This window comes from Pseudomonas sp. A2, assembly GCF_023100865.1.
GTDB classification, from domain to species: Bacteria; Pseudomonadota; Gammaproteobacteria; order Pseudomonadales; family Pseudomonadaceae; genus Aquipseudomonas; species Aquipseudomonas asiatica.
The window spans coordinates 1,319,398-1,376,329 of the sequence record NZ_CP039127.1; the positions used below are offsets into that span (position 1 = coordinate 1,319,398).

The 56,932-nt window shown below is 63.3% G+C and carries 50 protein-coding genes (1 of these 50 cut by a window edge); 31 read left to right on the forward strand and 19 right to left on the reverse strand.

Translation table 11 applies throughout. The features are described 5' to 3' along the window. The first annotated feature begins 216 nt into the window (after window positions 1-216). Together E5221_RS06170 and E5221_RS06175 are read left to right on the forward strand one after the other, a co-directional pair. On the forward strand, window positions 217-1,317 hold the full coding sequence (locus tag E5221_RS06170; RefSeq protein WP_015269177.1) for an efflux RND transporter periplasmic adaptor subunit: 1,101 nt from the start codon (window positions 217-219) through the stop codon (window positions 1,315-1,317). Between the two features lie 6 nt (window positions 1,318-1,323). Then, the gene (locus E5221_RS06175) at window positions 1,324-4,389 is read left to right on the forward strand and encodes an efflux RND transporter permease subunit (RefSeq protein WP_247847010.1); all 3,066 of its coding nucleotides are present in this window, start codon (window positions 1,324-1,326) and stop codon (window positions 4,387-4,389) included. Between the two features lie 131 nt (window positions 4,390-4,520). On the opposite strand, the gene E5221_RS06180 is transcribed toward E5221_RS06175, so the two are convergent. From E5221_RS06180 to plsB, 5 genes are all read right to left on the reverse strand, one after another. Next, entirely contained in the window at window positions 4,521-5,210 is a 690-nt protein-coding gene (locus E5221_RS06180) for a DUF4197 domain-containing protein (RefSeq protein ID WP_015269179.1), read from the reverse strand. 33 nt (window positions 5,211-5,243) lie between these two features. Next, entirely contained in the window at window positions 5,244-5,642 is a 399-nt protein-coding gene (locus E5221_RS06185) for a YbaY family lipoprotein (protein WP_015269180.1), read from the reverse strand. 121 nt (window positions 5,643-5,763) lie between these two features. Beyond that, window positions 5,764-6,477 carry a hypothetical protein gene (locus tag E5221_RS06190; RefSeq protein ID WP_024086392.1) on the reverse strand — a complete coding sequence of 238 codons (714 nt, stop codon included), beginning with the start codon at window positions 6,475-6,477 and terminating at the stop codon, window positions 5,764-5,766. Window positions 6,478-6,516: 39 nt separating this feature from the next. Then, a complete protein-coding gene (locus E5221_RS06195; RefSeq protein ID WP_182329133.1) occupies window positions 6,517-6,891 on the reverse strand; it encodes a YbaY family lipoprotein in 375 nt (124 codons plus the stop codon). A gap of 79 nt (window positions 6,892-6,970) precedes the next feature. Beyond that, complete coding sequence (plsB, locus tag E5221_RS06200) at window positions 6,971-9,457, reverse strand: glycerol-3-phosphate 1-O-acyltransferase PlsB (protein WP_247847012.1); 2,487 nt, start codon at window positions 9,455-9,457, stop codon at window positions 6,971-6,973. Window positions 9,458-9,688: 231 nt separating this feature from the next. Between plsB and E5221_RS06205 the strand changes: the two genes are divergently transcribed. Continuing rightward, complete coding sequence (locus E5221_RS06205; protein WP_003252255.1) at window positions 9,689-9,898, forward strand: cold-shock protein; 210 nt, start codon at window positions 9,689-9,691, stop codon at window positions 9,896-9,898. Between the two features lie 153 nt (window positions 9,899-10,051). Here the strand turns inward: E5221_RS06205 and E5221_RS06210 are convergent, their stop codons facing one another. The 4 genes from E5221_RS06210 to E5221_RS06225 all read right to left on the reverse strand — a co-directional run bounded on the left by E5221_RS06210 (window position 10,052) and on the right by E5221_RS06225 (window position 15,187). Next, on the reverse strand, window positions 10,052-10,432 hold the full coding sequence (locus tag E5221_RS06210; RefSeq protein ID WP_039614802.1) for a hypothetical protein: 381 nt from the start codon (window positions 10,430-10,432) through the stop codon (window positions 10,052-10,054). 17 nt (window positions 10,433-10,449) lie between these two features. Continuing rightward, complete coding sequence (locus E5221_RS06215; protein ID WP_025337963.1) at window positions 10,450-11,262, reverse strand: putative RNA methyltransferase; 813 nt, start codon at window positions 11,260-11,262, stop codon at window positions 10,450-10,452. Further along, complete coding sequence (dapE, locus tag E5221_RS06220; protein WP_182329136.1) at window positions 11,262-12,413, reverse strand: succinyl-diaminopimelate desuccinylase; 1,152 nt, start codon at window positions 12,411-12,413, stop codon at window positions 11,262-11,264. The genes E5221_RS06215 and dapE overlap by 1 nt, the downstream gene beginning before the upstream one ends. 182 nt (window positions 12,414-12,595) lie before the next feature. After that, complete coding sequence (locus tag E5221_RS06225) at window positions 12,596-15,187, reverse strand: glycosyltransferase (RefSeq protein WP_061550985.1); 2,592 nt, start codon at window positions 15,185-15,187, stop codon at window positions 12,596-12,598. 119 nt (window positions 15,188-15,306) lie between these two features. Here E5221_RS06225 and tcdA point away from each other — a divergent pair, with 119 nt between their 5' ends. Next, window positions 15,307-16,116 carry a tRNA cyclic N6-threonylcarbamoyladenosine(37) synthase TcdA gene (tcdA, locus tag E5221_RS06230; RefSeq protein ID WP_162276773.1) on the forward strand — a complete coding sequence of 270 codons (810 nt, stop codon included), beginning with the start codon at window positions 15,307-15,309 and terminating at the stop codon, window positions 16,114-16,116. 111 nt (window positions 16,117-16,227) lie between these two features. Here the strand turns inward: tcdA and E5221_RS06235 are convergent, their stop codons facing one another. The 6 genes from E5221_RS06235 to E5221_RS06260 all read right to left on the reverse strand — a co-directional run bounded on the left by E5221_RS06235 (window position 16,228) and on the right by E5221_RS06260 (window position 20,087). Further along, a complete protein-coding gene (locus tag E5221_RS06235) occupies window positions 16,228-16,638 on the reverse strand; it encodes a SufE family protein (RefSeq protein WP_061550983.1) in 411 nt (136 codons plus the stop codon). Then, a complete protein-coding gene (locus tag E5221_RS06240; protein ID WP_182329137.1) occupies window positions 16,635-17,840 on the reverse strand; it encodes a cysteine desulfurase in 1,206 nt (401 codons plus the stop codon). The genes E5221_RS06235 and E5221_RS06240 overlap by 4 nt, the downstream gene beginning before the upstream one ends. Before the next feature lie 120 nt (window positions 17,841-17,960). Beyond that, entirely contained in the window at window positions 17,961-18,995 is a 1,035-nt protein-coding gene (gene dapD / locus E5221_RS06245; protein WP_013971245.1) for a 2,3,4,5-tetrahydropyridine-2,6-dicarboxylate N-succinyltransferase, read from the reverse strand. 31 nt (window positions 18,996-19,026) lie between these two features. Next, window positions 19,027-19,374: an ArsC family reductase gene (locus tag E5221_RS06250; RefSeq protein WP_025337970.1), complete on the reverse strand. Its 348-nt coding sequence runs from the start codon at window positions 19,372-19,374 to the stop codon at window positions 19,027-19,029. Between the two features lie 126 nt (window positions 19,375-19,500). Next, entirely contained in the window at window positions 19,501-19,800 is a 300-nt protein-coding gene (gene graA / locus E5221_RS06255; RefSeq protein WP_004375387.1) for a type II toxin-antitoxin system antitoxin GraA, read from the reverse strand. 8 nt (window positions 19,801-19,808) lie between these two features. Beyond that, window positions 19,809-20,087 (reverse strand): type II toxin-antitoxin system RelE/ParE family toxin, encoded by a 279-nt coding sequence (locus E5221_RS06260; RefSeq protein WP_082810539.1) that lies wholly within the window; start codon window positions 20,085-20,087, stop codon window positions 19,809-19,811. A 248-nt stretch (window positions 20,088-20,335) separates the two neighbouring features. On the opposite strand from E5221_RS06260, the gene E5221_RS06265 reads away from it, so the two are divergent. Next, on the forward strand, window positions 20,336-21,982 hold the full coding sequence (locus tag E5221_RS06265; protein WP_013971247.1) for a Na+/H+ antiporter: 1,647 nt from the start codon (window positions 20,336-20,338) through the stop codon (window positions 21,980-21,982). Between the two features lie 151 nt (window positions 21,983-22,133). On the opposite strand, the gene dapC is transcribed toward E5221_RS06265, so the two are convergent. From dapC to map, 3 genes are read right to left on the reverse strand one after another with little or no spacing between them, the layout of a single operon-like run. Next, a complete protein-coding gene (gene dapC, locus E5221_RS06270) occupies window positions 22,134-23,330 on the reverse strand; it encodes a succinyldiaminopimelate transaminase (protein WP_013971248.1) in 1,197 nt (398 codons plus the stop codon). Between the two features lie 30 nt (window positions 23,331-23,360). Then, window positions 23,361-26,063 (reverse strand): [protein-PII] uridylyltransferase, encoded by a 2,703-nt coding sequence (locus tag E5221_RS06275; RefSeq protein ID WP_023662319.1) that lies wholly within the window; start codon window positions 26,061-26,063, stop codon window positions 23,361-23,363. Between the two features lie 42 nt (window positions 26,064-26,105). Continuing rightward, the gene (gene map / locus E5221_RS06280; RefSeq protein WP_004375406.1) at window positions 26,106-26,888 is read right to left on the reverse strand and encodes a type I methionyl aminopeptidase; all 783 of its coding nucleotides are present in this window, start codon (window positions 26,886-26,888) and stop codon (window positions 26,106-26,108) included. A gap of 346 nt (window positions 26,889-27,234) precedes the next feature. On the opposite strand from map, the gene rpsB reads away from it, so the two are divergent. From rpsB to ispD, 23 genes are all read left to right on the forward strand, one after another. Then, window positions 27,235-27,972, forward strand: a complete 738-nt coding sequence (gene rpsB, locus E5221_RS06285) for a 30S ribosomal protein S2 (RefSeq protein ID WP_003252287.1) — start codon at window positions 27,235-27,237, stop codon at window positions 27,970-27,972. Between the two features lie 186 nt (window positions 27,973-28,158). Continuing rightward, complete coding sequence (gene tsf / locus E5221_RS06290) at window positions 28,159-29,022, forward strand: translation elongation factor Ts (RefSeq protein ID WP_247847013.1); 864 nt, start codon at window positions 28,159-28,161, stop codon at window positions 29,020-29,022. Window positions 29,023-29,202: 180 nt separating this feature from the next. Further along, window positions 29,203-29,946 (forward strand): UMP kinase, encoded by a 744-nt coding sequence (gene pyrH, locus E5221_RS06295; protein WP_003252294.1) that lies wholly within the window; start codon window positions 29,203-29,205, stop codon window positions 29,944-29,946. Further along, complete coding sequence (frr, locus tag E5221_RS06300) at window positions 29,943-30,500, forward strand: ribosome recycling factor (RefSeq protein WP_004375414.1); 558 nt, start codon at window positions 29,943-29,945, stop codon at window positions 30,498-30,500. Before pyrH ends, frr begins: the two co-directional genes overlap by 4 nt. 15 nt (window positions 30,501-30,515) lie before the next feature. Beyond that, entirely contained in the window at window positions 30,516-31,271 is a 756-nt protein-coding gene (gene uppS / locus E5221_RS06305; protein ID WP_039614796.1) for a polyprenyl diphosphate synthase, read from the forward strand. Continuing rightward, window positions 31,271-32,086 (forward strand): phosphatidate cytidylyltransferase, encoded by an 816-nt coding sequence (locus tag E5221_RS06310; protein WP_013971253.1) that lies wholly within the window; start codon window positions 31,271-31,273, stop codon window positions 32,084-32,086. The genes uppS and E5221_RS06310 overlap by 1 nt, the downstream gene beginning before the upstream one ends. Further along, window positions 32,083-33,273, forward strand: a complete 1,191-nt coding sequence (gene ispC / locus E5221_RS06315) for a 1-deoxy-D-xylulose-5-phosphate reductoisomerase (protein WP_024086395.1) — start codon at window positions 32,083-32,085, stop codon at window positions 33,271-33,273. The genes E5221_RS06310 and ispC overlap by 4 nt, the downstream gene beginning before the upstream one ends. 71 nt (window positions 33,274-33,344) lie before the next feature. Then, window positions 33,345-34,697 carry an RIP metalloprotease RseP gene (gene rseP, locus E5221_RS06320; RefSeq protein WP_247847014.1) on the forward strand — a complete coding sequence of 451 codons (1,353 nt, stop codon included), beginning with the start codon at window positions 33,345-33,347 and terminating at the stop codon, window positions 34,695-34,697. 74 nt (window positions 34,698-34,771) lie between these two features. Continuing rightward, window positions 34,772-37,132: an outer membrane protein assembly factor BamA gene (bamA, locus tag E5221_RS06325; RefSeq protein WP_013971256.1), complete on the forward strand. Its 2,361-nt coding sequence runs from the start codon at window positions 34,772-34,774 to the stop codon at window positions 37,130-37,132. Between the two features lie 44 nt (window positions 37,133-37,176). Beyond that, complete coding sequence (locus E5221_RS06330; RefSeq protein ID WP_015269197.1) at window positions 37,177-37,680, forward strand: OmpH family outer membrane protein; 504 nt, start codon at window positions 37,177-37,179, stop codon at window positions 37,678-37,680. Window position 37,681: 1 nt separating this feature from the next. After that, window positions 37,682-38,737, forward strand: coding sequence for a UDP-3-O-(3-hydroxymyristoyl)glucosamine N-acyltransferase (gene lpxD / locus E5221_RS06335; RefSeq protein ID WP_013971258.1), 1,056 nt, complete (start codon window positions 37,682-37,684; stop codon window positions 38,735-38,737). A gap of 114 nt (window positions 38,738-38,851) precedes the next feature. Further along, window positions 38,852-39,292: a 3-hydroxyacyl-ACP dehydratase FabZ gene (gene fabZ, locus E5221_RS06340; RefSeq protein WP_004375427.1), complete on the forward strand. Its 441-nt coding sequence runs from the start codon at window positions 38,852-38,854 to the stop codon at window positions 39,290-39,292. Beyond that, window positions 39,289-40,065: an acyl-ACP--UDP-N-acetylglucosamine O-acyltransferase gene (gene lpxA / locus E5221_RS06345; protein WP_023661474.1), complete on the forward strand. Its 777-nt coding sequence runs from the start codon at window positions 39,289-39,291 to the stop codon at window positions 40,063-40,065. The genes fabZ and lpxA overlap by 4 nt, the downstream gene beginning before the upstream one ends. A gap of 1 nt (window position 40,066) precedes the next feature. Next, the gene (gene lpxB / locus E5221_RS06350; RefSeq protein WP_247847015.1) at window positions 40,067-41,194 is read left to right on the forward strand and encodes a lipid-A-disaccharide synthase; all 1,128 of its coding nucleotides are present in this window, start codon (window positions 40,067-40,069) and stop codon (window positions 41,192-41,194) included. Between the two features lies 1 nt (window position 41,195). Further along, window positions 41,196-41,819 carry a ribonuclease HII gene (gene rnhB / locus E5221_RS06355; protein WP_013971261.1) on the forward strand — a complete coding sequence of 208 codons (624 nt, stop codon included), beginning with the start codon at window positions 41,196-41,198 and terminating at the stop codon, window positions 41,817-41,819. Between the two features lie 187 nt (window positions 41,820-42,006). After that, window positions 42,007-45,531 (forward strand): DNA polymerase III subunit alpha, encoded by a 3,525-nt coding sequence (gene dnaE, locus E5221_RS06360; RefSeq protein WP_247847016.1) that lies wholly within the window; start codon window positions 42,007-42,009, stop codon window positions 45,529-45,531. Between the two features lie 106 nt (window positions 45,532-45,637). Then, window positions 45,638-46,585 carry an acetyl-CoA carboxylase carboxyl transferase subunit alpha gene (gene accA / locus E5221_RS06365; protein ID WP_013971263.1) on the forward strand — a complete coding sequence of 316 codons (948 nt, stop codon included), beginning with the start codon at window positions 45,638-45,640 and terminating at the stop codon, window positions 46,583-46,585. Between the two features lie 141 nt (window positions 46,586-46,726). Next, a complete protein-coding gene (tilS, locus tag E5221_RS06370; protein ID WP_061551304.1) occupies window positions 46,727-48,010 on the forward strand; it encodes a tRNA lysidine(34) synthetase TilS in 1,284 nt (427 codons plus the stop codon). A gap of 269 nt (window positions 48,011-48,279) precedes the next feature. Next, window positions 48,280-49,908 carry a CTP synthase gene (locus E5221_RS06375; protein WP_004375437.1) on the forward strand — a complete coding sequence of 543 codons (1,629 nt, stop codon included), beginning with the start codon at window positions 48,280-48,282 and terminating at the stop codon, window positions 49,906-49,908. A gap of 3 nt (window positions 49,909-49,911) precedes the next feature. Continuing rightward, window positions 49,912-50,757, forward strand: a complete 846-nt coding sequence (gene kdsA / locus E5221_RS06380) for a 3-deoxy-8-phosphooctulonate synthase (protein ID WP_015269202.1) — start codon at window positions 49,912-49,914, stop codon at window positions 50,755-50,757. Window positions 50,758-50,910: 153 nt separating this feature from the next. Beyond that, window positions 50,911-52,200, forward strand: coding sequence for a phosphopyruvate hydratase (eno, locus tag E5221_RS06385; RefSeq protein ID WP_015269203.1), 1,290 nt, complete (start codon window positions 50,911-50,913; stop codon window positions 52,198-52,200). Window positions 52,201-52,367: 167 nt separating this feature from the next. Next, window positions 52,368-52,649, forward strand: a complete 282-nt coding sequence (ftsB, locus tag E5221_RS06390; RefSeq protein ID WP_004375443.1) for a cell division protein FtsB — start codon at window positions 52,368-52,370, stop codon at window positions 52,647-52,649. Continuing rightward, complete coding sequence (gene ispD, locus E5221_RS06395; protein ID WP_039614791.1) at window positions 52,646-53,353, forward strand: 2-C-methyl-D-erythritol 4-phosphate cytidylyltransferase; 708 nt, start codon at window positions 52,646-52,648, stop codon at window positions 53,351-53,353. Before ftsB ends, ispD begins: the two co-directional genes overlap by 4 nt. A 118-nt stretch (window positions 53,354-53,471) precedes the next feature. On the opposite strand, the gene E5221_RS06400 is transcribed toward ispD, so the two are convergent. Beyond that, window positions 53,472-54,368, reverse strand: a complete 897-nt coding sequence (locus E5221_RS06400) for a LysR substrate-binding domain-containing protein (RefSeq protein ID WP_015269205.1) — start codon at window positions 54,366-54,368, stop codon at window positions 53,472-53,474. 107 nt (window positions 54,369-54,475) lie between these two features. On the opposite strand from E5221_RS06400, the gene E5221_RS06405 reads away from it, so the two are divergent. From E5221_RS06405 to ispF, 3 genes are all read left to right on the forward strand, one after another. Then, window positions 54,476-55,588 carry an S-(hydroxymethyl)glutathione dehydrogenase/class III alcohol dehydrogenase gene (locus E5221_RS06405; RefSeq protein ID WP_039614790.1) on the forward strand — a complete coding sequence of 371 codons (1,113 nt, stop codon included), beginning with the start codon at window positions 54,476-54,478 and terminating at the stop codon, window positions 55,586-55,588. A gap of 8 nt (window positions 55,589-55,596) precedes the next feature. Beyond that, window positions 55,597-56,451, forward strand: a complete 855-nt coding sequence (fghA, locus tag E5221_RS06410) for an S-formylglutathione hydrolase (protein ID WP_039614789.1) — start codon at window positions 55,597-55,599, stop codon at window positions 56,449-56,451. A gap of 201 nt (window positions 56,452-56,652) precedes the next feature. Continuing rightward, on the forward strand, window positions 56,653-56,932 hold the 5' portion of the coding sequence (ispF, locus tag E5221_RS06415) for a 2-C-methyl-D-erythritol 2,4-cyclodiphosphate synthase (RefSeq protein WP_015269207.1). It continues 194 nt past the right edge of the window; 280 of the gene's 474 nt are visible here — the first part of the coding sequence; it begins with the start codon at window positions 56,653-56,655; the stop codon falls past the right edge of the window.

Below are 56,932 nucleotides of genomic sequence, written 5' to 3' on the forward strand. Positions count from 1 at the left end.
CGAAGCGCCATGAGCTGCGCATCGGCTGATACTCCTAGGCGGACTGGGAGTATCGGACTATATGGCCCTGGCGCCGGGAGCCCGAAGGCGCACGGTCACATGCCGTTCAACGCACGCCTGCCGTATTCGGCTGCAACCTCTTCCCGGCATCCGTTGCCTGACTTAATATACTCTCCAGTACAAATATTGAATGTGCCCTCCGCGAAAGGATTCATCATGTTGCGCCATGCCTTGTTCATTGCTCTGTCTGCCGCTGCCGCGCTGTTGCTGGCGGCGTGCGGCCAGGAAGCCGCCCCACCGGCTGCGCCGCGCCCGGCGCTGGTGGTGCAGCCGCAGCCGGCCGAAGCCGCTGCCGACAGTTACCCCGGCGAAGTGCGTGCACGCTTCGAGCCGGAACTGGCTTTCCGCATAGGCGGCAAGGTCAGCAAGCGCCTGGTCGAGGAGGGGCAGCGGGTAAAGGCCGACCAGCCGCTGGCCGAACTGGACCCGCAGGATGTGCGCCTGCAACTGGAGGCCAACCGTGCCCAGCTGGCAGCCGCCGAGGCCAACCTGTCGCTGGTGCGCGCCGAGCGCGATCGCTACCAGAAGCTGCTGGACCGGCAAATGGTCAGCCATTCCCAGTTCGATAACGCCGAAAATCTCTACCGTGCCGGCCTGGCCCGGCTGAAACAGGCCAAGGCCGAGTTCGACGTGGCTGGCAACCAGGCTGAATATGCTGTGCTGCGCGCCCCGCAGGCCGGGGTGATCGCCAAGCGCCAGGTGGAAGTGGGCCAGGTGGTCGGCGCAGGGCAGACCGTGTTCACCCTGGCCGCAGATGGCGAGCGGGAAGTCGCCATCGGCCTGCCGGAGCAGCAGTTCGCCCGCTTTGCCGTGGGCCAGCCGGTGAGCGTGGAGCTATGGTCGCACCCGCAGGAGCGCTTCCAGGGGCGTATCCGCGAGCTGTCACCGGCTGCCGACCCACGTTCGCGCACTTTCGCTGCCCGCATCGCCTTTACCTCGGCCGCCACCCCGGCGGAGCTGGGCCAGAGCGCCCGGGTGTTCATCGCCCACGAAGGGCTGATCCCGTTGGCGGTGCCCCTGTCGGCAGTCACAGCGGAAAACGGCCAGGCCTACGTCTGGCGGGTCAACAAGGACAGCCGCCTGGAGCGGGCAGTGGTGCGCCTGGGGCCCTACGGCGCCGACAGCGTACCCGTGCTCGAAGGCCTCGCCCCCGGCGACTGGGTTGTCGCCGCGGGTGGCCATGTATTGCGCGAGGGCCAGGAGATACGCCCCGTGGACCGTACCAACCGCGTAGTGAACCTGACGGCCAAGGAGTAAGTCCCGATGGGTTTCAACCTTTCTGCCTGGGCGCTGCGCAACCGCCAGATCGTCCTGTTCCTGATGATCCTGCTGGCGGCCATTGGCGCCATGTCCTACACCAAGCTCGGCCAGAGTGAGGACCCGCCGTTCACCTTCAAGGCCATGGTCATTCGTACCCTGTGGCCCGGTGCCACCGCTGAGGAAGTGTCGCGTCAGGTCACCGAGCGCATCGAAAAAAAGCTGATGGAAACCGGCGAGTACGAGCGGATCGTCTCGTTCTCCCGCCCGGGCGAATCGCAGGTCACCTTCATGGCCCGCGACTCGCTGCATTCCAAGGACATCCCCGAGCTGTGGTACCAGATCCGCAAGAAGGTCGCGGACATCCGCCACACCTTGCCGCCGGAGATCCAGGGCCCGTTCTTCAATGACGAGTTCGGCACCACCTTCGGCAATATCTATGCACTGACCGGTGAGGGCTTCGACTACGCGGTGCTCAAGGACTATGCCGACCGTATCCAGATCCAGTTGCAGCGGGTCAAGGACGTGGGCAAGGTCGAGCTGATCGGGCTGCAGGACGAGAAAATCTGGATCGAGCTATCCAACGTCAAGCTGGCCACCCTCGGCGTGCCGCTGGAGGCCGTGCAGCAGGCCCTGCAGGAGCAGAATGCGGTCAGCACCGCCGGTTTCTTCGAAACGCCCAGCGAGCGCCTGCAACTGCGGGTGAGCGGGCGCTTCGACAGCGTCGAGCAGATCCGCCAGTTCCCCATCCGCATAGCTGAACGCACCTTCCGTATCGGCGATGTGGCCGAGGTGCACCGCGGCTTCAACGACCCGCCCGCACCGCGCATGCGCTTCATGGGCGAGGATGCCATTGGCCTGGCGGTTTCGATGAAGGACGGCGGCGACATCCTGGTGCTGGGCAAGGCATTGGAAAGCGAGTTCGAGCGCCTGGCACGCAGCCTGCCGGCCGGCATGGAACTGCGCAAGGTCTCGGACCAGCCGGCGGCGGTCAAGGCCGGCGTGGGCGAGTTTGTCCAGGTGCTGGTCGAGGCGCTGGTCATCGTGCTGCTGGTGAGTTTCTTCTCGTTGGGCCTGCGCACGGGGCTGGTGGTGGCGCTGGCCATCCCGTTGGTGCTGGCCATGACCTTCGCCGCCATGCACTACTTCGGTATCGGCCTGCACAAGATCTCCCTCGGCGCGCTGGTGCTGGCCCTGGGCTTGTTGGTCGATGATGCGATCATTGCCGTGGAGATGATGGCGATCAAGATGGAGCAGGGCTACGACCGCCTCAAGGCGGCCAGCTACGCCTGGAGCAGCACCGCGTTCCCGATGCTTACCGGCACCCTGATCACGGCGGCGGGCTTCCTGCCCATTGCCACGGCGGCCTCCAGTACGGGCGAGTACACCCGTTCGATTTTCCAGGTGGTGACCATTGCCTTGCTGACCTCCTGGGTGGCCGCCGTGGTATTCGTGCCTTACCTGGGCGAGCGCCTGCTGCCGGACCTGGCCAAGCTGCATGCCTCCCGTCATGGCAAGGACGGCCACGCGCCAGACCCTTACGCCACACCGTTCTACCAGCGTGTACGGCGTGTGGTGGAGTGGTGCGTGCGGCGGCGCAAGACGGTGATCCTGCTGACCGTTGCCGCCTTTGTCGGCAGTATCCTGCTGTTCCGTTTCGTGCCCCAGCAGTTCTTCCCGGCCTCAGGGCGCCCGGAGTTGATGGTCGACCTGAAACTGGCCGAGGGTGCCTCGCTGGCCAACACCGCCGAGCGGGTCAAGCAACTGGAGGCGTTGCTCAAGCAGCAGGAAGGTATCGACAATTATGTGGCCTACGTGGGCACCGGTTCGCCGCGTTTCTACCTGCCACTGGACCAGCAGCTGCCGGCGGCCAGCTTCGCCCAGTTCGTGGTACTGGCCAAGTCGATGGAAGACCGCGAGCGCCTGCGCAGCTGGCTGATCAGCACCATGGATCACCAGTTCCCCGACCTGCGTGCCCGGGTCACCCGCCTGGAAAACGGCCCGCCCGTGGGGTACCCAGTGCAGTTCCGGGTGACTGGCGAGCACATCGAGAAGGCCCGTGCGCTGGCCCGTGAAGTGGCCGACAAGGTGCGCCAGAACCCGCATGTGGTGAACGTGCACCTGGACTGGGAAGAGCCGAGCAAGGCGGTGTTCCTCGAAATCGACCAGGACCGCGCCCGCGCCTTGGGCGTGAGCACCGCTCACCTGTCGAGCTTCCTGCAAAGCTCGCTGACCGGCACCACGGTCAGCCAGTATCGCGAGGACAACGAGTTGATCGAGATCCTGCTGCGCGGCACCCGGCAGGAACGCAGCGAGCTGGGCAACCTCGGCAGCTTGGCACTGCCGACCGACAATGGCCAGAGCGTGGCGTTGTCGCAGGTCGCGACCCTGGAGTACGGCTTCGAGGAGGGCATCATCTGGCACCGTAACCGCTTGCCGACGGTGACCGTGCGCGCCGATATCTACGACAAGGAGCAGCCGGCGACGCTGGTGAAACAGATAGAACCGACCCTGCGTGACATTCGTGCCAAGCTGCCGGATGGTTATTTGCTGGAAGTGGGCGGCACGGTCGAGGACTCCGAGCGCGGGCAGAAGTCGGTGAATGCCGGCATGCCGCTGTTCGTGGTGGTGGTGCTGAGCTTGCTGATGATCCAGCTGCGCAGCTTCTCGCGCACGGTGATGGTGTTCCTCACGGCGCCGCTGGGGTTGATTGGCGTGACCTTGTTCTTGCTGGTATTCCGCCAGCCGTTCGGCTTTGTCGCCATGCTTGGCACCATTGCCCTGGCGGGGATGATCATGCGCAACTCGGTGATCCTGGTGGACCAGATCGAGCAGGACATCGCGGCGGGGCTGGATCGCTGGCAAGCGATCATCGAAGCCACGGTGAGGCGCTTCCGCCCGATCGTGCTGACTGCGTTGGCGGCGGTGCTGGCGATGATCCCGTTGTCGCGCAGTGTGTTCTACGGGCCGATGGCGGTGGCGATCATGGGCGGGTTGATCGTGGCCACCGTGCTTACCCTGCTGTTCCTGCCGGCGTTGTATGCGGCTTGGTTCAGGGTGAAGAAAGCCTAGCGGCTGTCATCGCACTGTAGGAGCAGCCTTGTGCTGCGAAGAGGCCGGCACGGCAACATGAATTTTCATGTGCTGCCCCGGTCTCTTTGCAGCACAAGGCTGCTCCTACAAGGATTTGCGACAACCGGGATTCAGAGGGCGCCGAAGACCTTCTTGGCCAGGCTGGTAGCCGCTTCAGCCGGGTTCTGGCGAATGCTCTGCTCCTGCTTGGCAATCATCTCGAACAGGCCATCCAGTGCCTTTTCAGTCACGTAGTTCTCGATGCTGGCGCTCTTGGCATCGACCACACCCAACGCCACTGCCTGCCCGGCAAAGTTGTTGTACTGCTGAGCCAGGCCAACCTTGTCGGTAGCCTGCTTGACGATCGGCAGGAACTTGGCGCGGATCTGCTCGCGGCTGCTCTTGTTCAGGTACTGGGTGGCCGAGTCGTCACCGCCGGCGAGGATGCCCTTGGCATCGGTCACGCTCATGTTCTTCACGGCATCTACCAGAATCGCCTGGGCCTGCGGCACGGCAGCCTCGGCGGCCTTGTTCATGCTGGTTTCCAAGGCCTCGACCTGTTCACCCTTGCCGAACATCTTCATCGCCTTGGCGGCCTTGCCCAGGTTGCCAGGCAGTTCGATGCGCACGTCGGGGTTGTCGCTGAAGCCGCCCGGGGTGCTCAGCTGCTTGACGGCCAATTGTGCGCCTTGGGTCAAGGCATCCTTCAGGCCGCCAGTGGCGTCTTTCTGGGTCAGATCGCCCAGCGACAGGGCCAGGGCACTGGCCGACAGCAGCAGGCCGGCACACAGGGTGGTGAAGCGCAGGGAAGTGCGGATCATGAAGCTTTCCTTGTAAACAGATGAATACGGGTGTCAGCGGACCGGATCGACCTTGATCCGCACGGGCTGAGGGTCACTGCCGTCGAGCATGACACCGTGGTGCTCGGTGTTTATGAACAGCAGCTTGCCGTCCAGCTCGATGCGCGCGCTTACCGCATAGCGGTGGCCTGGCTTGACCTGGGCCGGGTCGTAGATGAGGTGGAATGGCAGCGGTACGTTGCCTTTGACCGGGCCAGCCTGGCGGGCCAGGGTAACCGCTGGGGCGTCCATCAGCGAGACGTCCTGCAGCTCCACGCTGAGGGTTGCGGCCGGTGGCAGGGCACTGCGTTGCAGGTAGAAGACTTCGCCATCCAGGCTGGCCTGGTTGGACGGGGTGTGGCTGGAGCAGGCTGCGAGCAAGGATGCGCAACACAGCATAAAGAGCTTTTTCATGGTATCTCCGAAGTCCTTGGCGTTGGCTTGTGGCCAACCCCAGGGACTTTAGCGGATTTCTTCTGGTGGGTCCTTGATGAAGATGCGACAAAGAGGGGGAGAGCAAGGCGAAGCGCAATATTCAGCTGCGGCGCGGCGGTCGCAGGCTGATTGCCTCCAGTTCGGTAACGCTTTGAAGGGTCAGGCCGCGCAGCGTTCTCCCGGCGTACGGGGTCATGGTATGTGGGTCGTAGTAGGCCACGCGCAGATGCAAGGGTTCGTCGTCATTGACTGTGTTGCCATCCAGGTACGTGGTAAGCGTCACTGGTCCCTGTGTCGGCCACAGGGCGGCACCGGCAATGTAGCTGGAGCTTCTGTTGCTGTAACCGTCTTCCTGGGTCCGATACAGGCCGAACGTCATCAGCGCCTGTGGCCTTAGCAACTCTTCGGGAATCTCGATGATGTTCTTCATCTCGATGATCGCGGGCGACAGGGGCTGCTGACTTTGCTCGCCAGGCTGGGCGGGTATCCTCAGTACCATGGGAGGGTTTGGCTCAGGCTGGTCGATTGCAAGTGGCATCGACAGGCTCAAGCCGTTTGGCTCTTCATTGACGCCAACACCATAACTGGCTACTAGCGTTGGTTCGGCACCTTCCGGCAGGCTATTGCGGTCCAGCAGCAAGTTGAAGGGCATTGCGACGCCAAGCGTCTGGCACCCCCAGGCGGCCAGGATGATCTTGTTCTCATCCGTGCCCAACTGTACGCGTACGCCAAGGTGCGGTGCGCCTTCAGCTGTATGGATGCACGACGGGACAAGCACGGTCCCGCGGATCTCGATGAAGTTGGCGGGTAGCATGTTGGTTTTCCTCGGTTCGGTCATGGGGACAGGCGCCAGTCAGTCAGCGAGGTTGTCGCTGAACTGGCGACCGTTTTCGGTGGCAATCTGGTCGACAGTCACCCGTTGTGTACCCGATACCGTGGCTGGTTCTATCGAGTGACGGCTGGTGGTGATGTAGCGCAGTTGGCCGTCTATCTCGATGCGCGCGGCGAGGGCATAGCTGCGGCGTGGCTCGATAAGGCTGGTATCAAACGTCAGCGGCAGTTTGATCGGCATCAGGCCGCCACAGCGCAGACGCAACTCGGCAAGGCTGATGGAGCGCGCATCTGCCTTCGAAATATCGATCAGCTTCAATTCAACCAGGCCGGACGGTGCGAGCGTGTTATCGCCAGAGGAAACGATTTCAACGTCCAGCCTTTTCATTTGAGTCATGTTGGTGCTCCTTGAGAGGGATGTGCTGAAGAACACCGTGATCCTGATCCCTCCCAAGGGCTGAGAGCAGCCTGAAAAGCTACCGCTGTATAACCTCCGCAGGCTCATCGCGGTGCAATGCCACCTGGCGGATCGACAGGCGCAGTTCCGCAGAAAGCACGCGTTTGGCCACGCCTTCGGCCAGCTCACCGAGCTTGTTGCGATAACCGAGCTTGCCCTGGGCGTCAGCATGCAGCACGCCTTGCTCGACCAAGGTCTGGATGAAGTGGCGGAACAGGGTCTTGTCGAAGAATTCCGGGGCGTTCAGGCCGTGCAGGATCGACAGGCGCTGGGCCATCATCACGCACAGGTCTTCCAGTTCTTCGGCGCTGAGGCTGTTCTGCCCGCTGTTGAGCAACAGCGAGGTGGCCATGTAGAAACGCTGCAGGGTCTGGGTGATAGTGCGGGCGAGCAGGGTCAGCAACACGAACTGCCGCGAGCTGGGCGCCGGGCGAATGTAGATGGCGTTGTCCTGGCGCAGCAGCCCTTGCTCGACCAGTGCGGCCAGCCACTGGTCGATCACCGCGTCCAGTTGTTCCGGCGTCCAGCGCAGGAACAGTTCGGCCTGCAGGTAGGGATACAGCGCGTGTACATACTGGCCCAGCAGTTCGCGGCTCATGCGCGAGCTGCTGAGGAAGAAGCTGGCCAGCAGCGCCGGCAGGGCGAAGATGTGCAGCACGTTGTTGCGGTAATAGGTCATCAGTACCGCGTTGCCTTCATCCAGGTACAGGATGCGGCCCAGGGCGTCCTTCTGCTCGGCCACCAGGTTCATCCCGCGCACATGCTCGATCAGCGCCTGGCCGTCGCCGTCGGGCAGGGTGGTGTGCGGCGAGTAGGGTACCTGGCGCAGCAAGGCCAGGTACAGGTCGAGCACGCGGGTCAGGGCGCGCTCGTCCAGGGCCAGGCGGCTGGTGGACAGCAGCGCCAGCGCCACCAGGTTGACCGGGTTGATAGCGGCCGCCTCGTTGAGGTGGCGAGCAACGGTTTCGCCCAGGCGGGTGGTGGTGGCGTTGAGCCAGGCCGGGCGGTACTGCGGACCGTGGTCCTGTTCACGCCAGCCGGGTTGTTGCTGGTCGAGGAAACCGGCCAGGCGGATCGGCTCGCCAAAGTTCACGTACACCTGGCCAAATCGCTGCCTGAGCGCGCCGAACACCTTGAAGATATCGAAGATCGACTCTTTCTTCTTGCTGGCACCGCGCAGCTCGCCCAGGTAGGTTCGGCCTTCGAGCACGCGCTCGTAGCCGATGTAAACCGGCACGAAAACGATCGGCGTACGCGACGAACGCAGGAAGCTGCGCAGGGTAATGGCCAGCATCCCGGTGCGCGGCTGCAGCATGCGCCCGGTGCGCGAGCGCCCGCCTTCGACGAAGTACTCGACCGGAAAGCCCTTGGTGTACAGGGTGTGCAGGTACTCGTTGAAGACCGCGGTGTACAGCGGGTTGCCCTTGAACGTGCGGCGCATGAAGAAGGCGCCGCCACGGCGTAGCAGGTTACCCACCAGTGGCATGTTGAGGTTGATGCCCGCGGCCACGTGCGGCGGCGTCAGGCCGTTGCGGAACAGCAGGTACGACAGCAGCAGGTAGTCGATGTGGCTGCGGTGGCACGGCACATAGATCACTTCGTGGCCGGGTGCGATGCCTTGCACCTGCTCGATGTGGTTGACCTTGATGCCGTCGTAGATCTTGTTCCAGAACCAGCTCAGCACTACTTCGAGGAAGCGGATCGCGGTGTAGGTGTAGTCCGAGGCAATCTCGTTGCCATAGCGCAGGGCCTGGGCTTCGGCCTTGGCCAGCGGCAGGTTTTCCCGCTGCGCCTCATCGACGATGGCCTGGCGCACCTGGGGCGCGTGGATCAGGCCTTTGACCAGGTTGCGTCGGTGCGAGATGTCCGGGCCGATGACTGCGGTCTTCAGGTTGCGAAAGTGCACGCGCATCAGGCGCTGGGCCATGCGTACGGTGCGTTCGTGGCCCTTGTTGTGCTGTACCAGTTCGCGCAGGTGAATGGGCGCGGAGAACTGCACCCGGGTCTTGCGCCCGAGGATCAGTACGGTCAGCAGCCGGCGCAGGCGCCCGGTAACCGCCCAGCTGTCGGCGAACAGCAACTTCCACGGGCTGGATTCACTTGCCGGGGTCTGCCCCCAGAACACACTGACCGGAATGATCTGCGCATCCTCTTCGGCATGCTGGCTGACGGCGGTGACCAGGCGCTCCAGGATGGGTGGGGCACCGCGCTTGTCATGGCGGCCGAGCCAGTCCGGGTCCGGGGTGAGGTAGAAGAATGCCGCAGGTTCCTGCAGCGGGCCAACCGCCACCGGCAGCACCGGGCGCGGCAGGCCCGCCTTGGTGCATTCATGGTCGAGCACGACCAGGTCGGTGAGCGCGGGCGAGGGCAAGGCATAGAACACCGGCCGGCTGCGGTCGAGCTTGAGGGTGAGGGAAGACTGGTTGATGGTCTCGGAGCGCACCCACAGGTACAACAGGCGACGCAGGGCGCCGAAGATCAGGCGGCGCAGGGGGGAACGGGTCATGGGGTGTGTGCCCTGGGGGTGGTTTTCAGGTGGGTATCCAGCCAATTAGTCTGCCGTATCCGCGCAAGTTCAGCAAAAATCGCCGAACGGCGCGACGGTCATCAAATTTTTTTGTTCTGTGTCATATACTCGGCCTGCCACTTGCAAGATATTTGCGCAAGCGGAGTCGACACAGGGAGGGACTCTGTGTCTGCAAGGCGATCTTCACAATAAAAATCCGGAGTAGTTCAGATGTCGTCTCGTGAGACTGGGAATGTAAAGTGGTTCAACGATGCCAAGGGTTATGGCTTCATTCAGCGCGAAGGTGGTGCGGATGTATTCGTCCACTATCGGGCGATCCGCGGTGAGGGGCATCGTACCCTGGTCGAAGGTCAGCGGGTGGAATACGCCTGCGTGCAGGGCCAGAAAGGCCTGCAAGCCGAGGACGTGGTAGGCCTCTGAGCCTCTGCTGTAATGGCCGGCTGACGCGGCTTGTGTAGGAGCGGCCTTGTGTCGCGAAAGGGCTGCGTAGCGGCCCCGGCAACAGGTGCCGTGCCGCCATTGTCAGGGGGCCGCTTTGCGGCCCTTCGCGACACAAGGCCGCTCCTACAGGAATCAACCTCCGGTGCGCCAGGTGATTTCCTCTTCACCGTCGGCGCTGATGCGGACCCAGCGGTCGGCATCTTCTTCCCCATCTTCCTCCACCCAGCCACCTGGCGCGCAGCGCACTTCCACGCCCAGTGCGGCAAATGCGGCGCGGGCGCAGGCAACGTCATCGGCCCACGGCGTCTGGTCGCTTTCCAGGTACAGGCTGTTCCATTTCCCTACAGCCTTGGGTAACCAGGTGACCGGAATGTTACCGGCCTGGCATTTGAAGGTATGGCCTTTCTGCTTCCATTCGCTGCAGGGGCCGATTGCCTGGGCGAGCCACTCGGCAATCTGCTTGTGGTCGACGTCGGCGTCCTTCAGGTAGATCTCGATATCAGGTTGGCGCATAAGGGCTCCGGGTGTGCTCAGTCTTGGCGCACGAAATAGTCATAACGCATTGAAACCGTGACCTCGAACGGCTCGGGCTGGTCGATCACCCGGGCACGCTTTTCGGCACTGGCACGCCAGCCGTGCGGGGTCATGGCCAGCAGGTCGGCGCGGGCCTTGGGCGCGGCCAGGCTCAGGCGGAACTCCAGGGTTTCGCTGTGGGCATGGGCCATGCCTTCGGGGACCAGGGCCAAGTGTTTGTCGTCGGCGTAAGGGCGTACTTCATCGTAGAGCACTTCGCGCAGTTCCATCAGGTGGCCGCTGGTGGGGCCGACCCGCATCAGGCCGCCGCCCGGGCTGAGCAGGCGCTTGGCCTCGGCCCAGTCCAGCGGGCTGAACACGCTGGCGATGAACTGGCAGCTGGCGTCGGCCAGCGGCACGCGGGCCATGCTGGCGACCATCCAGGTAACCTCGGGCGCTCGGCGGCAAGCACGCTTGACCGCCTCACGGGAGATGTCCAGGGCGTAGCCGTCGGCGGCCGGCAGGGCCTGGGCGATCTGCGCGGTGTAGTAACCCTCGCCACAGCCGATGTCCAGCCAGGCCCCGGGCTGGCGTTCGGCGGCCAGCTCGGCCAGGCGGCGCGCCACCGGCGCGTAGTGGCCGGCGTCGAGGAAATCGCGGCGGGCTTCGACCATGGCCTGGTTGTCACCCGGGTCGCGGCTGTTCTTGTGCTGCACCGGCAGCAGGTTCAGGTAACCCTGGCGGGCCCGGTCGAAGCGGTGGCCGGCCGGGCACACCACACCGTTGTCGAGCCGGCTCAGTGGCGCCTGGCAGAGAGGGCAGGCGAGCATCAGGCGAGCAACCGGACCAGGGTCTGGTAATAGATTTCGGTCAGCAGGTCGAGATCGCTGGCCAGGATCCGCTCATCCACCTGGTGGATGGTGGCGTTGACCGGGCCGAGCTCGACCACCTGGGTGCCCATGGTGGCGATGAAGCGCCCATCGGAGGTACCGCCGCTGGTCGACGGATGGGTGTCGCGGCCGGTGACGCCCTTGATGCTGGCCGAGACGGCGTCCAGCAATTCGCCCGGTTCGGTAAGGAACGGCAGGCCCGACAGCGCCCAGTCGATCGACCAGTCCAGCTCATGCTTGTCGAGGATCGCCGACACCCGCGCCTGCAGGCCTTCGACGGTGGACTCGGTAGAGAAACGGAAGTTGAACAGGGCGGTCAGCTCGCCGGGGACCACGTTGGTGGCGCCGGTGCCGGAATTGAGGTTGGAGATCTGGAAACTGGTCGGCGGGAAGAACGCATTGCCTTCGTCCCAGTGCTCGGCCGCCAGTTCCGCCAGGGCCGGAGCGGCGAGGTGGATCGGGTTGCGCGCCAGGTGCGGGTAGGCCACATGGCCCTGCTTGCCGCGCACGGTCAGCTTGGCGCCCAGCGAGCCACGGCGGCCGTTCTTGACCACGTCACCCAGCAGGGTGGTGCTGGAGGGTTCGCCGACGATGCACCAGTCCAGGCGCTCGTTGCGTGCTTTCAGGCGCTCGACCACGGCCTTGGTGCCATGGTGGGCCGGGCCTTCCTCGTCGCTGGTAATCAGGAACGCGACCTTGCCGCGGTGGTCCGGGTAGTCCTGCACGAAGCGCTCGCTGGCAATTACCATGGACGCCAGGCTGCCTTTCATGTCGGCGGCGCCACGACCGCAGAGCATGCCGTCGGCGTCGATCAGCGCTTCGAACGGCTCATGCTGCCATTGCTGCACCGGGCCGGTGGGTACCACGTCGGTGTGGCCGGCGAAGCACAGCACCGGGCCATCCTGGCTGCCGTGGGTGGCCCAGAAATTGTCGACGTCCTCGATGCGCATCGGCTCGAGCTGGAAGCCTACGGCGCCCAAGCGGTTCATCATCTGCGCCTGGCAGTCGGCGTCGACGGGGGTGACCGAGGGGCGACGGATCAGGTCGCAGGCCAGTTGAAGGGTAGGCGAGAGCTCGGCAGGGGCCGTCATGGGGAACTCCGGGGCAAGGCGGGGAAATCTGAGGGCGTTATCTTATATCAAATGGTTTCAGGCGGCACGGCCCATTCGCGGGCACGCCCGCTCCCACAGGTCTGTCACCGGCATTCAGAGCCATGCAGTACCTGTGGGAGCGGGCGTGCCCGCGAATGGGCTGCAAAGCAGCCCCGGCAATCTCAGGCCTGCTGTGGCTCGGCGGCCTTTTCCCCAGGCTTGGGCAGCGAAGACAGGAACGCCATCACCAGCGCCGCCACATAAGGCAACGATTGCACCAGCAACATCGCCACCCAGAAGCGCATGTCCGAACTCGGCAGCCCCTGTACCAGGTAGATGCCCAGCGCTGCGCCCCACAGCAGCAACATGATGAACAGCTCTTCCCGCGCCTCGGAAATCGCCACCAGCAGCCCGTGGCTGTCGGCGTTCTTCGGTGTGCGGAAGAACGGCATGCTGCTGGTGAAGAACCCGTACAGCACCGCCTTGGCGATGGTATGCGACAGTGCCAGCCCGGCCAGCGCCGCAGCAAAGGCATCTTTCAGGTTCACCCCTACCGCGCGGCGGTAGAGGAAGATGATCTTGCCGACCTTGAAGAAGAACAGTGCCAGCGGCGGAATGGCAAAGATCATCAGCGGTGGGTCGACCCGGTGCGGCACGATGATCATCGCCGCCGACCACAGCAGCGCACCGATGGTGAAGAAGATGTTCATGCCATCGGCGATCCACGGCAGCCAGCCGGCCAGGAAGTGGTAGCGCTGGCCGCGGGTCAGCTCGCTGCCCTTGCCGCGCAGCAGGGCGCTGGCGTGGTGCTTGATGATCTGGATGGCGCCGTAGGCCCAGCGGAAGCGTTGCTTCTTGAAGTCGATGAAGGTGTCGGGCATCAGGCCCTTGCCGTAGCTGTTGTGGGCATAGGCGGCCGACAGGCCCTTCTCGAATACCCGCAAGCCCAGTTCGGCGTCCTCGCAGATGCACCACTCGGCCCAGCCCAGCTCTTCCAGCACGCTGCGGCGGGTCATGGTCATGGTACCGTGCTGGATGATCGCGTCACGGTCGTTGCGGGTGACCATGCCGATGTGGAAGAAGCCCTTGTACTCGCTGTAGCACAGCTTCTTGAAGGCGCTTTCGTGCTGGTCGCGGTAGTCCTGCGGCGACTGCACCACGGCAATCTTCGGGTCGGCGAAGTGCGGCACCATGTGCTTGAGCCAGTTGCGGTCGACGCAGTAGTCCGAGTCGATCACCGCGATCACTTCGGCGTCCTTGGCGGTATGCGGGATCAGGTAGTTCAGTGCGCCGCCCTTGAAACCGGCCAGGGGCGCGACGTGGAAGAACCTGAAGCGCTCGCCGAGCTTCTCGCAATGGGCCTTGAGCGGCTCCCACACGGCCGGGTCCTTGGTGTTGTTGTCGATCACCAGCACTTCGTAGTCTGGGTAATCCAGCGCGGCCAGGGCATCGAGGGTCTGTTTGACCATCTCCGGCGGCTCGTTGTAGCACGGCACATGCACCGATACCTTGGGCCGGTAGGCGCTATCGGCCTGCACCGGCAGGAATTCGCGCCGGCGCTTGTGTATCCATACTGCCTCGGCCAGTTCGTGGGCCTCGGTCAGCAGCACGATGAACACGCCCAGCGCGCCGAGGGCAAGCAGCACGCCTACGGTCAGGCTGAACCAGGTGCTGTATTGCTGGCTGTAGTCGTAGGCGATCCATACCAGCACCGACCCGCACAGGAAGGTGATGAAGGTCAGGAAGGTGCGGCCGCGCTGGCGCAGGGCCGAACCGTCGATGAACAGTACCATCAGGGCGATCATCGCCAGCACTACCGAGGCCACCGCCAGGGCGCGCCATTGCGGGATCGCCACCACCGGGCCGTCAAAGTTGAATTTTTGCTGGCGTTCGGCGTTGTACACGCCCCAGTAGGCGCCTACCGAGCCTTCGTCGCTGGCCTTCCACGGCTGGTCGTAGGCTTCGATGACGAAGTAATTGTAACCACGGCGGTTGAGGGTGTTGACCAGGGTACGCAGGTAGATGGCCTGGTCAGCCTGGGTGGCATCGGCGCCGCCGCGCATGCGGCCGTTGCTCGGCCAGCCGACTTCCGACAGCAGCAGGGGTTTGCGCGGGAACTGGTGCTTCAGTTCGCGGGCGCGGTCGAGCACGAACTCGACCGAATCCTTCATCGGCACGAACTCCCAGTACGGCAGGATGTGCGCGGCAATCAGGTCGACGTGCTTGGCCAGCTGCGGGTTTTCCTTCCAGATGTGCCACTGCTCACTGGTGGTCACCGGCACCTTGACCGCTGCGCGTACCCGGTCCAGGTACTTGATCAGGTTTTCCGGGGTGACTTCTTCGCGGAACAGTGCCTCGTTGCCGACCACAACCCGTACCACGCTGCGCGAGGTGTTGGCCAGCTGAATGGCCGTGGCGATTTCGCGTTCGTTGCGCTCCAGGTCCGGGCTGATCCAGATGCCCAGCGTCACCCGCAGGCCGAATTCCTCGGCCAGGCGCGGGATATCCGCCTGGGTGCCCTCCACGGTGTAGATCCGGATGCTGTCGGTCAGTTTGCTCAACTGCTCCAGGTCCTGGCGCATCTCGTCGTCACTGGGGTACTGGCCCTTCTGCGGGCTTTCGCCCAGACGGAACGGTGAATACGAGAATCCAGAGATCTGTTCTGGCCAGGCGGGGGCGGAGACCGGGCGGTTGATCAGCGCCCAGAACCCGGTGAACAACGCGGCGATGGCCAGGACCACGACCAGGTTCAGGCCGAATTTACGTGAAGACATTGTCGTCCATATGTGTCGAAGTGATAGGACATTAAAGCAGGGTTGATAGTCTCTTTCCTAACGATGCAGGCCATGGGCCCGCTGGCATATAATGCGCGCCGGTTTTTTGGGGTATGAACATGAGCACAGAAGATCCACGCTTCGCCGGCGTTGCCCGGCTGTATGGCGACCAGGGGTTGCACCGTCTGGGCCAGGCCCACGTGGCCGTGGTCGGTATTGGCGGGGTAGGCTCGTGGGCGGCGGAAGCGCTGGCCCGCAGTGGCGTGGGCGAGATCACCCTGTTCGACCTCGACGACGTGTGCGTCAGCAACACCAACCGCCAGGCCCATGCGCTGGATGGGCAGGTGGGGCGGCCCAAGGTCGAGGTCATGGCCGAGCGCCTGCGGGCGATCAACCCGGCGTGCACGGTGCATGCAGTGGCCGACTTCGTCACCCGCGACACCATGGTCGAGTACATTACCGAGAACCTCGACTGTGTGATCGACTGCATCGACAGCGTCATGGCCAAGGCGGCGCTGATTGCCTGGTGCCGGCGGCGCAAGATCGCCATCGTCACCACGGGTGGTGCCGGTGGGCAGATCGACCCGACACAGATCCAGATCGCCGACCTGAACAAGACCTTCAACGACCCGCTGGCCTCGCGGGTGCGTTCCACCCTGCGTCGCGACTACAACTTCTCGCGCAATGTCAGCCGCAACTATGGCGTGCCATGCGTGTTCTCCAGCGAACAGCTGCGCTACCCCAAGGGCGATGGCAGCGTTTGCCTGCAGAAAAGCTTCGTGGGTGAGGGCGTGCGGCTGGACTGCTCGGGTGGCTTTGGCGCGGTGATGATGGTGACCGCGACCTTTGGCATGGTGGCGGCGAGCAAGGCGGTGGAAAAACTGGTAGCGGGGGCGCGGCGGCCTTCGGAGCGGGTCAAGCCTGAATAGACCGCGTGGGCTTCTTCGCGGGCTTGCCCGCTCCCACAGGTACTGCATCTCTCTCCAGAAAGGTGAAGGTCCTGTGGGAGCGGGCGAGCCCGCGAAGAGGCCAGCACCGATTCAACGGTTGGACGCCAGCTCCGCCATCCGCTGCAACACCGCATGCAGCCCATTGCTGCGCGATGGCGAAAGCTGGCGCTCCAGGCCCAGCTGAGTGAACCACTCACGCAGATCGAGCCCGGCGAGTTCTTCACTGGCCAATCCCTGCACCCGCACCAGCAACAACGCCAGCAGCCCACGCAACAGGCGTGCATCGCTGCTGGCCTTGAACCGCCACAGGCCCTCGACCTGCTCGGCCACCAGCCATACCAGGCTTTCGCAGCCATGTACCCGGTTGGCCTCGGTCTTTTCAGTGTCAGCCAGCGGTTCCATCCGGTCGCCCCACTGCATCAGCAGCCGCGCACGCTGTTCCCAGCCCTTGCCCTGCTCGAAAGCTTCCAGCGCCTGGCGCGCCTGATCCGGCAGGGTCATCGCAACAGCTCCAGGCCTTGATCCAGCGCCGCGAAGAAGCGCTGCAAGTCATCGCTGTCGTTATACAGCCCCAATGACACGCGGATCGCACCCTCCAGGCCCAGGCCCTGCAGCAGCGGCATGGCACAGTGGTGCCCGGCACGCACGGCAATGCCTTGCTCGGTCAGCAGGTGGGCGATGTCGGCGTTATGCACGCCGTCGATGACGAAACTGGCAAGGGCCGCCTGTGGCGTGCCCAGGATGCGCACGCCATCGCGGTCCGCCAGGCCACGCAGCAGGTACTGGTGCAGGCTGGTTTCATGGGATTCGAGCGCCTGGGCATCGAGGCTGGCCAGGTAGTCCAGGGTTGCACCCAGGCCGATCACCCCGGCGATCGGCGGCGTGCCTGCCTCGAACCCCAGCGGCGCCGGGCGGAAGCTGGCGCTGTGGTATTCGGCCAGTTGCACCATCTCGCCACCGAACTGCCAGTGGTGCAGCAGTTCCAGCGCCTGGCTGCGGCCGTACAGCACACCGACGCCTTCCGGGCCGTACAGCTTGTGGCTGGAGAACACATAGAAGTCGCAGCCAAGCTGCTGCACATCATGGCGGCCATGCACCACGCCCTGGGCACCGTCGACCACGGTCAGTGCGCCTTGGGCGCGGGCATGGGCCAGCAGCGCCGGCAGCGGCTGCCAGGTACCCAGTACGTTGGACAGCTGGCTCACCGCCAGCACCCGGGTGCGCGGGCCGATCAGTTGCAGCGCCTGGTCCAGGTCGATGCGGCCATGGGCGTCCAGCGGCAGCACCACCAGGCGCAGGTTGCGCCGGCGCGCCAGCTGTTGCCAGGGCAGCAGGTTGGCATGGTGCTCCAGGGCACTGACGGCAATTTCGTCACCGGCCTCGAAGCGGTGTTCCAGGCCATAGGCCAGCAGGTTCAGCGCCGAAGTGGCACCGTGGGTGAAGATGATCTGCCGCGAGTCTGCCGCATTGAGCCAGGCGGCAACCTTGTCGCGGCTGGTTTCGAAGGCCTGGGTCGCCAGTGCGCCGGGCAAGTGCTGGGCACGGTGCACGTTGGCTGCGCCATGGCCGTAGTAATGGCTAAGGGCATCGAGCAGGGCTTGCGGCTTCTGGGTGGTGGCGGCGCTGTCCAGGTAGGTCTGGTGCTGCCGTTGCAGGGCGGCGATGGCGGGAAAATCGGCACGCCAGGGGGAGGGCTGAAACATGGTCGCGGGGCCTGGAATGAAAATCGGGTCTGGCGTGGTGCCAGACCCGATCTTAACATTTCAAACGCTGAGAATCCGCTGTTCGCGAGCAAGCTCGCTCCGGCAGCGGTTGAAGGGTTCTCAGTTGTGCGCGTGCAGCGCCTCGTTCAGCTCGATGGCCGACTTGTGGGTCTTGCACTCCACCGCGCCGTTCAGCGAGTTGCGGCGGAACAGCAGGTCGGTCTGGCCGGCCAGGTCGCGGGCCTTGACTACTTTGACCAGCTGGTTGTTCTCGTCCAGCAGGTTCACCTTGGTACCGGCGGTGATGTACAGGCCGGCTTCGACGGTGTTGCGGTCGCCCAGCGGAATGCCGATACCGGCGTTGGCGCCGATCAGGCAGCCTTCGCCAACCTTGATGACGATGTTGCCGCCACCGGACAAGGTGCCCATGGTCGAGCAGCCGCCGCCCAGGTCCGAGCCCTTGCCGACGAATACGCCAGCGGAAACGCGGCCTTCGATCATGCCCGGGCCTTCGGTGCCGGCGTTAAAGTTGACGAAGCCTTCGTGCATGATGGTGGTGCCTTCGCCGATGTAGGCGCCCAGGCGCACGCGGGCAGTGTCGGCGATACGCACGCCGGCCGGGACCACGTAGTCGGTCATTTTCGGGAACTTGTCCACCGAGAACACTTCCAGCAGCTCGCCCTTCAGGCGCGCTTCCAGTTGCAGTTCGGCGAGTTCGGCCAGATCGACCGCGCCCTGGTTGGTCCAGGCCACGTTCGGCAGCAGCGGGAAGATGCCAGCGAGGCTCACGCCGTGCGGCTTGACCAGGCGGTGCGACAGCAGGTGCAGCTTGAGGTAGGCCTCTGGCGTCGAGGTCAGCGCGGCGTCTTCGGCCAGCAGGGTGGCGACCAGCGGCTTGTGGCTTTCGGCCAGGCGGGTCAGCAGGGCGGCTTGGGTGGCATCCACACCTTTCACGGCTTCGGCCAGTTGCGCGGCCTGGGCGTTGCTGAAGGCGATGGCCTGGTTGCCACCTTGGTAACCGAGAACAGGGGCTACTGCAGCGACCAGTTCGGCGCTCGGGTTGAGCAGCGGTTGTGCGTAGAACACTTCCAGCCAGGCGCCCTGGCGGTTCTGGGAGCCGACACCGAAGGCCAGGCTGAACAGGGTATTGGACATGTGATTACCTCGTGCGAAATAGGGTAGGGGCTCAGGCCAGGGCAGCGGCGTACAGGTCGGGCTTGAAGCCGACCAAGGTACGCGCGCCAAGGTCGAGCACCGGGCGCTTGATCATCGACGGCTGGGCCAGCATCAGCTCGACGGCCTTGGCCTGGTCGAGGTCGGCCTTGCTGGCGTCGTCCAGCTTGCGGAAGGTGGTGCCGGCACGGTTGAGGATGACTTCCCAGCCGTGTTCGTCGCACCAGCGGTTCAGGCTGTCACGGTCGATGCCTTGGGCCTTGTAGTCGTGAAATTCGTAGGCGATGGCCTGGTCTTCGAGCCAGGTACGTGCCTTTTTCATGGTGTCACAGGCTTTGATGCCGTAGAGCGTGTAGGTCATTGTGTGCATTGGGGATCACAGACTGCCCCAATTTCTCCATTTTCCGATTTCAGTCGCGGGATTATGCGGGAACGATCCTCGCGGCGCCACGCCCGTGGTGCCCATGTTTACTGATCAAGGTATGTCTCAAGCGACCAGGCGCTGTACCGAACCGATGATCTCATCACCGTGTTGCTGTTCGGCGGTGCGCAGATCGAAGGCGGTCTGCAGGTTGAGCCAGAACTCGGGGGTGGTGTCCAGGCAGATGGACAGGCGCAGCGCCATGTCGGCGGAAACACCGCCCCGTTCACGCAGGATGTTGTTGACGGTTGGCGTGGCAACGCCTAGCGCCCGGGCCAGTGCCGCGGCGCTGAAACCCATTTCTTTCTGGAAGTCCTCACGCAGGACTTCTCCGGGATGAATCGGACGCATACCGTTCTTGAGCATGATGCACCTCAGTGGTAATCGACAATTTCAACGTTAATCGGCCCGTTGTCGGTCCAGATAAAGCACAGGCGCCATTGGTCATTGACACGGATACTGTGCTGGCCTGCACGGTTGCCGCTCAATGCCTCGAGACGGTTGCCAGGTGGCGACCGAAGGTCTCGCAGCTCTGTTGCGGCATCGAGCATGGCCAGTTTGCGTTCCGCAACTGACTTGATATCTGACCAACGCCGTGTCTTTCCATGAGTAAAAAGTGCTTCCGTGTCGGCACAGCTAAAGCTTCGAATCATGAGGCTGAATGCTTAACGTTATTCGTTAAGGTTGATTATACGACGGGATTCCAGCAATTCAAGCCTGATTAGCGCACGATGCTCGCCAACGTCAGTCACGATTGCTGGGTATCATCATGTTACATATTCAACCGCCACCTGCGACTATCGTGCAGCGGCCCCGAATCCCCCATCGCCGCTAACATATTGTTTCAATGGCGATGTTTCGCCCTGTTGTCGTTTCTGGTTCACAAAGGAAGCTTTCCCGGATGCAGTCCGCCTACACCGTCCTCATCCTGCTGACGCTGGTCAGCGTGTCGAAGCTGGTCGGCCGCATGATTCCGCTGCCCTTGCCGCTGGTACAGATCGCCGCCGGTGCCTTGCTCGCTTGGCCGACACTGGGCCTGCATGTGGCACTGGACCCCGAGCTGTTCCTGTTCCTGTTCCTGCCGCCGTTGCTGTTCGCCGACGGCTGGCGCATTCCCAAGCGCGAGTTGTGGCGCATTCGTGGGCCGGTGGTGGCGCTGGCCGTGGGCCTGGTGCTGTTTACCGTGGTCGGTGCCGGTTACTTCATTCACTGGCTGCTGCCGAGCATCCCGCTGCCAGTGGCCTTCGCCCTGGCAGCAGTGTTGTCGCCAACCGACGCCGTGGCGGTTTCGGCCATTACCCAGGACCGCCTGCCCACCCCGCTGATGCACATGCTCCAGGGCGAGGCCCTGATGAACGATGCCTCGGGCCTGGTGACCTTCAAGTTCGCCCTGGCGGCGGCGATCACCGGGGTGTTCTCGCTGACGGACGCAAGCTTCAGCTTCGTACTGGTCGCCCTGGGCGGCTTGGCGGTGGGCGTGGCCCTGAGCTGGCTGATCGGCCGCCTGCGTGCCTGGATGATCGCTCGCGGCTGGGACGACCCGGCCACCCATGTGGTGTTCATGTTGCTGCTGCCCTTCGCTGCCTACGTGCTGGCCGAGCGCCTGGGCGTGTCCGGCATCCTTTCGGCGGTGGCCGCCGGCATGATGCAGAGCTGGCTCGACCTGCTGCCACGGCAGACCAGCACGCGCCTGCTCAACCGCAGTGTGTGGTCGCTGCTGGAGTTCGCTTTCAACGGCCTGATCTTCCTGCTGCTGGGCCTGCAGTTGCCGGACATCATCAAGGCCGTGGTCAGCCATGAACCCACCGTCTGGCCGACCCTGGCCTGGCGCTGCCTGGATGTGGTGGCGATCTTTGTGGCGCTGATCTTGCTGCGGTTCATCTGGGTCCAGAGCATCTGGCGCTCGATCGGTGTGGTACGCCGCTGGCGCGGCAAGCCGGCGCTGGTGCTGATGCCCACGGCGCGCTCCTGCTGGTTGCTGACCCTGGGTGGTGTGCGCGGTGCGGTCACCCTGGCCGGTGTAATGTCGATCCCGTTGCTGATGGGAGCAGGCAAGGCCTTCCCGGAGCGTGACTTGCTGATCTTCATTGCGGCCGGTGTGATCCTGTTGTCATTGATCAGCGCCTGTATCGCGCTGCCGCTGTTGCTGCGCGGGGTGACCAAGAGCCCGGACGAGCGCTTGCACCAGGAGGTGCAGGAGGCCTGGCGACGCACGGCCGAGGCGGCGATCCATGCACTGGAGGCAGAGGAAGTGATCGACAGCAATGCGCCGCAGGATGCCGCGCAGGCGACCCTGGCGACCGAGTTGAAGGCGCGCTTGATGGCGGAATACCGCGATGAGCTGGACAGCTACAACGACAGTGCCGAAGCCAAGGCTCTGGCCGAGCAGATGGACCTGCTGGAGCGGCGTTTGCGCCTGCGGGCGCTGCGGGCCCAGCGGCTGGAGCTGTATGAACTGCATCGCCAGCATCTGGTGGGGGATGAAGTGGTGCGGCAGGTGCTGGGTGAGCTGGATATGAGTGAAGCAAACCTGGGGTCAGTCAGGTAGACCCCAAGGGGCCGCTTTGCGGCCCTGTGGGAGCGGGTTTACCCGCGAATCAGGCGACGCGGTGCATGGCACCGGCTGTGCCGGTGTTCGCGGGTAAACCCGCTCCTACAGGTACTGCACAACACTCGAGAGTTGTACGGCCCCTGTCGAATCAGCGGTTCTGCAGGAATTCGCGAATCCGCTCCGCCGCCTCGATGCACTCGGCCAGCGGTGCAACCAGTGCCATGCGCACACGCCCGGCACCCGGGTTCACGCCATCCACTTCACGCGACAGGTACGACCCCGGTACCACCGTCACATGCTGGGCCTCGAACAGGTCGCGGGTGAACTCGGCATCGCTGCCGGGCACCTTGGCCCACAGGTAGAAGCTGCCATCCGGGCGTTGCACATCCAGCACCGGCTGCAGGATATCCAGCACGGCGTCGTACTTGGCGCGGTACTGGTCGCGGTTCTCACGCACATGCGCCTCGTCCTGCCAGGCAGCAATGCTGGCCAGTTGGGTTTGTACCGGCATGGCGCAGCCGTGGTAGGTGCGGTACAGCAGGAACGGCTTGATGATCTCGGCGTCACCGGCGACGAAGCCCGAGCGCAGGCCCGGCAGGTTGGAGCGCTTGGACAGGCTGTGGAATACCACGCAGCGCTTGAAGTCGCTGCGGCCCAGTTCCGCGCAGGCAGTCAGCAGGCCTGGTGGTGGGGCATCCTCGTCGAAGTACAGCTCGCTGTAGCACTCGTCGGCGGCAATCACGAAGTCATGTTCGTCGGCCAGGGCAATCAGCTTCTTCAGGGTGTCCATCGGCACCAGTGCGCCGGTGGGGTTGCCCGGCGAGCACAGGAACAGGATCTGGCAACGCTTCCACACTTCAGCCGGTACGGCGTCGAAGTCGGGGTTGAAACCGTTGCTTTCCAGGCACGGCAGGTAGTGCGGGGTGGCACCGGCCAGCAGCGCTGCGCCTTCGTAGATCTGGTAGAACGGGTTGGGGCTGACCACCAGGCCGTCATCGGCGCGGTTGACCACGGCCTGGGTGAAGGCGAACAGCGCTTCACGGGTGCCGTTGACCGGCAGGATGTGGCGGTCGGCATCCAGCCAGCCGGCCGGTACGCCGAAGCGCCGCTCGCACCACTGGCCAATGGCCTGGCGCAGGGCGGGCAGGCCGATGGTGCTCGGGTACACCGCTAGCTTGTCGAGGTTGTCGGCCATGGCCTGGGCGACGAACGCCGGCGATTCGTGCTTCGGCTCACCGATCGACAGGGCGATGGCGCGCTTGTCCGCCGCAGGTGCAACGCTGCCCAGCAGGGCGCGGAGTTTTTCGAACGGGTAGGGCTGAAGCTGGGTCAAGGCATGGTTCATCGGCGCAAGGTCTCGTCAATCGTCTAATCGTTAAAAGGTCACGCGGGTAGGGCTGGCATCGCTGGCCTGGCCGGCCTGCAGCTGCTGGACGATGGCTTCCTGCAGTCGGCTGCACAGTTGCGGGTCGGACAGCGGCTGGTTATCGGCATCGGTGATGAAGAACACGTCTTCCACCCGCTCGCCGAGGGTGGCGATCTTGGCGTTCTGCAGCGACAGGTCGAACTCCAGGAAGATCCGCCCCAGCCGGGCCAGCAGGCCAGGGCGGTCAGGTGCGGTGATTTCGAGGATGGTCACCGGCCGCTGGGCATCGTTGAGGATGGTCACCTGTGGCGGGAAGTCAAAATGCTTGAGCTGGCGCGGTACCCGGCGCTGGATGATGGTCGGGTAGTCCTCGGGGTTGCGCAGCGCTTCGGTCAGGCCGTCGCGAATCTGCTTGACCCGCTGCGGGTTGTCGCCGATCGAGCCGCCGTCGTTGTCCAGCACGATGTAGGTATCGAGGGTGAACTGGCTGCTCGAGGTGATGATCCGCGCGTCATGAATGTTCAGGTTCAACTGCGACATCGCCGCCACGGTCACGGCGAAGAAGTCGTGCTGGTCGGGGGCATAGATGAAGATCTGCGTGCCACCTTCGAATTCGCGCTGGGTGGTTTCCTTGATCAGCACCAGCGGCCCGCCATCGGCTGGCTGCTGGAGGATCGCGTCACTGTGCCAGGCCACGTCGGCAGCGGTGTGCTTGAGGAAGTAGTCATCCCCCAGCTGCGACCACAGCTGCTCGACGTCGTCCGGGTCGGTGCCTTCGCGCACCAGGATATCCAGCGCTGCCGATTGGGTCTGGCGAATCTGCTCTTCGCGGTCCAGCGGGTTTTCCAGGCCTCGGCGCAGGGCGCGTTTGGTCTCGGTGTACAGCTGGCGCAGCAGGCTGGCCCGCCACGAGTTCCACAGGCTGGGGTTGGTGGCGTTGATATCGGCCACGGTCAGCACGTACAGGTAGTCCAGGCGTGTCTCGTCGCCCACGTGCAGGGCAAAATCGTTGATTACCTGAGGGTCGGACAGGTCCTTGCGCTGGGCGGTGGTCGACATCACCAGGTGGTTCAGCACCAGCCAGACGATCAGCCGGCTGTCCCAGGCCGGCAACTGGTGGCGCTCGCAGAACTTCTGCGCATCCACCGCGCCCAGCTCGGAATGGTCGCCCTGGCGGCCCTTGCCGATGTCGTGGTACAGGCCGGCCAGGTAGATCAGCTCGGGCTTGGGCAGGCGGCCCATGAGCTTGCTGGCCAGCGGGAATTTCTCGGACACCGGGGTGTATTGCAGCTTGCGCAGGTGCTTGATGAGGTTGAGGGTGTGCGCATCGACCGTATAGATGTGGAACAGGTCGTGCTGCATCTGCCCGACGATCAGGCCGAACTCCGGCAGATAGCGGCCAAGTATGCCGTAGCGGTTCATCCGCCGCAGGTTGCGGTGGATACCGATTTCACACTTGAACAGCTCGATGAACAGGCTGGTGTTGCGGATATCGGTGCGGAAAGTGTCGTCGATCAGGTGCCGGTGTTCGCGCAGCAGCCGCACCGTATCGGCGCGTACCCCCTTGATCTCGGGGTGCTGAGCCATCAGCACGAAGATTTCCAGCATGGCGAACGGTGTGCGCCTGAACACGTTCGGCCTGACTGCCTCTATATAGCCATCATGCAGGCGGAAGCGCGCATTCAGCGGCTGGGTGGTGCCGCTGTCGTCATCGGCAAGGATGACCTCCTCGAAGTGCTGGATGATCAGGTCGCACAGCTGGCTGATGCTCATCACCACCCGATAGTACTGCTGCATGAACTGCTCGATCGCCCGCTTGGGGTTGTCGTCGCTGTAGCCCAGCAGCGCGGCGATGCTGCGCTGGTGGTCGAACAGCAGGCGGTCCTCGGCGCGCCCGGCCAGCATATGCAAGGCGTAGCGCACCTTCCACAGGAAGTCCTGGGACGAAGCCAGCAGCTCGTTCTCGCTTTCCAGCAGGAAACCTTCGCCGGCCAAGGCGTGCAGGTTGAGTGTGCCGTACTGGCGGCGGGCCACCCACAGCACCGTCTGGATGTCGCGCAGCCCACCGGGTGAACCTTTCACATTGGGTTCGAGGTTGTACTCGGTATCGTTGTACTTGTGGTGGCGGGCCTTGAGTTCGGCGCGCTTGGCCAGGAAGAAGTCCTTGCTCGGCCACATGTGCGCAGTGCTGGTCACCTCAAGCATGCGTTGGCGCAGAGCCTCGGGGCCGGCAATGGTGCGGCTTTCCATCAGGTTGGTGATGACCGTCAGGTCGGCGCGGGCCTGCTCGGCGCATTCGTCGACGGTGCGCACGCTCTGGCCCACTTCCAGGCCGATGTCCCACAGCAGGGTGAGAAACCGCTCGATGGCGTCGCGGTACTGCTCGTGTTCGGCTGCACCCAGCAGGATCAGCAGGTCGATGTCCGAATGCGGGTGCAGCTCACCGCGCCCGTAGCCACCCACCGCGACCAGGGCGATGCCGCTCTGGTCACCCCAGTCGAACTGGTTCCAGGCCTGTTGCAAGATGTTGTCGACGAGCCAGGCGCGGGCCTCGATCAGTGGGCGGATTTCGCTGCCACTGCGGAAACGCTTGTCGAGCACCTCGCCGGCCTGGCGGATGGCTTTCTTGAAGGCGGCGATGGGGCTCGCCTTGAGGGCCAGTTCCGCCTGGAACTGGCCGCGGTCGAACAGCTCGGGGTCCACCTGGGGCATCGCGTCACGTTCCTGTCGTGGGGGTGGCCTGTGGGAGTGCGGTCAGGCCGAGGTGCGCGGGATGGTGTCGTCCTTGCGCAGGGTGAAGATCTCGTAGCCGGTCGCGGTCACCACCAGGGTGTGCTCCCACTGGGCCGAGAGCTTGCGGTCCTTGGTGATGGCGGTCCAGCCGTCGCCCAGCACCTTGGTGTCGGCCTTGCCCTGGTTGATCATCGGCTCGATGGTGAAGGTCATGCCTTCCTTCAGCTCCATGCCGGTGCCGGCGCGGCCGTAGTGCAGGATCTGCGGCTCTTCGTGGAACACCTTGCCGATGCCGTGGCCACAGAACTCGCGTACCACCGAGAAACCGTTCTTTTCAGCGTGCTTCTGGATCACTTCGCCGATGTCGCCCAGTCGGCAGCCCGGCTTGACCAGTTCGATGGCCTTGTACATGCACTCCTGGGTAACCTTGGACAGGCGCTCGGCCCATACCGGCACGGTGCCGACGTGGAACATGCGGCTGGTATCGCCGTGGTAGCCGTCCTTGATCACGGTGACGTCGATGTTCAGCGTGTCACCGTCCTTGAGCGGCTTGTCGTTGGGGATGCCGTGGCAGACCACATGGTTGATCGAGGTGCAGATCGACTTCGGGTAGCCCTTGTAGTTGAGCGGTGCCGGGATGGCCTGCTGGACGTTGACGATGTAGTCGTGACACAGGCGGTCCAGCTCTTCGGTGGTGACACCGGGCTTGACGTGTTCCTCGATCATTTCCAGCACCTCGGCGGCCAGGCGGCCAGCGATGCGCATCTTCTCGATGTCTTCTGCGGTCTTGATGGTGACGGTCATTACAGGCTCTCTACAGCGCCGTGCACGGCGCGAACAAACGGGAAAGGCCGGATTCTAGCAGAGCAGGGCGCCGATCGGTCGGGATAAAGGCGGCAATGCTGCTGTCTACAGCTGGCATTCTGGCGCGAAAGCCGGGGTGCTGCAAAAACCGCTGACGGACGCAACAGTATCCGGGTTCCGTTCGGTCGCGGTCTGTGGTATAAAATGCGCCGCTTTCGGGGACGACCCCGTCAGCACTTAACCCACACACGTGTCGACACGATGACCTGGGTGCCCCGAGTTGCAGAATTCGCGGGTTGGTCATTGGGATACGTGGAGGCCCAACCCGACTTATCAAGGAACTATCATGTCCCAAGTCAACATGCGCGATATGCTGAAGGCCGGTGTGCACTTCGGCCACCAGACCCGTTACTGGAACCCGAAAATGGGCAAGTACATTTTCGGCGCGCGTAACAAGATCCACATCGTCAACCTGGAAAAAACCCTGCCAATGTTCAACGACGCTCTGTCGTTCGTAGAGCGCCTGGCCCAGGGCAAGAACAAGATCCTGTTCGTCGGCACCAAGCGTTCCGCCGGCAAGATCGTCGCCGAGCAAGCTGCTCGTTGCGGTTCGCCGTACGTTGACCACCGTTGGTTGGGTGGCATGCTGACCAACTACAAGACCATCCGCGCTTCGATCAAGCGTCTGCGCGACCTGGAAACCCAGGCCGAAGACGGCACTTTCGCCAAGCTGACCAAGAAAGAAGCCCTGATGCGCTCCCGCGACCTGGAAAAACTGGATCGCAGCCTGGGCGGCATCAAGGACATGGGTGGTCTGCCAGACGCTCTGTTCGTTATCGACGTTGATCACGAGCGCATCGCGATCACCGAAGCCAACAAGCTGGGCATCCCGGTAATCGGCGTTGTCGATACCAACAGCAGCCCGGAAGGTGTTGACTACATCATCCCAGGTAACGATGACGCCATCCGCGCTATCGAGCTGTACATGACTTCGATGGCTGACGCAGTCATCCGCGGCCGCAACAACGTTGCCGGCGGCACCGAAGTTTACGCTGAAGAAGCGGCTGCACCTGCTGCCGAGTAATTAGACGCTAGCGTCGACTTGGCACGCAAAAAGGGGGCTCTGCCCCCTTTTTGCCACCTTGAAATCCTGCTGTCAGCATCGGCCCCGCATCATGGGCCCGCTGAGATAAACACAGTGGATTTGCAGAATTGAACGCCCGTGACGAACGGGTGGAATGGTTGAAAAACTTTCCAAGAGGATTTTGAAATGGCAGCAATTACTGCAGCGCTGGTCAAAGAACTGCGCGAGCGTACCGGCGAAGGCATGATGGATTGCAAGAAGGCCCTGGAAAAGGCCGGCGGCGACATCGAAAAAGCCATTGACGACATGCGTGCCTCGGGCGCCATCAAGGCCGCCAAAAAGGCTGGCAACGTCGCTGCTGAAGGCGCTATCGCCGTCAAGACCGACGGTAAATCCGCCGTCCTGCTGGAAGTGAACTCGCAGACCGACTTCCTGGCCCTGCAAGACGACTTCAAGAACTTCGTTGCCGACAGCATCGAAGAAGCCTTCGCCCAGAAGCTGACCGACGCTGCTCCGCTGATCGCTTCGCGTGAAGCTGCTCGTGAAGCCCTGGTTGCCAAGTGCGGCGAGAACGTCAACATCCGTCGCCTGGTGCGCGTTGAGGGTGACGTTGTCGGTGCCTACCTGCACGGCAACAAGATCGGCGCTGCCGTTGTTCTGAAAGGCGGCGACATCGAGCTGGCCAAGAACATCGCCATGCACGTTGCAGCTTCGAACCCTGAGTTCCTGCTGCCGTCGGAAGTATCGGCCGAAGCCATCGAGCGCGAGAAGGGCGTCTTCCTGCAGCTGAACGCTGACAAGATCGCCGGCAAGCCGGAAAACATCGTCGAGAACATGATCAAAGGTCGTATCTCGAAGTTCCTGGCCGAAGCCTCGCTGGTCGAGCAAGCCTTCGTCATGAACCCGGAAGTCAAGGTTGGCGAGCTGGCCAAGAAAGCCGGTGCTGAAATCGTTTCCTTCACCTACTTCAAGGTAGGCGAAGGCATCGAGAAGCCAGTCGACGACTTCGCTGCTGAAGTTGCCGCTCAGGTCGCTGCTGCCAAGCAGTAAGACAGCCCCGTCTGTCGCCCCAAAGAGGCTGCCCGCTCACGCGCGCAGCCTCTTTGTCAAAACGGCGAAGGGTTTATAAGGCCCGTCGTCGCTGGCACCGAAGCGGTGCCACGCTACAGTTAGCAGGCTGCAAACAGCCCGCACGAATTTTCTAAAAGTACGCCGCAGGAGAGACTCGCAATGGCTCAGCAGGTGAGTGGTCGCCAACCTCGCTATAAACGCATTTTGCTCAAACTTAGCGGCGAGGCCCTGATGGGCTCGGAAGACTTCGGGATCGACCCGAAAGTGCTGGATCGCATGGCCCTCGAAGTTGGCCAGCTGGTAGGGATCGGTGTCCAGGTCGGCCTGGTGATCGGTGGTGGCAACCTGTTCCGCGGCGCCGCACTCAGCGCAGCCGGCATGGACCGCGTCACCGGTGACCACATGGGCATGCTGGCCACCGTGATGAACGGCCTGGCCATGCGCGACGCGCTGGAGCGCTCGAACATCCCGGCCCTGGTCATGTCGGCCATTTCCATGGTCGGTGTCACCGATCATTACGATCGTCGCAAAGCTATTCGCCACCTCAACTCCGGGGATGTGGTAATTTTCTCCGCCGGTACCGGCAACCCGTTCTTCACCACCGACTCCGCGGCCTGCCTGCGCGCCATCGAAATCGATGCCGACGTGGTGCTGAAGGCGACCAAGGTCGATGGTGTGTACACTGCCGATCCATTCAAGGACCCGCATGCCGAGAAGTTCGATCACCTGACCTACGACGAGGTCCTGGATCGCAAGCTGGGTGTGATGGACCTGACCGCAATCTGCCTGTGCCGTGACCACAAGATGCCATTGCGGGTATTCAACATGAACAAGCCTGGCGCCCTGCTGAACATCGTGGTGGGTGGCGCTGAAGGTACTCTGATCGAGGAAGGCCAAGCATGATCAACGACATCAAGAAAGACGCGCAGGAGCGCATGGGCAAGTCTATCGAAGCCCTGGCTCGCAACCTCGCGGCAATCCGCACCGGTCGCGCCCACCCAAGTATCCTGGACAGCGTCAAGGTCACTGCCTGGGGTAGCGAGATGCCGCTGAACCAGGTGGCCGCGATCACCGTCGAAGATGCCCGCACCCTGAAGATCGTCGCCCACGACAAGAATCTCAGCGCCGCCATCGAGAAGGCCATCCTCACCTCCGACCTGGGTCTGAACCCGTCCAGCGCCGGCACCACCATCCGTGTGCCGATGCCGGCCCTGACCGAGGAAACCCGCAAGGGCTACACCAAGCAGGCCAGCGGCGTTGCCGAGGATGCCAAGGTGGCCGTGCGTAACGTGCGCCGTGACGCTCTGGCCGACCTGAAGAAGCTGACCAAGGACAAGGAAATCAGCGAAGACGAAGAACGTCGCGCCGCTGACGAGATCCAGAAGCTGACCGACAAGTACGTTGCTGAAGTCGATGCCGCCTTCAAAGCCAAGGAAAAGGACCTGATGGCCGTCTAAGGCCGGGGTTTTTTAATGGAAAAGACCAAGCCAGCGGCACCGTCCTCGGTGCCGCGTCATGTCGCGATCATCATGGATGGCAACAACCGCTGGGCGAAAAAACGCTTGTTGCCCGGTGTTGCCGGGCACAAGGCGGGTGTCGACGCCGTTCGCGCGGTCATCGAAGTCTGTGCCGAATCCGGGGTCGAGGTGCTGACCCTGTTCGCCTTCTCCAGCGAGAACTGGCAGCGTCCCGCCGAAGAGGTTGGTGCGCTGATGGAGCTGTTCTTCTCGGCCCTGCGCCGCGAGGCCAGGCGCCTCAACGAGAACAACATCAGCCTGCGTATCATCGGTGACCGTTCGCGTTTCCATCCCGAGCTGCAGGCCGCCATGCGCGAGGCCGAGGCGCTGACCGCCGGCAACAACCGCTTCATCCTGCAGATCGCGGCCAACTACGGTGGCCAGTGGGACATCGCCCAGGCCGCCCAGCGGCTGGCGCGGGAAGTGCAAGCCGGGCACCTGCGCCCGGAAGACATCACCCCGGGCCTGCTGCAGACCTGCCTGGCAACCGGCGAGCTGCCGCTGCCGGACCTGTGCATCCGCACCGGTGGCGAGCACCGCATCAGCAACTTCCTGTTGTGGCAGCTGGCCTACGCCGAGCTGTACTTCTCCGACCTGTACTGGCCGGACTTCAAACACGAGGCCATGCGCACCGCCCTGGCCGATTTCGCTTCGCGCCAGCGCCGCTTCGGTAAAACCAGCGAGCAGGTCGAGGCTGGAGCTCGTGCTTAATGCTTAAACAACGCATCATTACCGCGCTGATCCTGTTGCCGATCGCGCTGGGTGGCTTCTTCCTGCTCAACGGTGGGGACTTCGCCCTGTTCATCGGCTTCGTGGTGACCCTCGGGGCCTGGGAGTGGGCGCGCCTGGCCGGGCTCATGGCCCAGCCGCTGCGCATCGCCTATGCCGTGGTCGTCGCCGGAGCGCTGATGCTGCTGTACATCCTTCCGGAGCTGGCGCCCTGGGTGCTGGGCGCTGCGGTGATCTGGTGGGGGTTGGCCACCTGGCTGGTGCTTACCTATCCACGTAGTAGCGAGCTGTGGGCCAGTGCAGCCTGCCGGTTGCTGATCGGCCTGCTGGTTTTGCTGCCGGCCTGGCAGGGTCTGGTGCTGCTCAAGCACTGGCCGCTGGGTAACTGGCTGATCCTGTCGGTCATGGTGCTGGTGTGGGCTGCCGATATTGGCGCGTACTTCTCTGGCCGTGCCTTCGGCAAGCGCAAGCTGGCGCCTCAGGTCAGCCCTGGCAAGAGCTGGGAGGGCGTGTATGGCGGCCTGGCGGTCAGCCTGGTGATTACCCTGGTGGTCGGAATCAGTCGCGACTGGGGCTTCGGCCAGATTCTGCTGGGCCTGCTGAGTGCAGCCCTGGTGGTCATGTCTTCGGTGGTCGGTGACCTGACCGAAAGCATGTTCAAGCGCCGTTCCGGTATCAAGGACAGCAGCAACCTGTTGCCTGGCCATGGTGGGGTGCTCGACCGCATCGACAGCCTGACTGCGGCGATCCCGATTTTCGCCGTGCTGCTATGGGCCGCCGAATGGGGTGTGATGTGAGCCGTCCGCAGCGTATTACCGTGCTCGGGGCCACCGGCTCCATCGGCCTGAGCACGCTGGATGTCATCGCGCGCCATCCCGACCGCTACCAGGTGTTCGCCCTGAGTGGCTATTCGCGTATCGACGAATTGCTTGCGCTGTGCGTGCGCCATCGGCCGACATTCGCCGTGGTACCGAATGCCGAGGCGGCCGCGCGACTGCGCGAAAGCCTGGTTGCGGCAGGTTGCGCCACCGAGGTGCTGGAAGGCGAGGCCGGGTTGTGCCAGGTGGCTTCTGCGTCGGAAGTGGACGCGGTGATGGCCGCCATCGTCGGTGCCGCCGGCCTGCGTCCCACCCTGGCGGCGGTCGAGGCGGGCAAGAAGGTGTTGCTGGCCAACAAGGAGGCGCTGGTGATGTCCGGCGCGCTGTTCATGGAGGCGGTGCGGCGCAGTGGTGCCGTGCTGCTGCCGATCGACAGCGAGCACAATGCGATCTTCCAGTGCATGCCCGGCGACTACGCGCGCGGCCTGAGTGCCGTCGGCGTGCGCCGGATCCTGCTCACCGCCTCCGGTGGCCCGTTCCGCGAGACGCCCGTCGAGGCGTTGCTGGACGTCACCCCGGAACAGGCGTGCGCGCACCCCAACTGGTCCATGGGGCGCAAGATTTCCGTGGATTCGGCCAGCATGATGAACAAGGGCCTGGAGCTGATCGAGGCCTGCTGGTTGTTCGATGCCGCACCGGCCAAGGTCGAGGTGGTGGTGCACCCGCAGAGCGTGATCCACTCCCTGGTGGATTATGTCGACGGTTCGGTGCTGGCGCAGCTGGGTAACCCGGACATGCGCACACCCATCGCCAACGCCCTGGCCTGGCCCGAGCGGATCGATTCCGGGGTGGCGCCGCTGGACCTGTTCGCCATCGCCCGTCTGGACTTCCAGGCGCCCGACGAACAGCGCTTCCCTTGCCTGCGCCTGGCGCGGCAGGCTGCCGAGGCCGGCAACAGCGCACCGGCAGTGCTCAATGCGGCAAATGAGGTCGCAGTCGAGGCATTTCTCCAGCGGCGTATCCGCTTCCCGGAGATCGCGGGTATGATCGAACAGGTGCTCGATCAGGAGCCCGTCGTACCGCTGCCGTCGCTGGACGCGGTGTTCGCCGCCGACCAGCGTGCCCGGGAGCTTTCCCGTGAGTGGCTGAGGCGTCACGGTCGCTGATGCAGGCCCGCCACGGTTCACGAGGGGGCTGGGCATGATGCCAGCCCGCTGAACATCATTCGGAGATGGATATGACAGCGCTCTACATGATTATCGGCACCCTCGTAGCCTTGGGTGTACTGGTCACTTTCCATGAATTCGGCCACTTCTGGGTGGCACGCCGCTGCGGTGTCAAGGTGCTGCGCTTCTCGGTGGGCTTCGGCACGCCGCTGCTGCGCTGGCATGACCGCCATGGCACCGAGTTCGTGGTCGCTGCGATCCCGCTGGGTGGCTACGTCAAGATGCTCGACGAGCGCGAGGGGGACGTGCCGCCGGCGCTGATCGAGCAGTCGTTCAACCGCAAGTCCGTGCGCCAGCGCATCGCGATCGTCGCGGCGGGCCCGGTTGCCAACTTCCTGCTGGCCATCCTGTTCTTCTGGGTGTTGGCGATGCTGGGGACTCAGCAGATCCGCCCGGTGATCGGAGCGGTCGATGCTGGCAGCCTGGCAGCATCGGCAGGCCTGACCGCAGGTCAGGAAATCGTCTCCATCGACGGCAAGCCGACCAATGGTTGGTCTGCGGTCAACCTGCAACTGGTTCGCCGCCTGGGCGAGAGCGGCACCTTGCAGGTTGGCGTGCGTGAAGAGGGCGCCAGCGCCGAGCGCCAGCTGCAGGTGAAGCTGGACAGCTGGCTCAAGGGCGCCGACGAGCCCGACCCGATCCAGTCCCTTGGGCTGCACCCTTGGCGCCCGGCGATCGAACCAGTGTTGGCCGAGATCGATCCGAAGGGGCCGGCTGCCGCTGCGGGCCTGAAAACCGGTGACAAGCTGCTGGCGCTCGATGGCGTGGCAGTAAGCGAATGGCAGCAGGTGGTCGATGCCGTGCGGGCCCGCCCGCAAACCAAGGTTGTGGTGCGCGTCGAGCGCGATGGTGCTGTGCTGGACATCCCGGTCACCCTGGCGCGCAAGGGCGAGGGCAAGGCGGCCGGCGGCTATCTGGGCGCCGGGGTAAAAGGTGGCGAATGGCCTGCCAACATGCTCCGCGAAGTCAGCTACGGCCCGCTGGATGCGGTGGGTGAGGGCTTGTCACGCACCTGGAACATGAGCGTCCTGACCCTTGAATCGCTGAAGAAAATGCTGTTCGGGGAGCTCTCGGTAAAAAACTTGAGCGGACCGATAACCATTGCTAAAGTGGCGGGCGCTTCAGCCCAGTCCGGCGTGGGGGATTTCCTGAATTTCCTGGCCTACCTGAGCATAAGCCTGGGGGTTCTTAACCTGCTGCCCATCCCGGTTCTGGATGGGGGGCATTTGCTGTTTTACCTGGTCGAGTGGGCGCGCGGTCGTCCGCTGTCGGATCGGGTGCAAGGTTGGGGGGTCCAGATCGGTATCAGTTTGGTCATTGGGGTGATGTTGCTCGCCCTGATCAACGATCTGGGTCGACTATAAAGCTTCGCTCAATTGCGAAACCTGCCGTCTTGTCGCGGCGGGCTGTTTATTGCCAGTTGGAATAAAAGGACTTCATGAAACGTCTGCTGCTAACTGCGGTCATGTCCGCACTGATGATCGCTGAAGTTCACGCCGAGTCCTTCACCATCTCCGATATCCGCGTCAACGGCCTGCAGCGGGTTTCCGCCGGCAGTGTCTTCGGTGCCTTGCCGCTGAACGTCGGCGACCAGGCCGATGACCGCCGACTGGTGGAGTCGACCCGTTCCCTGTTCAAGACCGGCTTCTTCCAGGACATTCAGCTGAACCGCGATGGCAATGTCCTGATCATCAACGTGGTCGAACGCCCGTCGGTGTCGAGCATCGAGATCGAAGGCAACAAGGCCATCAGCACCGAAGACCTGATGAAAGGCCTGAAGCAATCCGGCCTGGCCGAAGGCGAGATCTTCCAGCGTGCCACCCTCGAAGGTGTGCGTAACGAGCTGCAGCGCCAATACGTGGCCCAGGGCCGCTATTCGGCCGAGGTCGACGCCGAGGTGGTGCCGCAGCCGCGCAACCGCGTGGCGCTGAAGATTAAGATCAACGAAGGTACCGTCGCCGCCATCCAGCACATCAACATCGTTGGCAACAACGTGTTCGACGACGAGACCCTGGCGCAGCTGTTCGAGCTGAAGACCACCAACTGGCTGTCGTTCTTCAAGAACGACGACAAGTACGCCCGCGAAAAGCTCTCCGGTGACCTGGAGCGCCTGCGTTCCTACTACCTGGACCGCGGCTACATCAACATGGACATCGCCTCCACCCAGGTGTCCATCACGCCGGACAAGAAACACGTCTACATCACCGTCAACATCAACGAAGGCGAGAAGTACACCGTCCGCGACGTGAAGCTGTCCGGTGACCTGAAGGTGCCGGAAGACCAGGTCAAGTCGCTGCTGCTGGTGCAGCCTGGCCAGGTGTTCTCGCGCAAGGTGATGACCAGCACCTCCGAGCTGATCACCCGCCGCCTGGGTAACGAAGGTTATACCTTCGCCAACGTCAACGGCGTGCCGCAGCCGAACGATGAAGACCACACCGTCGACATCATGTTCGTGGTCGACCCTGGCAAGCGTGCCTACGTCAACCGCATCAACTACCGCGGCAACACTAAGACCGAAGACGAAGTGCTGCGTCGCGAAATGCGCCAGATGGAAGGCGGCTGGGCCTCGACCTACCTGATCGACCAGTCCAAGACCCGCCTGGAACGCCTGGGCTTCTTCAAGGAAGTGAACGTCGAGACCCCGCCGGTGCCGGGCACCGACGACCAGGTCGACGTCAACTACAGTGTCGAGGAACAGGCCTCCGGCTCGATCACCGCCAGCGTCGGTTTCGCCCAGAGCGCCGGCCTGATCCTCGGTGGCTCGATCAGCCAGAGCAACTTCCTCGGTACCGGTAACAAGGTATCCATCGGCCTGACCCGTTCGGAATACCAGACCCGCTACAACTTCGGCTTCGTTGACCCCTACTTCACTGCCGATGGCGTGAGCCTGGGCTACAACGCCTTCTACCGCAGCACCGACTACGACGACCTCGACGTCGACGTGGCCAGCTACGCGGTGGACAGCTACGGTGCAGGCGTCAGCCTCGGCTACCCGATCAGCGAGACCTCGCGCCTGACCTATGGCCTGAGCGTGCAGCAGGACAAGATCAAGACCGGCAAGTACACCGTTGACGAGATCTTCGATTTCCTCGAAGAGGAAGGCGACAGCTTCCTGAACTTCAAGGCCTCGATCGGCTGGTCGGAGTCGACCCTGAACAAAGGCGTGCTGGCGACCCGTGGTCACTCGCAAAGCCTGACCCTGGAATCCACCATTCCGGGCAGCGACCTGTCGTTCTTCAAGCTCGACTACCGCGGCCAGCTGTTCAAGCCGATTACCAACGACTACACCCTGCGCCTGCACACCGAGCTGGGCTATGGTGATGGTTACGGCAGCACCTCCGGCCTGCCGTTCTACGAGAACTACTTCGCGGGTGGCTTCAACTCCGTCCGTGGCTTCAAGGACAGCAGCCTGGGCCCACGCAGTACCCCAAGCCGCGGCGAGGCCAACGGTGGCAAGCCAGGCACCATCGCCGACCCGGACCAGGATCCGTTGCCGTTTGGTGGCAACGTGCTGGTACAAGGTGGTGTGGAGCTGCTGTTCCCGCTGCCATTCGTCAAGGATCAGCGTTCGCTGCGCACGTCCGTGTTCTGGGATGTGGGTAACGTGTTCGACACCAATTGCGGCAACCAGCCTGATTGCGAGAAGGTCGGTTTCTCGGGTATGGCCAGCTCGGTCGGCCTGGGCGTGACCTGGATCACCGCACTGGGCCCGCTGAGCTTCAGCCTGGCAATGCCGGTCAAGAAGCCGGACGATGCCGACACCCAGGTGTTCCAATTCTCTCTGGGCCAGACCTTCTGAGGTCGGCCCTCGCTTAATGACAACGGTTTATCCAGGAGTGCATCGTGCGTAAGTTGACCCAACTGGCCGTAGTGGCCGCGGCGCTTGTCGCCACCCCGGCTTTCGCCGAAATGAAGGTTGCCGTCCTGAACTATCAGATGGCCCTGCTGGAGTCGGACGCCGCCAAGAAATACGCGGTGGATGCCGAGAAGAAGTTCGGCCCGCAACTGACCAAGCTGAAAAGCCTGGAAAGCAGCGCCAAGGGCATCCAGGACCGTCTGATCAAGGGCGGCGACAAGATGCAGCAGCAGGAGCGCGAGCGCCTGGAACTCGAGTTCAAGCAGAAGGCCCGTGACTTCCAGTTCCAGTCCAAGGAACTGAACGAAGCCAAGGCCGTTGCTGACCGCGACATGCTCAAGCAACTGAAGCCGAAGCTGGATGGCGCTGTCGAGGAAGTGATCAAGAAAGGTGGTTACGACCTGGTCCTCGAGCGTGGCGCGGTCATCGATGTCAAGCCTCAGTACGACATCACCCGCCAAGTCATCGAGCGCATGAACCAAGCCCGTTGATATGACCGTGACCATGACGCTAGGCCAGTTGGCCGAGGCCCTCGGCGCCACTCTCAAGGGGCCCGAGGCGCTGCAGATTACCGGGCTGGCCACCTTGCAGGAGGCTGGCCCAGGTCAGCTGAGCTTCCTCGCCAACCCGCAGTACCGCAAGTTCCTGGATAGCAGCCAGGCGGCTGCGGTGCTGCTGAAGGCAGCGGACGCCGAAGGCTTTGCCGGCAATGCGCTGATCGTCGCCGACCCGTATCTGGCCTATGCGCGCATCTCCCACCTGTTCGACCCCAAACCCAAGGCTGTGGCGGGTATTCATCCCAGCGCCGTGGTGGCCGAGGACGCGCAGGTGGACGCCAGTGCCAGCATCGGGCCGTTCGCGGTCATCGAAAGCGGTGCGCGCATCGCGGCCAATGTCAGTGTGGGTGCACACTGTGTGGTCGGTGCCCGTTGCGTGATCGGTGAGGGCGGCTGGCTGGCCCCGAGGGTCACCCTGTACCATGATGTGACCATCGGCAAGCGTGTGGTCATCCAGTCAGGTGCCGTGATTGGCGGTGAAGGCTTCGGTTTTGCCAACGAGAAGGGCGTGTGGCGCAAAATTGCCCAGATCGGTGGTGTTACCATCGGCGACGATGTGGAAATCGGTGTCAACACTGCGGTCGATCGCGGGGCACTGTCGGATACGCGCATCGCTGATGGGGTCAAGCTCGACAACCAGATCCAGATCGCCCACAACGTGCAGATCGGTGAGCATACGGCCATGGCTGCATGCGTCGGGATTTCCGGCAGCACGCGCATCGGCAAGCATTGCACCATTGCCGGAGGTGTCGGCATGGTGGGTCATATCGATGTCTGTGATAACGTTTTCGTGTCTGGGATGACCATGGTGACCCGTTCGATCACCGAACCGGGTGCCTATTCTTCCGGCACTGCCATGCAGCCACTGGCTGAATGGCGCAAGAGCGCCGCGCGTATCCGCCACCTGGACGACATGGCCAAGCGTCTCCAGCAGCTGGAAAAACGCGTCGATACCGTGACCTCAGGTGGCCAGCCGACATCAGAAGGCTGATACCATTCCCTGAGCAAGAGTGAACAGTCGCTAGCTGGCTCCTCTTTGGACTGCAAAAGGAGCGTGTGGTCAGCACCTACGCTCCCTATTCTTATTACAGGCTTCCCCCCCGAAATGATGGACATCAACGAGATTCGCGAATACCTGCCTCACCGTTACCCGTTCCTGCTGGTGGACCGCGTGACGGAGCTGGACTACGAGGCCCAGAGCATTCGTGCCTACAAGAATGTCAGCATCAACGAGCCGTTCTTCAACGGCCATTTCCCGGCGCACCCGATCATGCCGGGCGTCCTGATCATCGAAGCCATGGCACAGGCCGCGGGTATCCTCGGTTTCAAGATGCTCGACGCCAAACCGGCCGATGGCACCCTGTACTACTTCGTCGGCTCCGACAAGCTGCGTTTCCGTCAGCCGGTACTGCCAGGTGACCAGTTGGTGCTGGAAGCCAAGTTCCTCAGCCGCAAGAGCATGATCTGGAAATTCGAGTGCCGCGCCCTGGTCGACGGCAAGCCGGTTTGCTCGGCAGAAATCACCTGCGCGGAACGCTCCCTATGAATTCGATTGATCCTCGGGCCATTATCGACCCGTCGGCCAGGCTGGCCGATGGTGTCGAGGTCGGCCCCTGGTCGATCGTTGGCCCTGATGTGGAGATCGGGGAGGGCACCGTTATCGGCCCGCATGTTGTGCTCAAAGGGCCGACCCGCATCGGCAAGCACAACCGTATCTTTCAGTTTTCCTCGATCGGCGAAGACACCCCGGACCTCAAGTACAAGGGTGAGCCGACGCGCCTGGTGATCGGTGACCACAATGTGATCCGCGAAGGGGTGACCATCCACCGCGGTACCGTCCAGGACCGTTCGGAAACCACCGTCGGTGACCATAACCTGATCATGGCCTATGCCCACATCGGCCACGACAGCGTCATCGGCAACCACTGCATCCTGGTCAACAACACGGCCTTGGCCGGCCATGTGCACGTGGGGGACTGGGCGATCCTGTCCGGTTACACCCTGGTGCACCAGTACTGCCATATCGGTGCCCACGCGTTTTCCGGCATGGGCACGGCGATCGGCAAGGATGTCCCGGCCTTCGTCACCGTGTTCGGCAGCCCGGCCGAAGCCCGCAGCATGAACTTCGAAGGCATGCGCCGCCGGGGTTTCAGCGACGAGGTGATCCATGTGCTGCGCCGTTGCTACAAGATTGTCTATCGCCAGGGCCTGACCGTCGAAGACGCGCTCAAGGAGCTGGACGAACTGGCTGCGAAGCACCCTGAGGTCGATCTGTTCCGCCAGTCGATCGTGAACTCCGCCCGCGGCATCACCCGCTGACATGGCCCAGCTTTGCGTAGCCTTGGTCGCAGGTGAGGCCAGCGGCGATATTCTCGGTTCAGGCTTGATGCGTGCCATCAAGGCACGCCACCCCGATGTACGGTTCATCGGCGTTGGTGGTCCCTTGATGGAAGCCGAAGGCCTGCAATCCTATTTCCCCATGGAGCGCCTGGCCGTGATGGGCCTGGTCGAAGTGCTGGGGCGCCTGCGCGAGCTGCTCAAGCGGCGCAAGCTGCTGATCGAGACCCTGATCGGTGAAAAACCCGATGTGTTCATCGGCATCGATGCCCCCGACTTCACCCTCAACATCGAACTGAAACTGCGTCAGGCCGGGATCAAGACCGTGCACTACGTCAGCCCGTCGGTATGGGCCTGGCGGCAGAAGCGTGTGCTGAAGATTCGCGAAGGCTGCGACCTGATGCTGACGCTGTTGCCATTCGAAGCGCGGTTCTATGAAGAGCAGGGCGTGCCTGTGCGCTTCGTTGGCCACCCGTTGGCCGATACCATCCCGCTAGAAGCCGACCGCCCTGCGGCGCGTGCCGCGCTGGGCCTGGGCGAAGGGCCGGTAGTGGCGTTGATGCCGGGCAGCCGGGGCGGCGAAGTAGGGCGCCTGGGGGCACTGTTCCTGGATGCTGCCGAAAGGCTGCGCCAGCAGGTACCGGGCGTGCGTTTCGTACTGCCCTGTGCCAATGCCGCGCGGCGCGCCCAGCTCGAGCAGATGCTCGAAGGGCGTAAGCTGCCGCTGACCCTGCTCGATGGCCATTCGCACCAGGCCCTGGCGGCCTGTGACGCGGTGCTGATCGCCTCGGGTACCGCTACCCTCGAAGCGCTGCTGTACAAGCGGCCGATGGTTGTGGCCTATCGCCTGGCGCCCCTGACCTACTGGATCCTCAAACGCCTGGTAAAGAGCCCCTACGTTTCGTTGCCGAACCTGCTGGCCCAGCGTGCGCTGGTACCCGAGCTGCTGCAGGATGACGCTACCAGCGATGCACTGGCCAATACCCTGGCGCCGCTGGTAGCCGATGGCAGCCGGCAGACCGGAAGTTTCGACGAAATTCACCGCACCCTTCGCCGTGACGCCTCCAACCAGGCGGCCGAGGCGGTACTGGCCTTGCTCAAGGACCGCTGACATGCAAATTGGACTGGACTTCAACCTGGTCGAGGACCTGGTCGCGGGCGTCGACGAAGTGGGCCGTGGCCCGCTGTGCGGTGCGGTCGTGACCGCGGCGGTGATCCTCGACCCGGCGCGCCCGATCCTCGGCCTGAACGATTCGAAGAAACTCACCGAAGCCAAGCGCGAAGCGCTGTTCGACGAGATCTGCGAAAAGGCCTTGAGCTTCTGCATTGCGCGTGCCGAGGTCGAGGAAATCGACCGCCTGAATATCCTGCATGCGACCATGCTGGCCATGCAGCGCGCGGTGGAAGGCCTGCACATTACACCGAAGCTGGCCCTGATCGACGGTAACCGTTGCCCGAAACTGGCCGTACCGGCGTCGCCGGTAGTCAAGGGCGATAGCCAGGTGCCGGCCATCGCGGCGGCGTCGATCCTGGCCAAGGTGACCCGTGACCGGGAGATGAGCGCATTCGAGCTGATCTACCCAGGTTATGGCATTGGTGGGCACAAGGGCTACCCGACCCCGGTGCACCTCGAGGCGCTGGCACGGTTGGGGCCTACGCCCATTCATCGGCGTTCCTTTGCCCCGGTGCGGGCCGCGTGGGACGCACGTGAAGGCGTCACCGACTCCCTGATCTGACCTCTGGGGCCGCCTTGCGGCCCTTCGCGGGCACGCCCGCTCCCACAGGTATGGCGCCGTTCCCGAGGGCGATGATATTCCTGTGGGGGCGGGCGTGCCCGCGAAGGGCTGCGAAGCAGCCCCAAAAAACATCCTCATTTAAGCTACAATCCCGCCCTTGTCGTTCAGCACTGCTACAGGATCTTCCATGTCGGTTCCCTTCGTTCACCTGCGCGTCCACTCCGAATTCTCGCTGGTCGACGGCCTGGTGCGGATCAAGCCGCTGGCCAAGGCGCTGGCCGGGATGAACATGCCGGCGGTGGCGATCACCGACCAGAGCAACATGTGCTCGTTGGTCAAGTTCTACAAGACTGCCATGGGTGCGGGCATCAAGCCGATCTGCGGCGCCGACCTGTGGCTGGCCGCTGCCGACCCGGAAGCACCGCTCTCGCGTATCTGCTTCCTGGCCATGAACCCCAAGGGGTACCGCAACCTCACCGAGCTGATCTCGCGCGGCTGGACCGAGGGCCAGCGCAACGGCCTGGTGATCCTTCAGCGTGAATGGATCGCCCCGGCCAGCGAGGGCCTGATCGCCCTGTCCGCAGGCAAGGAAGGTGACATCGGCATGGCCTTGCTGGCGGGGCGGCAAGATGAAGCCGAGGCCCTGCTGCAGGACTGGATGGCGATGTTCCCCGAGCGCTTCTATGTCGAGGTGCAGCGCACCAACCGCGCCCGCGACGAGGAATATGTGCACGCTGCCGTGGCCTTGGCCGACAGGTTCGACGCTCCGCTGGTGGCAACCAACGATGTGCGTTTCATCAAGCAATCGGACTTCGATGCTCACGAAACCCGCGTATGCATCGGTGAGGGCTGGACCCTTGACGACCCGCGCCGTCCAAGGATGTACAGCGACCAGCAGTACCTGAAGTCGGCCGAAGAAATGACCGAACTGTTCAGCGACCTGCCCGACGCCATTGCCAACACCGTCGAGATTGCCAAGCGTTGCAACATCCAGGTGCAGTTGGGCAAGTACTTCCTGCCCGACTTCCCCACGCCCAATGGCATGGGCATCGATGACTACCTGCGGCATGTGTCCCACGAAGGCCTGGAAGAGCGCCTGGCAGTGCTGTGGCCGAAAGAGACCACGCCCAACTACGAAGAGAAGCGCCAGGTTTACCTGGACCGCCTGAAGTTCGAACTGGACATCATCATCCAGATGGGCTTCCCCGGTTACTTCCTGATCGTGATGGACTTCATCAAGTGGGCCAAGAACAACGGTGTTCCGGTCGGCCCGGGCCGGGGGTCGGGTGCTGGCTCGCTGGTGGCCTATGTCCTGAAGATCACCGACCTCGACCCGCTGGCCTACGACCTGCTGTTCGAGCGCTTCCTCAACCCTGAACGTATTTCCATGCCCGACTTCGACGTCGACTTCTGCATGGATGGCCGTGACCGGGTGATCGACTATGTGGCCGAAGCCTATGGCCGCAACGCGGTCAGCCAGATCATCACCTTCGGTACCATGGCGGCGAAGGCGGTGGTGCGAGACGTGGCGCGGGTACAGGGCAAGTCCTACGGCCTGGCCGACCGCCTGTCGAAGATGATCCCGTTCGAAGTGGGCATGACCCTGGAAAAGGCCTACGAGCAGGAAGAGATCCTGCGCGACTTCCTCAAGGGTGACGAAGACGCCCGCGAAATCTGGGACATGGCCCTGAAGCTCGAGGGCGTGACACGCGGTACCGGCAAGCACGCCGGTGGTGTGGTCATTGCCCCGACCAAGCTTACCGACTTCTCGCCGATCGCCTGTGATGAAGAGGGCGGCGGCCTGGTAACCCAGTTCGACAAGGATGACGTCGAGGCCGCCGGCCTGGTGAAGTTCGACTTCCTCGGCCTGCGGACCCTGACCATCATCAAGTGGGCGATGGAGATCATCAACCGCGAGCAGGCCAAGAAGAACCTGCCCGATGTAAACATCGACTTCATCCCGCTGGACGACCGCAAGACCTACGAGCTGTTGCAGAAGGCCGAAACCACGGCGGTGTTCCAGCTTGAATCGCGGGGCATGAAAGAGCTGATCAAGAAGCTCAAGCCCGACTGCCTGGAAGACCTTATCGCACTGGTGGCGTTGTTCCGCCCAGGCCCGCTGCAGTCGGGCATGGTGGACGACTTCATCAACCGCAAGCACGGCCGCGCCGAGCTCGCTTACCCCCATCCGGACTACCAGTACGAAGGCCTGAAGCCGGTGCTGGCACCGACCTACGGCATCATCCTGTACCAGGAACAGGTGATGCAGATCGCCCAGGTGATGGCTGGCTATACCCTCGGCGGCGCCGACATGCTGCGCCGTGCGATGGGTAAGAAGAAGCCCGAGGAAATGGCCAAACAGCGCGGTGGTTTCATCGAAGGTTGTGCCAACAACAATATCGATGCAGACCTGGCTGGTAACATCTTCGACCTGGTGGAAAAGTTCGCCGGTTACGGCTTCAACAAGTCCCACTCCGCCGCCTATGGCCTGGTTTCGTACCAGACCGCATGGCTGAAAACCCACCACCCGGCGCCGTTCATGGCTGCGGTGTTGTCGGCGGATATGCACAACACCGACAAGGTGGTGGTGCTGGTCGAGGAAGTGCGCAGCATGAAGCTGCGCCTCGACGCGCCCGACGTGAACTTCTCCGACTTCAAGTTCACCGTCAACAATGACGGGCGCATCGTCTACGGCCTGGGCGCCATCAAGGGCGTCGGCGAGGGCCCGGTGGAGGCGATCGTCGAGGCTCGCGCCCAGGGTGGCCCATTCAAGGACCTGTTCGACTTCTGTGAGCGCATCGACCTCAAACGGGTCAACAAGCGTACCCTCGACGCGCTGATCCGCAGTGGTGCGCTGGACCGCCTGGGCCCGCACTTCCATGACGAGATCAAGGCCTACCACGCCAACATCGATATCAACCGTGCAACCCTGCTCTCGGCGCTGGGCGAGGCCATCAAGGCTGCCGAGCAGGCCGCCCACACCGCTGACAGTGGCCACGTCGACCTGTTCGGCGGCATGTTCGAAGAGGCGGATGCCGACGTCTACGCCAACCACCGCAAGGTGCGCGAACTGACCCTCAAGGAACGCCTGAAGGGCGAAAAGGACACCCTTGGCCTGTACCTCACCGGCCACCCGATCGACGAGTACGAGACCGAGATCCGCCGCTTCGCCCGCCAGCGCATCATCGACCTCAAGCCGTCACGCGATACCCAGACCATCGCCGGCATGATCATTGCCCTGCGGGTGATGAAGAACAAGAAGGGCGACAAGATGGGCTTCGTCACCCTGGATGACCGCTCCGGGCGCATCGAGGCGTCGCTGTTTGCCGATGCCTTCATGGCGGCACAGTCCTTGCTGCAGACCGATGCCATGGTGGTTGTCGAAGGCGAGGTCAGCAACGACGATTTCTCCGGTGGCCTGCGCCTGCGGGTGAAGCAGGTGATGACCATGGAGGATGCGCGCACCAAGCTGGCCGAGAGCCTGCGCCTGAAGGTGGCACACGAAGCGCTCAAGGGCGACCGGCTGAAGTGGCTGGGCGAGTTGATTACCCGCCATCGCGGCGCTTGCCCGATCACTCTCGAATACACCGGCAGCGACGCCAAGGCCATGCTGCAGTTCGGCGAGCAGTGGGCTATCGACCCGGCCGATGGGCTGATTCAGGCGCTGCGTGACCAGTTCGGGCGTGAGAACGTCTTCCTGCAATATCGTTGAACCGACAAAAATTTAATCTCGACCTGAATGCGCCTGATCCCTTAAGGTAGGGCGCCAAACGGATCAACCGGCCGGCCGCCTGGCCGTAGACCCAAGACGGATGACTATGAACCCGAATTTTCTCGATTTCGAACAGCCGATTGCCGACCTGCAAGCCAAGATCGAAGGCCTGCGCCTGGTAGGCAACGACAACTCGCTGAACATCAGCGATGAAATTGCCCGTCTGCAAGACAAGAGCAACACCCTGACCGAAAGCATCTTCGGCAACCTGACCAGCTGGCAGATCGCCCGCCTGGCTCGTCATCCGCGTCGTCCTTACACCCTGGACTACCTGGAGCACATCTTCACCGAGTTCGAAGAGCTGCACGGCGACCGCCATTTCTCCGACGACGCTGCCATCGTCGGCGGTACTGCGCGCCTGGACGGCAAGCCGGTCATGGTCATCGGTCACCAGAAGGGCCGCGAAGTGCGCGAGAAGGTACGCCGCAACTTCGGCATGCCGCGCCCTGAAGGCTACCGCAAGGCCTGCCGCCTGATGGAAATGGCCGAGCGCTTCAAGATGCCGATCCTGACCTTCATCGACACCCCGGGCGCCTATCCGGGCATCGACGCCGAAGAGCGCAACCAGAGCGAGGCCATCGCCTGGAACCTGCGCGTGATGGCGCGCCTGAAAACCCCGATCATCGCCACCGTGATCGGTGAGGGTGGTTCCGGCGGTGCGCTGGCCATCGGTGTGTGCGACCAGTTGAACATGCTTCAGTACTCCACCTACTCGGTGATCTCGCCGGAAGGCTGCGCCTCGATCCTGTGGAAGACAGCCGACAAGGCAGCTGACGCGGCCGAGGCAATGGGCATCACTGCCGAGCGCCTGAAGAGCCTGAACATCGTCGACAAGGTCATCCAGGAGCCGCTGGGCGGCGCCCACCGTGACCCGGCGAAGATGTCGGAAAGCATCCGTGCCGACCTGGTACAGCAGCTGGACATGCTCGGCAAGCTCGACCATGACGCGCTGCTGGCCCGCCGTTACGATCGCCTGATGAGCTACGGTATCTGATAGCGAGATGAATGGCACCGGCTTCGCCGGTGTTCGCGGGTGAACCCGCTCCCACAGGTACTGCGCAGCCCTCTGAAACGGCGCGATCCCTGTGGGAGCGGGTTCACCCGCGAATGCATTCTCGAATTGAGTGCGGGTTCGATGATCAACCTCACCCCTTGGCTCAACGCCCCAGCCTGGTACATCGCTTTCTCCGGAGGCCTCGACTCCACCGTCCTCCTGCACCTGCTGGCCGACTACGCCCGCAATCACGCATCCCCTCCATTGCGCGCCATCCACGTCCACCACGGCCTGCAACCCGCCGCCGATGCCTGGCCCGCCCACTGCCAAACCGTCTGCGACAATCTCGGCATCGAACTCCAGGTCATCCATGTCCAGGTCACCCCCGGCGCCAGCCTCGAACAGGCTGCCCGCGACGCCCGCTATGCTGCCTTCAGGCAAGCCGTCGGCCCAGGCGACATCCTGTTCACCGGCCAGCACCGCGACGACCAGGCCGAAACCCTGCTGTTCCGCCTGCTGCGCGGCGCAGGCCTGCGTGGCATGGCTGCAATGCCGGGGCAGCGGGCGCTAGGGCAGGGTAGCCTGGTCAGGCCATTGCTGGGCTGTTCCCGCCAGCAACTGCAGGACCACGCCCAGGTCAATGGGCTGGCCTGGATCGAAGATCCGACGAACGCTGACACACAATTTGCCCGCAACTACCTGCGCAGCGAAGTCTTTCCGCTGCTTCGGCAACGTTGGCCGCAGGCCAGCCAGAACCTGGCCCGCGCCGCCGAGCACCTGAGCGAAGCCCAAGGCCTGCTGGACGAGCTTGCCCAGGACGACCTGGCGCTCGCCAGGGAGGGCGCGCCGGTGGCTTGGCCGGGGCTGGACTCCCTCGACCTGGCTACCCTGGTGGCACTGTCGCCGGCCCGTCAGCGCAATGCCCTGCAGTACTGGCTGAGCCGCCGTACCCGCCTGCCCGACACCCGACACTGGGCCGGCTGGGCGGACCTGCGCGATGCCGCCGCCGATGCCCGGCCCGCCTGGCAGCTTGCCGATGGGCAGTTGCTGCGCAGTCATGGCCGCATCTGGTGGTTGAGTGGTGACTGGCTGCAGCTGCCCGTCGGCGAACTGCCCTGGGCCGATCCCGCCAAGCCTTTGCTGTTGCCGGGTAACGGCAGGGTGCGTCTTGTTGGCGCAGCGCCGCTGGACGGCTTGCGCATTGCCTACCGCCAGGGCGGTGAAGTGCTGGATGTCCCCGGCCGCGGCCGACGCGACCTCAAGCGCCTGTTAAACGAACTGCAGGTGCCGCTTTTCCTGCGCCCGCGCCTGCCACTGCTGTACCAGGGCGAACGCTTGCTGGCGGTGGCCAACCTGCCCGGGCTGGTGCAGGCTGATTGCCAGCTGTCCTGGCAGTTGCCGACGAACGCGCAAGGTTTGAGCTGAAGGGTACATTCGGGTAGACTACCCTCCCTTCTTGATACAGCTTCTGTGGGTTCCGCGAAAACACAGGAGTTGCCGATTACCAAGCAGTTTTTTGCTGGGCTGATTCTGGAAATGACGAGCGAGCTCCATGCCGGGGATACCCCTGGTCTGTACAGACGCGGCAGTTTTTCGAGATGCACTGTGATTGACGCAGGTGATCGGGGGCTTCGGCCTTCCTTCGCTTTCTCCGGCGGCGCTGGCCGCCTTAACGCAGACTTCTAGGGTTTTTCATGACGCGCTACATATTCGTCACGGGCGGTGTTGTTTCTTCATTGGGGAAAGGCATTGCCTCGGCTTCCCTGGCGGCCATCCTGGAAGCGCGGGGCCTGAAGGTCACCATGCTCAAGCTGGATCCGTACATCAACGTCGATCCGGGCACCATGAGCCCGTTCCAGCACGGTGAAGTGTTCGTCACCCACGATGGCGCCGAGACCGACCTCGACCTGGGCCACTACGAGCGGTTCATCCGCACCACCATGACCCAGAACAACAACTTCACCACCGGCCGCATCTACGAGCACGTACTGCGCAAGGAACGTCGTGGTGACTACCTGGGCGCGACCATCCAGGTCATCCCGCACATCACCGATGAAATCAAGCGTCGCATCATCAAGGGCGCCGGCGATGCCGACGTGGCCCTGGTGGAAATCGGCGGTACCGTCGGTGACATCGAGTCGCAGCCGTTCCTCGAAGCCATCCGCCAGCTGCGCGTCGAAGTGGGCTCCAAGCGCGCCATGCTGATGCACCTGACCCTGGTCCCGTACATCGCCACCGCTGGCGAGACCAAGACCAAGCCGACCCAGCACTCGGTCAAGGAGCTGCGCTCCATCGGCCTGCAGCCTGACGTGCTGATCTGCCGCTCCGACCACCCGGTCGATGCCTCGTCGCGTCGCAAGATCGCGCTGTTCACCAACGTTGAAGAGCGTGCGGTGATCTCGCTGGAAGACGTCGACACCATCTACAAGATCCCGGGCGTGCTGCACGCACAGGGCCTGGACGATTTCGTCGTCGAGCGTTTCGGTCTGCAGTGCAATGGCGCCGACCTGTCCGAGTGGGACAAGGTGGTCGATGCCAAGCTCAACCCTGAGCACGAAGTGACCATCGCCATGGTCGGCAAGTACATGGAGCTGCTGGATGCGTACAAGTCGCTGATCGAAGCGATGAGCCACGCCGGCATCACCAACCGCACCAAGGTCAACCTGCGCTACATCGACTCGGAAGACATCGAGAACCAGGGCACCAGCCTGCTCGAAGGCGCCGATGCCATCCTGGTGCCGGGCGGTTTCGGCCTGCGCGGCGTGGAAGGCAAGATCACCGCGGTGCAATACGCCCGTGAGAACAAGGTGCCGTACCTGGGTATCTGCCTGGGCATGCAGGTGGCCGTGATCGAATTCGCCCGTAACGTGATGGGCTGGAAGGACGCCAACTCCACCGAGTTCGACCGCAACAGCGGCCACCCGGTAGTCGGCCTGATCACCGAGTGGGCCGATGCCACCGGTGCCGTCGAAACCCGCAGCGAAGCCTCCGACCTGGGCGGTACCATGCGACTGGGCGCACAGGACTGCCAGCTGGCGGCCGGTTCCAAGGTGCACGATTGCTACGGCAAGGACGTGATCACCGAGCGTCACCGCCATCGCTACGAAGTGAACAACAACCTGCTGCCGCAACTGATCGATGCCGGCCTGGTGGTTTCCGGCCGCTCTGAAGACGGCGCGCTGGTGGAAGTGGTGGAGTCCAAGGACCACCCATGGTTCGTCGCCTGCCAGTTCCACCCGGAATTCACCTCGACCCCGCGTGACGGCCACCCGCTGTTCAGCGGCTTCGTCAAGGCAGCCCTGGCTCAGAAGAACAAGGCCTGATCAATGACCCAGAAGATCATTCGCGTCGGTAACATCGAGATAGCCAACGACAAGCCGTTCGTCCTGTTCGGCGGCATGAACGTCCTGGAGTCCCGTGACCTGGCAATGAAGGTCTGCGAAGAGTACGTGCGGGTGACCGAGAAGCTCGGTATCCCGTACGTGTTCAAGGCCAGCTTCGACAAGGCCAACCGTTCGTCGGTGACCTCGTACCGTGGCCCGGGCATGGAAGAGGGGCTGAAGATCTTCGAAGAGATCAAGCGCACCTTCAACGTGCCGGTCATCACCGACGTGCACGAGCCTTATCAGGCCGAGCCTGTAGCCAAGGTGTGCGACATCATCCAGCTGCCGGCCTTCCTGTCGCGGCAGACCGACCTGGTGGTGGCCATGGCCAAGACCGGCGCAGTGATCAACATCAAGAAGGCCCAGTTCCTCGCGCCCCAGGAAATGAAACACATCCTGACCAAGTGCGAAGAGGCCGGTAACGACCAGTTGATTCTCTGCGAGCGTGGTTCGAGCTTCGGCTACAACAACCTGGTGGTGGACATGCTCGGCTTCGGCATCATGAAGAAGTTCGAGTACCCGGTGTTCTTCGACGTGACCCACGCCCTGCAGATGCCGGGTGGTCGCGCCGATTCCGCCGGTGGTCGCCGCGCCCAGGTCACCGACCTGGCCAAGGCCGGCATGAGCCAAGGCCTGGCAGGGCTGTTCCTCGAAGCACACCCCGATCCGGACAACGCCAAGTGCGATGGCCCATGTGCCCTGCGCCTGGACAAACTGGAGCCATTCCTGGCCCAGCTCAAGCAACTGGACGACCTGGTGAAAAGTTTTCCGACGGTAGAAACCGCGTAAAGCTCAATTCTCGGGTAAAGTACCGTCCGATCCACCCCTGACCAGTCGGTCAGGGGTTCCCTTCACCCGGCCTGCCCACTGCAATTCCGCCCGGTGAACGGCAAGAATTCCCTAAGCTAAGTTGTTTTCGTCAATTCTGGAGTGCTTACAACAATGGCAAAAATCGTCGACATCAAAGGTCGTGAAGTTCTCGATTCGCGTGGCAACCCCACCGTGGAAGCCGATGTACTGCTCGACAACGGCATCATCGGCAGCGCCTGCGCGCCGTCCGGTGCTTCCACTGGCTCGCGCGAAGCGCTGGAGCTGCGTGATGGCGACAAGAGCCGTTACCTGGGCAAGGGCGTGCTGAAGGCTGTCGCCAACATCAACGGCCCGATCCGTGACCTGCTGCTGGGCAAGGACCCTGCCGACCAGAAGGCCCTGGACCGCGCCATGATCGAGCTGGACGGTACCGAGAACAAGGCCAAGCTGGGCGCCAATGCCATCCTGGCCGTTTCCCTGGCTGCCGCCAAGGCCGCTGCCCAGGACCAGGACCTGCCGCTGTACGCGCACATCGCCAACCTGAACGGCACCCCTGGCCAGTACTCGATGCCGGTACCGATGATGAACATCATCAACGGTGGCGAGCACGCCGACAACAACGTCGACATCCAAGAGTTCATGGTACAGCCGGTTGGCGCCAAGACCTTCTCCGACGGCCTGCGCATGGGTACCGAAATCTTCCACCACCTCAAAGCCGTGCTCAAGGCCCGTGGTCTGAACACCGCCGTTGGTGACGAAGGTGGTTTCGCCCCTAACCTGGCTTCCAACGAAGACGCCCTGGGCGCCATCGCCGAAGCTGTCGAGAAAGCCGGCTACAAGCTGGGCACCGACGTGACCCTGGCCCTGGACTGCGCGGCTTCCGAGTTCTACGAAGACGGCAAGTACAACCTGTCCGGCGAAGGCAAGTCGTTCGACGCCGAAGGCTTTGCCGAGTACCTGAAAGGCCTGACCGAGCGCTTCCCGATCATCTCGATCGAAGACGGCCTGGACGAGTCCGACTGGGCTGGCTGGAAGATCCTCACCGACAAGATCGGCACCAAGGTGCAGCTGGTTGGCGACGACCTGTTCGTGACCAACACCAAGATCCTCAAGGAAGGCATCGAGAAGGGCATCGGTAACTCGATCCTGATCAAGTTCAACCAGATCGGCTCGCTGACCGAAACCCTGGAAGCCATCCAGATGGCCAAGGCTGCTGGCTACACCGCGGTGATTTCGCACCGTTCCGGTGAAACCGAAGACTCGACCATTGCCGACCTGGCCGTGGGTACTGCTGCTGGCCAGATCAAGACTGGTTCGCTGTGCCGTTCCGACCGCGTTTCCAAGTACAACCAACTGCTGCGCATCGAAGAGCAACTGGGTGCCAAAGCGGTTTACCGCGGTCGTGCCGAGTTTCGCGGTTAAGCAAGAGATGGTAAAAAGACAGCAGCCGGAGTTGTGGGAACGTTCGTACTGAACTTTCCTACATTTCAACGGGTTTCTGTCGACGAAGCCTGGCCTCGGCCAGGCTTCGTGCTATTCGAGGCCCGGAAGTAAAAATACCCGGCAGCCTTTTTAACCTGGATAACGTGATGCGCAGTCCCTATTGGTTGTTCCTCGTCCTGCTCCTGCTGCTGGGTGGCCTGCAGTACCGCCTGTGGGTGGGTAATGGCAGCCTGGCGCAAGTGACCGAGCTGAAGCAGCAGATTGCTGAGCAGCATGCCGAAAACGAGCGCTTGCTCGAGCGCAATCGCGTGCTCGATGCCGAAGTGCTGGAGCTGAAAAAAGGCATGGAGACCGTTGAAGAGCGGGCTCGCCACGAATTGGGAATGGTCAAAGAGGGCGAAACCCTCTTCCAGTTGCCACAGAAATGATCGAAACGTTACCGGCCTTCTGGGCCGTGATTCCTGCTGCGGGCGTAGGTGCCCGCATGGCTGCCGACCGCCCCAAGCAGTATCTGGAGCTGGCCGGGCAGACCATTCTCGAGCACAGCCTCGACTGTTTTCTTGGCCACCCTATGCTCAAGGGCGTGGTGGTCAGCATTGCCGAAGATGACCCGTACTGGCCTCGCCTGCGCTGCGCCAGCGACTCGCGCATCCAGCGCGCCGTGGGAGGGCGCGAGCGTGCCGACTCAGTGCTCAATGCCTTGCTGATGCTGCATGCCCAAGGGGCGGCGGACAGCGACTGGGTGCTGGTGCATGATGCTGCGCGACCAAACCTGGCGCGCAGCGATCTGGACAAGCTGTTGTCGGAGCTGGCGGACGACCCGGTGGGTGGCCTGCTGGCGGTGCCGGCTCGCGATACCCTCAAGCGGGCCGATGCTGATGGCCGGGTGGGCGCTACCGTAGACCGCAGTACCATCTGGCAGGCCTATACACCGCAGATGTTCCGCCTTGGGGCGTTGCATCAGGCGCTGGCCGAGTGCCTTGTGTCGGATGTGCTGGTGACCGACGAGTCCTCTGCCATCGAGTGGTCCGGCCAGGCGCCGCGGCTGGTCGAAGGGCGCAGCGACAACATCAAGGTGACCCGGCCGGAAGACCTGGAGTGGTTGCGCCAGCGTTGGGCAGGGCGCCGCTGAAGCCGGCCTCTTCGCGGGTAAACCCGCTCCCACAGGTATCGCACATCCCTTCAGGTTTGCGCTGTACCTGTGGGAGCGGGTTTACCCGCGAAGAGGCCAGACCAGCCAGCACAAGGTTTCAGTTCAAGCGATACTCCGGCAACCCCGCCAACCCTTCTTTCAGGTAATCCACCAGCCGCCGTACCTTCGGCGACAGGTGCCGCTGCTGCGGATACAGCGCCCACACCGCGGTATTCGGTGGCTGGTGCGCCTCAAGCAACGACACCAGCGCACCACTGTTCAAGTGCTCCAGCACGTAGTAATCCGGCAACTGGCACAACCCCATCCCCTGCAGCGCTGCGTCCAGCACTGCCTGCCCGCTGTTGCAACGCCAGTTGCCCTGGACTCGCTGGCTGATCTCGCGGCCGTCCTGCTGTAGCGCCCACAAATCCGAACTGCCTACCAGGCAGTTGTGCCGCGCCAGTTCCGACAGGCTGTGCGGCCGACCATAACGTTCCAGGTAGGCCGGCGAAGCGCACAGGTACATGCGCCGGGGTGCCAGGCGGGTTGCCACCAGTCGTGAGTCGGCCAGCCGGCCCAGGCGGATGGCCAGGTCCATGCCTTCATGCACCAGGTCGAGGGTATGGTTGCTCAGTTCCACATCCACCCGCAGCTGCGGGTACAGCGCCATGAACCGCGTCACCAGCGGCACGATGAAACGCTCGCCGTAGGCCACCGCGCAGGTCATGCGCAGCAGCCCCTTGGGCTCGCTGGCCAGATCGCCCATGGCGCGTAGAGCTTCCTCGCGGCCATCCTGCAGGCGCTGGCAGTGCTGCAGGAATGTCTGCCCGGCCTCGCTCAGGGTCACCCGCCGGGTACTGCGGTACAACAGGCGCGTCTGCAGCCGCTCCTCCAGCCGGGCGATCTGCCGGCTGATGTGCGATGAGGAAACGCCCAGGCGCTCGGCGGCTGCAGTGAACTGGCCCGACTCGGCCACGGCGACGAACTCGTCGATGCCCTCCCAGCGGCTGCTCATTGATTATCCCTGTATGGCAATAATGTTTTGTCTTTACCTGGATTATTCATCAAAAGGTGGTGAATTACACTGCCAGACTGAATCGACCCTCTGTCTGGAGACCTTTGATGATCAAGTCCCGTGCTGCCGTAGCCTTCGAAGCCAAGAAACCCCTGGAAATCGTCGAAGTCGACGTGGCCATGCCCAAGGCCGGTGAAGTGCTGCTGCGCGTGGTCGCCAGCGGTGTCTGCCACACCGACGCCTACACTCTGTCGGGCGCCGACCCGGAGGGCATCTTCCCGTCGATCCTCGGTCACGAAGGTGGCGCGATCGTCGAGGCGATAGGCGAGGGCGTCACCTCGGTCGCCGTCGGTGACCACGTCATTCCGCTGTACACCCCGGAATGCGGCAAGTGCAAGTTCTGCCTCTCGGGCAAGACCAACCTTTGCCAGGCCATCCGCGCCACCCAGGGCAAGGGCCTGATGCCGGACGGCACCACGCGCTTCTCCTACAAAGGTCAGCAGCTGTTCCACTACATGGGTACCTCGACCTTCTCCGAGTACACCGTGCTGCCGGAAATCTCCGTGGCCAAGATCCAGAAAGAAGCGCCGCTGGAAAAGGTCTGCCTGCTGGGTTGTGGCGTCACCACCGGTATCGGCGCGGTGCTCAACACCGCCAAGGTCAAGCCGGGTGACACCGTGGCCATCTTCGGTCTGGGCGGCATCGGCCTGTCGGCAGTGATTGGTGCGGTCAAGGCAAAGGCGTCGCGCATCATTGCCATCGACATCAACCCGGCCAAGTTCGAGATCGCCCGTCAGCTGGGTGCTACCGACTGCATCAACCCGAAAGACTACGACCGCCCGATCCAGGAAGTGATCGTCGACCTCACCGACGGCGGCGTGGACTTCTCGTTCGAGTGCATCGGCAACGTGCAGCTGATGCGTGCTGCGCTGGAATGCTGCCACAAGGGTTGGGGTGAGTCGGTGATCATCGGCGTGGCCGGTGCCGGCCAGGAAATCGCCACCCGTCCGTTCCAGCTGGTCACCGGCCGCGTATGGCGTGGTTCGGCGTTCGGTGGCGTACGTGGCCGCAGCGAGCTGCCAAGCTACGTGGAAATGTCCGAGAAGGGCGAGATCCCGCTGGATACCTTCATCACCCACACCATGGGCCTGGAAGACATCAACAAGGCCTTCGACCTTATGCACGAAGGCAAGAGCATTCGCAGCGTGATCCACTTCTGAGGTTTGCCATGAGCCTGGATAACATCTCCTGCCAGAAGAGCTTCGGCGGCTGGCACAAGCGTTACCGGCATCACTCCAAGGTGCTGGGTTGCGACATGGTGTTCGCCGTCTACCTGCCGCCGCAGGCCGAACAGGGCGAAAAGCTGCCGGTGCTGTACTGGCTCAGCGGCCTCACCTGCACCGACGAGAACTTCATGCAGAAGGCCGGTGCCCAGCGCCTGGCCGCGGAGCTTGGGTTGATCATCGTCGCCCCCGACACCAGCCCGCGTGGCGAGCAGGTGCCGGGCGACCCGGACGGTGGCTGGGACTTCGGCCTGGGTGCCGGGTTCTACCTCAATGCCACTCAGCAGCCCTGGGCCCAGCACTACCGCATGCACGACTATGTCGTGGAGGAGTTGCCCGCGTTGATCGAGGCGCACTTCCCGGCTTCGGGCGAGCGCAGCATCAGTGGCCACTCCATGGGCGGGCATGGCGCGCTGGTGTGCGCCTTGCGCAACCCGGGGCGCTACCGCTCGGTGTCGGCGTTCTCGCCGATCAGCAACCCGATGGATTGCCCGTGGGGCGAGAAAGCCTTCAGCCGCTACCTGGGTGAAGACCGTGCGCGCTGGCGCGAGTGGGATGCCAGCGTGCTGCTGGCCGAGGCTCCGGCCGGCGAATGCCCGCCGTTGCTGGTGGACCAGGGCGACCGTGACGACTTCCTCGAAAAGCAGCTCAAGCCTGAAGCGCTGGAGCAGGCGGCACGCAAAGGTGGGCATGAACTGACCCTGCGCCTGCAGCCTGGCTATGACCACAGCTACTACTTCATCGCCAGCTTCATCGAGGAGCACCTGCGTCATCATGCGGTGGCCTTGGGGCGGGTGTAAGGCGTAGCTGCGCGATCGCCTGCAGGAGCAGCCTTGTGCTGCGAATGGGCTGCGAAGCAGACCCTGGGTCTAACGCTATCGCCGATATTGCCGGGGCCGCTTTGCGGCCCATTCGCAGCACTAGGCTGCTCCTACAACGACGGCCCCAATACCGGTTAAAGCAGGTAGAATCACGCCCTGACTCATTCAGGGCGTTTTTCTATGCGTATTGGCCACGGCTACGATGTGCACCGTTTCTGCGACGGTGATTTCATTACCCTGGGCGGGGTGCGTATCCCCCACAAATACGGCCTCCTGGCCCACTCCGATGGCGACGTGCTGCTGCACGCCCTGAGCGATGCCTTGCTGGGCGCGGCAGCGCTGGGTGACATCGGCAAGCATTTCCCTGACACTGACCCGCAGTTCAAGGGCGCCGACAGCCGTGTTCTGCTGCGTCATGTGGTCGGCATCGTCCAGGCCAAGGGCTGGAAGGTCGGCAACA

What these genes read in the sequence shown, in the direction of transcription:
- dapE (WP_182329136.1), bottom strand. Translation starts at nt 12,413, where the DNA reads ATGACGGCCCCTGCCGAGCTCTCGCCTACCCTTCAACTGGCCTGCGAC.
- E5221_RS06195 (WP_182329133.1), bottom strand. Translation starts at nt 6,891, where the DNA reads ATGACTCAAATGAAAAGGCTGGACGTTGAAATCGTTTCCTCTGGCGAT.
- E5221_RS06235 (WP_061550983.1), bottom strand. Translation starts at nt 16,638, where the DNA reads ATGACCCTGCCGGATCAGGCGCGCCAGGCGCTGGAAGCTTTCGAGCAG.
- dapC (WP_013971248.1), bottom strand. Translation starts at nt 23,330, where the DNA reads ATGAACCATGCCTTGACCCAGCTTCAGCCCTACCCGTTCGAAAAACTC.
- rpsB (WP_003252287.1), top strand. Translation starts at nt 27,235, where the DNA reads ATGTCCCAAGTCAACATGCGCGATATGCTGAAGGCCGGTGTGCACTTC.
- ftsB (WP_004375443.1), top strand. Translation starts at nt 52,368, where the DNA reads ATGCGCAGTCCCTATTGGTTGTTCCTCGTCCTGCTCCTGCTGCTGGGT.
- lpxD (WP_013971258.1), top strand. Translation starts at nt 37,682, where the DNA reads ATGACCGTGACCATGACGCTAGGCCAGTTGGCCGAGGCCCTCGGCGCC.
- tcdA (WP_162276773.1), top strand. Translation starts at nt 15,307, where the DNA reads ATGAGCACAGAAGATCCACGCTTCGCCGGCGTTGCCCGGCTGTATGGC.
- E5221_RS06185 (WP_015269180.1), bottom strand. Translation starts at nt 5,642, where the DNA reads ATGAAAAAGCTCTTTATGCTGTGTTGCGCATCCTTGCTCGCAGCCTGC.
- ispD (WP_039614791.1), top strand. Translation starts at nt 52,646, where the DNA reads ATGATCGAAACGTTACCGGCCTTCTGGGCCGTGATTCCTGCTGCGGGC.
- E5221_RS06180 (WP_015269179.1), bottom strand. Translation starts at nt 5,210, where the DNA reads ATGATCCGCACTTCCCTGCGCTTCACCACCCTGTGTGCCGGCCTGCTG.
- E5221_RS06400 (WP_015269205.1), bottom strand. Translation starts at nt 54,368, where the DNA reads ATGAGCAGCCGCTGGGAGGGCATCGACGAGTTCGTCGCCGTGGCCGAG.
- E5221_RS06260 (WP_082810539.1), bottom strand. Translation starts at nt 20,087, where the DNA reads ATGATTCGAAGCTTTAGCTGTGCCGACACGGAAGCACTTTTTACTCAT.
- E5221_RS06175 (WP_247847010.1), top strand. Translation starts at nt 1,324, where the DNA reads ATGGGTTTCAACCTTTCTGCCTGGGCGCTGCGCAACCGCCAGATCGTC.
- kdsA (WP_015269202.1), top strand. Translation starts at nt 49,912, where the DNA reads ATGACCCAGAAGATCATTCGCGTCGGTAACATCGAGATAGCCAACGAC.
- E5221_RS06265 (WP_013971247.1), top strand. Translation starts at nt 20,336, where the DNA reads ATGCAGTCCGCCTACACCGTCCTCATCCTGCTGACGCTGGTCAGCGTG.
- frr (WP_004375414.1), top strand. Translation starts at nt 29,943, where the DNA reads ATGATCAACGACATCAAGAAAGACGCGCAGGAGCGCATGGGCAAGTCT.
- E5221_RS06215 (WP_025337963.1), bottom strand. Translation starts at nt 11,262, where the DNA reads ATGCTCGCCTGCCCTCTCTGCCAGGCGCCACTGAGCCGGCTCGACAAC.
- E5221_RS06310 (WP_013971253.1), top strand. Translation starts at nt 31,271, where the DNA reads ATGCTTAAACAACGCATCATTACCGCGCTGATCCTGTTGCCGATCGCG.
- tsf (WP_247847013.1), top strand. Translation starts at nt 28,159, where the DNA reads ATGGCAGCAATTACTGCAGCGCTGGTCAAAGAACTGCGCGAGCGTACC.
- E5221_RS06275 (WP_023662319.1), bottom strand. Translation starts at nt 26,063, where the DNA reads ATGCCCCAGGTGGACCCCGAGCTGTTCGACCGCGGCCAGTTCCAGGCG.
- dapD (WP_013971245.1), bottom strand. Translation starts at nt 18,995, where the DNA reads ATGTCCAATACCCTGTTCAGCCTGGCCTTCGGTGTCGGCTCCCAGAAC.
- lpxB (WP_247847015.1), top strand. Translation starts at nt 40,067, where the DNA reads ATGGCCCAGCTTTGCGTAGCCTTGGTCGCAGGTGAGGCCAGCGGCGAT.
- uppS (WP_039614796.1), top strand. Translation starts at nt 30,516, where the DNA reads ATGGAAAAGACCAAGCCAGCGGCACCGTCCTCGGTGCCGCGTCATGTC.
- pyrH (WP_003252294.1), top strand. Translation starts at nt 29,203, where the DNA reads ATGGCTCAGCAGGTGAGTGGTCGCCAACCTCGCTATAAACGCATTTTG.
- rnhB (WP_013971261.1), top strand. Translation starts at nt 41,196, where the DNA reads ATGCAAATTGGACTGGACTTCAACCTGGTCGAGGACCTGGTCGCGGGC.
- E5221_RS06375 (WP_004375437.1), top strand. Translation starts at nt 48,280, where the DNA reads ATGACGCGCTACATATTCGTCACGGGCGGTGTTGTTTCTTCATTGGGG.
- E5221_RS06205 (WP_003252255.1), top strand. Translation starts at nt 9,689, where the DNA reads ATGTCGTCTCGTGAGACTGGGAATGTAAAGTGGTTCAACGATGCCAAG.
- tilS (WP_061551304.1), top strand. Translation starts at nt 46,727, where the DNA reads ATGATCAACCTCACCCCTTGGCTCAACGCCCCAGCCTGGTACATCGCT.
- bamA (WP_013971256.1), top strand. Translation starts at nt 34,772, where the DNA reads ATGAAACGTCTGCTGCTAACTGCGGTCATGTCCGCACTGATGATCGCT.
- E5221_RS06250 (WP_025337970.1), bottom strand. Translation starts at nt 19,374, where the DNA reads ATGACCTACACGCTCTACGGCATCAAAGCCTGTGACACCATGAAAAAG.
- graA (WP_004375387.1), bottom strand. Translation starts at nt 19,800, where the DNA reads ATGCTCAAGAACGGTATGCGTCCGATTCATCCCGGAGAAGTCCTGCGT.
- dnaE (WP_247847016.1), top strand. Translation starts at nt 42,007, where the DNA reads ATGTCGGTTCCCTTCGTTCACCTGCGCGTCCACTCCGAATTCTCGCTG.
- plsB (WP_247847012.1), bottom strand. Translation starts at nt 9,457, where the DNA reads ATGACCCGTTCCCCCCTGCGCCGCCTGATCTTCGGCGCCCTGCGTCGC.
- eno (WP_015269203.1), top strand. Translation starts at nt 50,911, where the DNA reads ATGGCAAAAATCGTCGACATCAAAGGTCGTGAAGTTCTCGATTCGCGT.
- E5221_RS06190 (WP_024086392.1), bottom strand. Translation starts at nt 6,477, where the DNA reads ATGCTACCCGCCAACTTCATCGAGATCCGCGGGACCGTGCTTGTCCCG.
- fghA (WP_039614789.1), top strand. Translation starts at nt 55,597, where the DNA reads ATGAGCCTGGATAACATCTCCTGCCAGAAGAGCTTCGGCGGCTGGCAC.
- lpxA (WP_023661474.1), top strand. Translation starts at nt 39,289, where the DNA reads ATGAATTCGATTGATCCTCGGGCCATTATCGACCCGTCGGCCAGGCTG.
- rseP (WP_247847014.1), top strand. Translation starts at nt 33,345, where the DNA reads ATGACAGCGCTCTACATGATTATCGGCACCCTCGTAGCCTTGGGTGTA.
- accA (WP_013971263.1), top strand. Translation starts at nt 45,638, where the DNA reads ATGAACCCGAATTTTCTCGATTTCGAACAGCCGATTGCCGACCTGCAA.
- map (WP_004375406.1), bottom strand. Translation starts at nt 26,888, where the DNA reads ATGACCGTCACCATCAAGACCGCAGAAGACATCGAGAAGATGCGCATC.
- E5221_RS06405 (WP_039614790.1), top strand. Translation starts at nt 54,476, where the DNA reads ATGATCAAGTCCCGTGCTGCCGTAGCCTTCGAAGCCAAGAAACCCCTG.
- E5221_RS06225 (WP_061550985.1), bottom strand. Translation starts at nt 15,187, where the DNA reads ATGTCTTCACGTAAATTCGGCCTGAACCTGGTCGTGGTCCTGGCCATC.
- E5221_RS06210 (WP_039614802.1), bottom strand. Translation starts at nt 10,432, where the DNA reads ATGCGCCAACCTGATATCGAGATCTACCTGAAGGACGCCGACGTCGAC.
- E5221_RS06240 (WP_182329137.1), bottom strand. Translation starts at nt 17,840, where the DNA reads ATGTTTCAGCCCTCCCCCTGGCGTGCCGATTTTCCCGCCATCGCCGCC.
- E5221_RS06170 (WP_015269177.1), top strand. Translation starts at nt 217, where the DNA reads ATGTTGCGCCATGCCTTGTTCATTGCTCTGTCTGCCGCTGCCGCGCTG.
- fabZ (WP_004375427.1), top strand. Translation starts at nt 38,852, where the DNA reads ATGATGGACATCAACGAGATTCGCGAATACCTGCCTCACCGTTACCCG.